Origin of the sequence: Methyloversatilis thermotolerans, from assembly GCF_000372885.1 — a bacterium.
In the GTDB taxonomy this organism is placed as follows: Bacteria; Pseudomonadota; Gammaproteobacteria; order Burkholderiales; family Rhodocyclaceae; genus Methyloversatilis; species Methyloversatilis thermotolerans.
This window is the reverse complement of the sequence record NZ_KB889967.1, coordinates 3908060-3965730: the sequence shown is the minus strand read 5'-3', so window position 1 is coordinate 3965730 and position 57671 is coordinate 3908060. Positions and strand designations below refer to the sequence as shown.

Annotated in this window: 50 protein-coding genes and 4 tRNA genes (1 of these 54 cut by a window edge); 18 read left to right on the top strand and 36 right to left on the bottom strand. The window is 66.0% G+C overall.

Features of this window, described 5'->3' with window-relative positions:
- From rpsG to A3Q7_RS0118025, 22 genes are all read right to left on the bottom strand, one after another.
- Nucleotides 1-235 carry the beginning of a 30S ribosomal protein S7 gene (gene rpsG, locus A3Q7_RS0118130; protein ID WP_018413331.1) on the bottom strand. The gene continues 236 nt to the left of window position 1, outside the view, so 235 of the gene's 471 nt are visible here — the first part of the coding sequence; its start codon is at nt 233-235; its stop codon lies off the left edge, out of view.
- A gap of 26 nt (nt 236-261) precedes the next feature.
- Nucleotides 262-639, bottom strand: a complete 378-nt coding sequence (gene rpsL, locus A3Q7_RS0118125; protein ID WP_018413330.1) for a 30S ribosomal protein S12 — start codon at nt 637-639, stop codon at nt 262-264.
- A gap of 261 nt (nt 640-900) precedes the next feature.
- Entirely contained in the window at nt 901-5061 is a 4161-nt protein-coding gene (gene rpoC, locus A3Q7_RS20130; RefSeq protein ID WP_456298999.1) for a DNA-directed RNA polymerase subunit beta', read from the bottom strand.
- A 57-nt stretch (nt 5062-5118) separates the two neighbouring features.
- The gene (rpoB, locus tag A3Q7_RS0118115; protein ID WP_018413329.1) at nt 5119-9195 is read right to left on the bottom strand and encodes a DNA-directed RNA polymerase subunit beta; all 4077 of its coding nucleotides are present in this window, start codon (nt 9193-9195) and stop codon (nt 5119-5121) included.
- Between the two features lie 329 nt (nt 9196-9524).
- Nucleotides 9525-9905 (bottom strand): 50S ribosomal protein L7/L12, encoded by a 381-nt coding sequence (gene rplL, locus A3Q7_RS0118110; protein WP_018228075.1) that lies wholly within the window; start codon nt 9903-9905, stop codon nt 9525-9527.
- A 76-nt stretch (nt 9906-9981) separates the two neighbouring features.
- The gene (gene rplJ, locus A3Q7_RS0118105; protein ID WP_018413328.1) at nt 9982-10512 is read right to left on the bottom strand and encodes a 50S ribosomal protein L10; all 531 of its coding nucleotides are present in this window, start codon (nt 10510-10512) and stop codon (nt 9982-9984) included.
- Nucleotides 10513-10781: 269 nt separating this feature from the next.
- Entirely contained in the window at nt 10782-11474 is a 693-nt protein-coding gene (gene rplA, locus A3Q7_RS0118100; RefSeq protein ID WP_018413327.1) for a 50S ribosomal protein L1, read from the bottom strand.
- A 2-nt stretch (nt 11475-11476) separates the two neighbouring features.
- Entirely contained in the window at nt 11477-11908 is a 432-nt protein-coding gene (gene rplK, locus A3Q7_RS0118095; RefSeq protein WP_018413326.1) for a 50S ribosomal protein L11, read from the bottom strand.
- A gap of 156 nt (nt 11909-12064) precedes the next feature.
- Nucleotides 12065-12598, bottom strand: coding sequence for a transcription termination/antitermination protein NusG (gene nusG / locus A3Q7_RS0118090; protein WP_018413325.1), 534 nt, complete (start codon nt 12596-12598; stop codon nt 12065-12067).
- Nucleotides 12595-12948 carry a preprotein translocase subunit SecE gene (secE, locus tag A3Q7_RS0118085; protein WP_018413324.1) on the bottom strand — a complete coding sequence of 118 codons (354 nt, stop codon included), beginning with the start codon at nt 12946-12948 and terminating at the stop codon, nt 12595-12597. Before secE ends, nusG begins: the two co-directional genes overlap by 4 nt.
- A 55-nt stretch (nt 12949-13003) precedes the next feature.
- Nucleotides 13004-13079: transfer RNA gene (locus A3Q7_RS0118080), tRNA-Trp, on the bottom strand.
- Nucleotides 13080-13124: 45 nt separating this feature from the next.
- A complete protein-coding gene (tuf, locus tag A3Q7_RS0118075; RefSeq protein ID WP_018413323.1) occupies nt 13125-14315 on the bottom strand; it encodes an elongation factor Tu in 1191 nt (396 codons plus the stop codon).
- Between the two features lie 91 nt (nt 14316-14406).
- Nucleotides 14407-14481 (bottom strand) — tRNA-Thr (locus A3Q7_RS0118070).
- A 35-nt stretch (nt 14482-14516) separates the two neighbouring features.
- A tRNA-Gly gene (locus tag A3Q7_RS0118065) sits at nt 14517-14590 on the bottom strand.
- A gap of 103 nt (nt 14591-14693) precedes the next feature.
- A tRNA-Tyr gene (locus tag A3Q7_RS0118060) sits at nt 14694-14778 on the bottom strand.
- A gap of 66 nt (nt 14779-14844) precedes the next feature.
- Nucleotides 14845-15564, bottom strand: a complete 720-nt coding sequence (bioD, locus tag A3Q7_RS0118055) for a dethiobiotin synthase (protein ID WP_018413322.1) — start codon at nt 15562-15564, stop codon at nt 14845-14847.
- Nucleotides 15554-16339, bottom strand: coding sequence for a methyltransferase domain-containing protein (locus tag A3Q7_RS0118050; protein ID WP_018413321.1), 786 nt, complete (start codon nt 16337-16339; stop codon nt 15554-15556). Before A3Q7_RS0118050 ends, bioD begins: the two co-directional genes overlap by 11 nt.
- Nucleotides 16336-17127, bottom strand: a complete 792-nt coding sequence (locus A3Q7_RS0118045) for an alpha/beta fold hydrolase (RefSeq protein ID WP_232418101.1) — start codon at nt 17125-17127, stop codon at nt 16336-16338. Before A3Q7_RS0118045 ends, A3Q7_RS0118050 begins: the two co-directional genes overlap by 4 nt.
- A gap of 1 nt (nt 17128) precedes the next feature.
- Entirely contained in the window at nt 17129-18283 is a 1155-nt protein-coding gene (gene bioF / locus A3Q7_RS0118040) for an 8-amino-7-oxononanoate synthase (RefSeq protein ID WP_018413319.1), read from the bottom strand.
- Nucleotides 18280-19590, bottom strand: a complete 1311-nt coding sequence (locus tag A3Q7_RS0118035; RefSeq protein ID WP_077231380.1) for an adenosylmethionine--8-amino-7-oxononanoate transaminase — start codon at nt 19588-19590, stop codon at nt 18280-18282. Before A3Q7_RS0118035 ends, bioF begins: the two co-directional genes overlap by 4 nt.
- A gap of 90 nt (nt 19591-19680) precedes the next feature.
- Nucleotides 19681-21075 carry a dihydrolipoyl dehydrogenase gene (locus A3Q7_RS0118030; protein ID WP_026224997.1) on the bottom strand — a complete coding sequence of 465 codons (1395 nt, stop codon included), beginning with the start codon at nt 21073-21075 and terminating at the stop codon, nt 19681-19683.
- Between the two features lie 94 nt (nt 21076-21169).
- Nucleotides 21170-21907: a glutathione peroxidase gene (locus tag A3Q7_RS0118025; protein WP_018413316.1), complete on the bottom strand. Its 738-nt coding sequence runs from the start codon at nt 21905-21907 to the stop codon at nt 21170-21172.
- 192 nt (nt 21908-22099) lie between these two features.
- On the opposite strand from A3Q7_RS0118025, the gene A3Q7_RS0118020 reads away from it, so the two are divergent.
- Complete coding sequence (locus A3Q7_RS0118020) at nt 22100-23008, top strand: hydrogen peroxide-inducible genes activator (protein ID WP_026224996.1); 909 nt, start codon at nt 22100-22102, stop codon at nt 23006-23008.
- Between the two features lie 52 nt (nt 23009-23060).
- Entirely contained in the window at nt 23061-23534 is a 474-nt protein-coding gene (locus A3Q7_RS0118015; protein WP_018413314.1) for a Dps family protein, read from the top strand.
- A gap of 39 nt (nt 23535-23573) precedes the next feature.
- Here the strand turns inward: A3Q7_RS0118015 and A3Q7_RS0118010 are convergent, their stop codons facing one another.
- Genes A3Q7_RS0118010 through A3Q7_RS0117990 form a run of 5 tightly spaced genes read right to left on the bottom strand, consistent with a single transcriptional unit; the run spans nt 23574 to nt 31539 of the window.
- Nucleotides 23574-24230, bottom strand: coding sequence for a phosphatase PAP2 family protein (locus tag A3Q7_RS0118010; RefSeq protein ID WP_040571045.1), 657 nt, complete (start codon nt 24228-24230; stop codon nt 23574-23576).
- 11 nt (nt 24231-24241) lie between these two features.
- On the bottom strand, nt 24242-26161 hold the full coding sequence (locus A3Q7_RS0118005) for an LTA synthase family protein (protein WP_018413312.1): 1920 nt from the start codon (nt 26159-26161) through the stop codon (nt 24242-24244).
- 7 nt (nt 26162-26168) lie between these two features.
- A complete protein-coding gene (locus A3Q7_RS0118000; protein WP_026224995.1) occupies nt 26169-29222 on the bottom strand; it encodes an efflux RND transporter permease subunit in 3054 nt (1017 codons plus the stop codon).
- Complete coding sequence (locus A3Q7_RS0117995) at nt 29222-30286, bottom strand: efflux RND transporter periplasmic adaptor subunit (RefSeq protein WP_026224994.1); 1065 nt, start codon at nt 30284-30286, stop codon at nt 29222-29224. Before A3Q7_RS0117995 ends, A3Q7_RS0118000 begins: the two co-directional genes overlap by 1 nt.
- Nucleotides 30283-31539: a TolC family protein gene (locus A3Q7_RS0117990; protein WP_018413309.1), complete on the bottom strand. Its 1257-nt coding sequence runs from the start codon at nt 31537-31539 to the stop codon at nt 30283-30285. The genes A3Q7_RS0117995 and A3Q7_RS0117990 overlap by 4 nt, the downstream gene beginning before the upstream one ends.
- A gap of 159 nt (nt 31540-31698) precedes the next feature.
- On the opposite strand from A3Q7_RS0117990, the gene A3Q7_RS0117985 reads away from it, so the two are divergent.
- The 5 genes from A3Q7_RS0117985 to A3Q7_RS0117965 all read left to right on the top strand — a co-directional run bounded on the left by A3Q7_RS0117985 (nt 31699) and on the right by A3Q7_RS0117965 (nt 36015).
- Nucleotides 31699-32262: a cytochrome b/b6 domain-containing protein gene (locus A3Q7_RS0117985; RefSeq protein ID WP_018413308.1), complete on the top strand. Its 564-nt coding sequence runs from the start codon at nt 31699-31701 to the stop codon at nt 32260-32262.
- Between the two features lie 17 nt (nt 32263-32279).
- The gene (locus A3Q7_RS0117980; RefSeq protein ID WP_018413307.1) at nt 32280-32957 is read left to right on the top strand and encodes a response regulator transcription factor; all 678 of its coding nucleotides are present in this window, start codon (nt 32280-32282) and stop codon (nt 32955-32957) included.
- Entirely contained in the window at nt 32954-33730 is a 777-nt protein-coding gene (locus A3Q7_RS0117975; RefSeq protein WP_018413306.1) for a fused MFS/spermidine synthase, read from the top strand. Before A3Q7_RS0117980 ends, A3Q7_RS0117975 begins: the two co-directional genes overlap by 4 nt.
- Entirely contained in the window at nt 33727-35109 is a 1383-nt protein-coding gene (locus tag A3Q7_RS0117970; RefSeq protein ID WP_018413305.1) for an ATP-binding protein, read from the top strand. The genes A3Q7_RS0117975 and A3Q7_RS0117970 overlap by 4 nt, the downstream gene beginning before the upstream one ends.
- Before the next feature lie 78 nt (nt 35110-35187).
- Nucleotides 35188-36015, top strand: coding sequence for an intradiol ring-cleavage dioxygenase (locus A3Q7_RS0117965; protein WP_018413304.1), 828 nt, complete (start codon nt 35188-35190; stop codon nt 36013-36015).
- Nucleotides 36016-36024: 9 nt separating this feature from the next.
- Here the strand turns inward: A3Q7_RS0117965 and A3Q7_RS0117960 are convergent, their stop codons facing one another.
- The 5 genes from A3Q7_RS0117960 to A3Q7_RS0117940 form a co-directional block, all read right to left on the bottom strand.
- Nucleotides 36025-37725, bottom strand: coding sequence for a tetratricopeptide repeat protein (locus A3Q7_RS0117960; protein WP_018413303.1), 1701 nt, complete (start codon nt 37723-37725; stop codon nt 36025-36027).
- Between the two features lie 91 nt (nt 37726-37816).
- Entirely contained in the window at nt 37817-38065 is a 249-nt protein-coding gene (locus tag A3Q7_RS0117955; RefSeq protein WP_018413302.1) for a S4 domain-containing protein, read from the bottom strand.
- On the bottom strand, nt 38062-38679 hold the full coding sequence (locus A3Q7_RS0117950) for a hypothetical protein (RefSeq protein WP_018413301.1): 618 nt from the start codon (nt 38677-38679) through the stop codon (nt 38062-38064). Before A3Q7_RS0117950 ends, A3Q7_RS0117955 begins: the two co-directional genes overlap by 4 nt.
- The gene (locus A3Q7_RS0117945) at nt 38676-39011 is read right to left on the bottom strand and encodes a hypothetical protein (RefSeq protein ID WP_232418026.1); all 336 of its coding nucleotides are present in this window, start codon (nt 39009-39011) and stop codon (nt 38676-38678) included. The genes A3Q7_RS0117950 and A3Q7_RS0117945 overlap by 4 nt, the downstream gene beginning before the upstream one ends.
- Before the next feature lie 23 nt (nt 39012-39034).
- On the bottom strand, nt 39035-39469 hold the full coding sequence (locus tag A3Q7_RS0117940) for a hypothetical protein (RefSeq protein WP_018413299.1): 435 nt from the start codon (nt 39467-39469) through the stop codon (nt 39035-39037).
- Between the two features lie 170 nt (nt 39470-39639).
- On the opposite strand from A3Q7_RS0117940, the gene A3Q7_RS0117930 reads away from it, so the two are divergent.
- The 4 genes from A3Q7_RS0117930 to alkB all read left to right on the top strand — a co-directional run bounded on the left by A3Q7_RS0117930 (nt 39640) and on the right by alkB (nt 43549).
- A complete protein-coding gene (locus A3Q7_RS0117930) occupies nt 39640-41094 on the top strand; it encodes a YdgA family protein (protein WP_018413297.1) in 1455 nt (484 codons plus the stop codon).
- Nucleotides 41095-41188: 94 nt separating this feature from the next.
- Entirely contained in the window at nt 41189-41962 is a 774-nt protein-coding gene (locus A3Q7_RS0117925) for a ferredoxin--NADP reductase (RefSeq protein WP_018413296.1), read from the top strand.
- 76 nt (nt 41963-42038) lie between these two features.
- Nucleotides 42039-42896 (top strand): methylated-DNA--[protein]-cysteine S-methyltransferase, encoded by an 858-nt coding sequence (locus tag A3Q7_RS20125; RefSeq protein ID WP_018413295.1) that lies wholly within the window; start codon nt 42039-42041, stop codon nt 42894-42896.
- A gap of 8 nt (nt 42897-42904) precedes the next feature.
- Nucleotides 42905-43549 carry a DNA oxidative demethylase AlkB gene (alkB, locus tag A3Q7_RS0117915; RefSeq protein ID WP_018413294.1) on the top strand — a complete coding sequence of 215 codons (645 nt, stop codon included), beginning with the start codon at nt 42905-42907 and terminating at the stop codon, nt 43547-43549.
- 8 nt (nt 43550-43557) lie between these two features.
- On the opposite strand, the gene A3Q7_RS0117910 is transcribed toward alkB, so the two are convergent.
- From A3Q7_RS0117910 to A3Q7_RS0117895, 4 genes are all read right to left on the bottom strand, one after another.
- Nucleotides 43558-44346: an SDR family NAD(P)-dependent oxidoreductase gene (locus tag A3Q7_RS0117910; protein ID WP_018413293.1), complete on the bottom strand. Its 789-nt coding sequence runs from the start codon at nt 44344-44346 to the stop codon at nt 43558-43560.
- Nucleotides 44343-47441 carry an efflux RND transporter permease subunit gene (locus A3Q7_RS0117905; protein WP_018413292.1) on the bottom strand — a complete coding sequence of 1033 codons (3099 nt, stop codon included), beginning with the start codon at nt 47439-47441 and terminating at the stop codon, nt 44343-44345. The genes A3Q7_RS0117910 and A3Q7_RS0117905 overlap by 4 nt, the downstream gene beginning before the upstream one ends.
- Nucleotides 47438-48547, bottom strand: coding sequence for an efflux RND transporter periplasmic adaptor subunit (locus A3Q7_RS0117900; RefSeq protein WP_026224992.1), 1110 nt, complete (start codon nt 48545-48547; stop codon nt 47438-47440). Before A3Q7_RS0117900 ends, A3Q7_RS0117905 begins: the two co-directional genes overlap by 4 nt.
- A gap of 91 nt (nt 48548-48638) precedes the next feature.
- A complete protein-coding gene (locus tag A3Q7_RS0117895) occupies nt 48639-49271 on the bottom strand; it encodes a TetR/AcrR family transcriptional regulator (protein ID WP_018413290.1) in 633 nt (210 codons plus the stop codon).
- An 86-nt stretch (nt 49272-49357) separates the two neighbouring features.
- On the opposite strand from A3Q7_RS0117895, the gene A3Q7_RS0117890 reads away from it, so the two are divergent.
- From A3Q7_RS0117890 to A3Q7_RS0117860, 7 genes are all read left to right on the top strand, one after another.
- A complete protein-coding gene (locus A3Q7_RS0117890) occupies nt 49358-50821 on the top strand; it encodes an efflux transporter outer membrane subunit (protein WP_018413289.1) in 1464 nt (487 codons plus the stop codon).
- 87 nt (nt 50822-50908) lie between these two features.
- Nucleotides 50909-52393: a MocR-like pyridoxine biosynthesis transcription factor PdxR gene (pdxR, locus tag A3Q7_RS0117885; RefSeq protein ID WP_040570712.1), complete on the top strand. Its 1485-nt coding sequence runs from the start codon at nt 50909-50911 to the stop codon at nt 52391-52393.
- Between the two features lie 123 nt (nt 52394-52516).
- Complete coding sequence (locus tag A3Q7_RS0117880; RefSeq protein ID WP_018413287.1) at nt 52517-52774, top strand: type II toxin-antitoxin system Phd/YefM family antitoxin; 258 nt, start codon at nt 52517-52519, stop codon at nt 52772-52774.
- Nucleotides 52775-52776: 2 nt separating this feature from the next.
- Nucleotides 52777-53199 carry a type II toxin-antitoxin system VapC family toxin gene (locus A3Q7_RS0117875; protein ID WP_018413286.1) on the top strand — a complete coding sequence of 141 codons (423 nt, stop codon included), beginning with the start codon at nt 52777-52779 and terminating at the stop codon, nt 53197-53199.
- A 160-nt stretch (nt 53200-53359) separates the two neighbouring features.
- Nucleotides 53360-55492, top strand: a complete 2133-nt coding sequence (locus tag A3Q7_RS0117870; RefSeq protein WP_018413285.1) for a molybdopterin-containing oxidoreductase family protein — start codon at nt 53360-53362, stop codon at nt 55490-55492.
- A 3-nt stretch (nt 55493-55495) separates the two neighbouring features.
- A complete protein-coding gene (locus tag A3Q7_RS0117865; RefSeq protein WP_018413284.1) occupies nt 55496-55801 on the top strand; it encodes an indolepyruvate ferredoxin oxidoreductase subunit alpha in 306 nt (101 codons plus the stop codon).
- A 1-nt stretch (nt 55802) separates the two neighbouring features.
- On the top strand, nt 55803-57203 hold the full coding sequence (locus A3Q7_RS0117860; RefSeq protein WP_018413283.1) for an FAD-dependent oxidoreductase: 1401 nt from the start codon (nt 55803-55805) through the stop codon (nt 57201-57203).
- Nucleotides 57204-57671: the final 468 nt, after the last annotated feature.

Below are 57671 nucleotides of genomic sequence, written 5' to 3'. Positions count from 1 at the left end.
GACGACTCTTCACCTCAACAACAGGCTTCACGTTGTTGATGGCCTGGGAGAAAACCTCGAGCGGATCCTTGCCGCTCTTGGTCTTGATCTGATCAAAGGCGCCATAGATGATGCGCTCGGCCACCGACTTCTTGCCGGCAGACATGAGCACATTGACGAACTTGGACAACTCGACACTTCCGAACTTCGGGTCCGGCAGGATGTCCCGTTTGGGAACTTCGCGACGACGCGGCATTTTCTACCCCTTCAATCTGTGGCTTGTTAGGCTTTCTTCGGACGCTTGGCGCCGTACTTCGAACGGGCCTGCTTGCGATCCTTGACGCCTTGCAGGTCAAGCGAACCACGCACAATGTGGTAACGGACACCCGGAAGATCCTTTACGCGACCACCCCGGATGAGCACAACAGAGTGCTCCTGCAGGTTGTGACCCTCCCCGCCGATATAGGAAATGACCTCAAAACCGTTGGTCAGACGCACCTTGGCGACTTTTCGCAGCGCCGAGTTCGGCTTCTTCGGGGTCGTGGTATAGACGCGGGTGCAGACACCACGCTTCTGGGGGCAGGCTTCCAGAGCCGGCACCTTGGATTTGCTTACCGGCGAAGTGCGCGGCTTGCGTACAAGCTGATTGATGGTTGGCATTTTTCGAGATTCCAAAAGTACCGGAGGCGTAGCCCATCCAGTGTGGCCCGCCTCCGTGACTCGTTCGCCTCGGGCCCGCTACGGTTGGCGGACCCACAAAGAGGCCGGATTATAGGCACATGAAAATAAGAGGGTCAACCCCATGCCATGGCATCATGTCAAGGGGCCTGACCCGACTGCAATCAATGCAAGGCAGCGGATGCCGCCCTGCTGACTTACTGCGCTTCTCCCGCACTCGCCTCGACGGTCGTGACAGGGTCATCACCAAACAGGAGACGATCGGCTGCTGCGGCATCGTCGCCCACCGACTGTGCGCGACGGGTACGGTGATAGGCCAGACCCGTGCCGGCCGGAATCAGACGACCCCACGATCACGTTTTCCTTCAGGCCCTCGAGCTCGTCGCGCTTGCCCATGATGGCTGCCTCGGTCAGCACGCGAGTGGTTTCCTGGAAGGACGCCGCCGAGATGAAGGAATCGGTCGACAACGACGCCTTGGTGATACCGAGCAGCATGTACTGGTAGTCCGCCGGGCGCTTGCCCTCCGCCACGAGACGATCGTTCTCGTCAAGCACCTCGGAACGTTCCACCTGTTCCTCGCGGATGAACTTCGAATCGCCCGCATCGGTGATGACCACGCGCCGCAGCATCTGGCGCACGATCACTTCGATGTGCTTGTCGTTGATCTTCACGCCCTGCAGACGATACACATCCTGCACTTCGTCGATGATGTAGCGCGCCAGTTCCTCGACGCCCTTGAGGCGCAGGATGTCGTGCGGCTCGACCGCACCGTCGACGATCACTTCGCCCTTGTTCACCACCTGGCCGTCGTGCACCGTGACGTGCTTGTCCTTCGGGATCAGGAACTCGTTCACCGTGCCATCCGGCTCGGTGATCACCAGGCGCTGCTTGCCCTTGGTGTCCTTGCCGAACGAAACCGTACCCGTGACCTCGGCCAGCAGGCCGGCGTCCTTCGGCGAACGGGCTTCGAACAACTCGGCAACGCGCGGCAGGCCCCCGGTGATGTCGCGGGTCTTCGCCGACTCTTGTGGAATGCGCGCCAGCACGTCACCCACAGAAACCGCTTGTCCGTCCTTCACGGTGATGATGCAACCCACCTGGAAGGTGATGGACACCGGCGTGTCGGTTCCGGCGATCTTCACTTCATCACCCGATTCGGTAAGCAGCTTCACCTGGGGGCGCAGGCCCTTGGTGCTGGAGCTGCGGCGCTTGGGGTCGATCACGACGAGGGTGGTCAGGCCGGTCACGTCATCGACCTGCTTGGCCACGGTCACACCTTCCTCGACGTGCTCGAACTTCACGATGCCCGAGTACTCGGTGATGATCGGACGGGTATGCGGATCCCAGGTCGCCAGACCTGTTCCGGCCTTGATCGTCTGCGCCTCGTCGACCTGCAGCGTCGCGCCGTAAGGCACCTTGTGACGCTCACGCTCGCGACCATGATCATCGGTAATGATCACTTCGGCGCTGCGCGCGATCACGATCTTCTCGTTCTTGGCGCTGGTGACGTAGCGCATGTTCTGCGTGAACCGCACCACGCCCGCACTCTTGGCCTCGACACCACTGGCGGCCGCGGCTCGCGACGCGGCACCCCCGACGTGGAAGGTACGCATGGTGAGCTGCGTGCCCGGCTCGCCGATCGATTGCGCGGCGATCACGCCAACCGCCTCGCCGGCGTTCACCAGCTGGCCTCGACCCAGGTCGCGGCCATAGCACTTTGCGCACAGACCGTAGCGGGTTTCGCAGGTCAGCGGGGTGCGTACCTTCACTTCGTCCACACCCAACTGATCGATCAGATCGCACTTGTCCTCGTCGATCAGTTCGCCCGCGTAGATGACAGTTTCCTGGGTTTCCGGATTCACCACGTCGGCAGCGGTCACGCGACCGAGCACGCGTTCACGCAATGGCTCGATCACCTCACCGCCCTCGACCAGCGCCTTCATGACAAAACCTTCAGAAGTGCCGCAGTCGTCCTCGGTCACCACCAGATCCTGCGTCACATCGACCAGACGACGGGTCAGATAACCCGAGTTTGCGGTCTTCAGCGCGGTATCGGCCAGACCCTTGCGGGCGCCGTGCGTCGAAATGAAGTACTGCAGAACGTTCAGGCCTTCCCGGAAGTTGGTCGTGATCGGCGTTTCGATGATGGAGCCATCGGGCTTGGCCATCAGACCGCGCATGCCAGCGAGCTGACGGATTTGCGCAGCAGAACCGCGCGCACCGGAATCCGCCATCATGTAGATCGAATTGAAAGACTCCTGCTTCACGACATTGCCGTCGCGATCCACGGTCTCTTCCTGCCCGAGCTGATCCATCATGGCCTTGGCGACCTGGTCACCGGCACGGCCCCAGATATCCACCACCTTGTTGTAGCGCTCGCCGTCGGTCACCAGACCCGAGGTGTACTGCTGGGCGATCTCCTTCACCTCGGCTTCGGCTGCGCCAATGATGGAGTGCTTGGCGTCCGGCACCAGCATGTCCTTGACCGCGATCGAAATGCCGGCACGCGTGGCCAGGCCGAAACCCGCCTGCATCAGCTTGTCGGCAAAAATGACCGTCTCACGCAGACCGCAGCGACGGAAGCTGTTGTTCACCAGCCGCGAAATTTCCTTTTTCTTCAACGGCTTGTCGAGCACAGAGAAAGGCAGACCCGGTGGCAGGATCTCGGACAGCATGGCACGACCGACGGTGGTGTTGTAGCGGCTGATCTTGTCGCGCTTCTCACCATCGATGACTTCGACCTCGCGAATGCGCACGGACACCTTCGTATGCAGTTCGACGACACCGTTGTCATAGGCACGCCGCATCTCGTTCACATCCGAGAAGATCATGCCTTCGCCCTTGCCATTCACCTTGGCCCGGGTTGCGTAGTACAGACCCAGCACGATGTCCTGTGACGGCACGATGATGGGCTCGCCGTTGGCGGGCGACAGCACGTTGTTCGACGCCAGCATCAGCGTGCGCGCTTCCATCTGCGCTTCCAGCGACAGCGGCACGTGCACGGCCATCTGGTCACCGTCGAAGTCGGCATTGAACGCCACGCAGACCAGCGGATGCAACTGGATGGCCTTGCCTTCGATCAGCGTCGGCTCGAATGCCTGGATGCCCAGGCGGTGAAGCGTCGGGGCGCGGTTGAGCATGACCGGATGTTCGCGGATCACCTCTTCCAGAATGTCCCAGACCTCGGGCACTTCCTGCTCGACCAGCTTCTTGGCGGCCTTGATCGTGGTCGCCATGCCATTCAGTTCAAGCTTGTTGAAGATGAAGGGCTTGAACAGCTCGAGCGCCATCTTCTTCGGCAGGCCACACTGATGCAGCTTGAGCTGCGGGCCGACCACGATGACCGAACGGCCGGAGTAGTCGACGCGCTTGCCGAGCAGGTTCTGACGGAAGCGGCCACCCTTGCCCTTGATCATGTCGGCCAGCGACTTCAGCGGACGCTTGTTGGCGCCGGTCATGACGCGGCCGCGACGGCCGTTGTCGAGCAGCGAATCCACGGCTTCCTGCAGCATGCGCTTCTCGTTGCGCACGATGATCTCCGGCGCCTTGAGTTCGAGCAGTCGTTTCAGACGGTTGTTACGGTTGATGACGCGGCGATACAGGTCGTTCAGATCGGACGTCGCAAAACGACCGCCATCGAGCGGTACCAGCGGACGCAGGTCCGGAGGCAGGACCGGCAGCACTTCCAGGATCATCCACTCCGGCTTGATGCCGGAATGCTGGAAGCCTTCCAGAATCTTCAGACGCTTGGATATCTTCTTCATCTTCGCTTCCGAGCTGGTGGCTTCCAGCTCGGCGCGCAGACGTTCGACCTCACGGTTCAGATCCAGCGAGCGCAGCATTCCACGCACGCCTTCGGCACCCATATGGGCGTCGAAGTCGTCACCGTATTCCTCGACCTTGGCGAGGTAATCATCTTCCGACAGCAGCTGCCCACGGTTCAGCGGCGTCATGCCCGGATCGACGACGACATAGGCTTCGAAGTAAAGCACGCGCTCGATGTCGCGCAGCGTCATGTCGAGCACCATGCCCAGACGCGACGGCAGCGACTTCAGGAACCAGATGTGCGCGGTCGGACTGGCCAGCTCGATATGACCCATGCGCTCGCGACGCACCTTGGACAGCGTGACTTCGACACCGCACTTCTCGCAGATGACGCCGCGGTGCTTCAGCCGCTTGTACTTGCCGCACAGGCACTCGTAATCCTTGACCGGACCGAATATCTTGGCGCAGAACAGACCGTCGCGCTCAGGCTTGAAGGTGCGGTAGTTGATCGTTTCCGGCTTCTTGACTTCACCGTAGGACCAGGAACGGATTTTCTCCGGCGACGCGAGACCGATGGTGATCGCGTCGAACTCTTCTTCCTGCGTGACCTGCTTGAAAAGATCCAGCAATGCTTTCATGGCAACTCCTTTGGGGCTAGTGGCTAGGGGCTAGGCGGGACGCGGTCGCGCCCAGTCCTAGAACCGCTCCAAATCAATGTCGATGGCCAGGGACCGGATTTCCTTCACCAGCACGTTGAACGACTCAGGCATGCCAGCGTCGATCTTGTGTTCGCCCTTGACGATGTTTTCATAGACCTTGGTACGACCGGTCACGTCATCGGACTTCACGGTGAGCATTTCCTGCAGCGTATAGGACGCACCGTAGGCCTCCAGTGCCCACACTTCCATTTCACCGAAGCGCTGACCACCGAACTGCGCCTTGCCCCCCAGCGGCTGCTGGGTCACCAGCGAGTACGGGCCGGTCGAACGCGCATGCATCTTGTCGTCGACCAGGTGATGCAGCTTCAGCACATGCATGTAGCCAACCGTGACCTGGCGTTCGAAGGCCTCGCCGGTGCGACCGTCATACAGCGTCATCTGTCCGCCTGAAGGCATGTCGGCCAGTTCAAGCATGCGACGGATTTCACCTTCGTGCGCACCGTCGAACACCGGCGTCGCGAACGGAACACCAAACTTCAGGTTGCTGGCCAGTTCCAGCACCTCGCCATCGTTCAGCGACGCAATGTCTTCGCTCGTGCCGCTGCGGTTGTAGATCTCGTCCATGAAGGCCCGCAGTTCGGCGATATTGGCCTGACGACGCAACATCGCGTCGATCTTCTTGCCCAGACCGCGCGCGGCCATGCCGAGATGGGTTTCAAGGATCTGACCGATGTTCATCCGCGAAGGCACGCCCAACGGATTCAGCACGATGTCGACCGAGGTGCCGTCCTCCATATAGGGCATATCCTCGATCGGGGTGATCTTGGACACAACACCCTTGTTGCCGTGACGGCCGGCCATCTTGTCGCCCGGCTGAAGGCGGCGCTTCACGGCCAGGTAGACCTTCACCATCTTCTGCACGCCCGGCGGCAGTTCATCGCCCTGGGTGAGCTTCTTCTTCTTGAGCTCGAAGGCGAGATCGAAATCGGTGCGTGTCTTCTCGAGCGATTCGCGCAGACTTTCGAGCTGGGCTGCGATGTCCTCATCGGCCATACGGATGTCGAACCAGCCATGCGGTTCGACGCCATCGAGGTACTCGCGCGTGATGGTGGCACCCTTGGCGAGACGTTTCGGACCGCCATTGGCGACACGACCGACCAGCAGCCGTTCGATACGGGCAAAGGTATCGCGCTCGACGATGCGCATCTGGTCGCCCAGATCCTGGCGATAACCGCGCAGCATGTCGTCGATGATGGACTGTGCGCGCTTGTCGCGCTCGATGCCCTCGCGGGTGAACACCTGCACGTCGATCACCGTGCCATTCATGCCCGAAGGTACGCGCAGCGAAGTGTCCTTCACATCGGAAGCCTTCTCGCCGAAGATCGCACGCAGCAGTTTTTCTTCCGGGGTGAGCTGGGTTTCGCCCTTCGGCGTCACCTTGCCTACCAGCACGTCGCCCGCCTCGACTTCGGCGCCGATGTAGACAATGCCCGACTCGTCAAGGCGACCGAGTTGGGCTTCGCCGAGCGAAGCGATGTCGCGCGTGATTTCCTCGGGACCCAGCTTGGTATCGCGGGCGACGACCGTCAGCTCCTCGATGTGGATGGACGTGAAGCGATCGTCCGCGACCACGCGCTCGGAGATCAGGATCGAATCTTCGAAGTTGTAGCCATTCCAGGGCATGAAGGCCACGAGCATGTTCTGACCCAGCGCCAGTTCGCCGAGGTCGGTCGAGGCGCCGTCTGCCACCACATCACCCTTGGCGATCACATCGCCGATCTTCACGACCGGTCGCTGATTGATGTTCGTGTTCTGATTGGATCGGGTGTACTTCACCAGGTTGTAGATATCGACACCGACTTCACCCGGTACGGTCTCATCATCATTGACACGAACCACCACCCGGTTGGCATCGACGTAATCGACCACGCCACCGCGCAGCGCCTGTACGGCGGTACCCGAGTCGACCGCCACTGTGCGTTCGATACCGGTGCCAACGAAGGCCTTCTCGGGGCGCAGGCAGGGCACGGCCTGACGCTGCATGTTGGCGCCCATCAGCGCACGGTTCGCATCGTCGTGCTCAAGGAAGGGAATCAGCGAGGCAGCAACCGACACGATCTGGCCCGGCGCAATGTCCATGTACTGGACCTGGTCCGGGGTAGACAGCATGAATTCGCCCTTGTGACGGCAGGACACCAGTTCGTCGCTCAGTCCACCCTTCTCATCCAGCGACGCGTTCGCCTGGGCAATCACATACTTGCCTTCCTCGATCGCGGACAGGTAGTCGATCTGATCCGTCACGCGACCGTCCTCCACACGGCGGTACGGCGTTTCCAGGAAGCCATACCTGTTGGTGCGGGCATAGAGCGCGAGCGAGTTGATCAGGCCGATGTTCGGGCCTTCCGGCGTTTCGATCGGGCACACGCGGCCATAGTGCGTCGGGTGCACATCGCGCACTTCGAAGCCGGCACGCTCACGAGTCAGACCGCCCGGGCCCAGGGCGGAAACGCGACGCTTGTGCGTGATCTCGGACAGCGGGTTGGTCTGGTCCATGAACTGCGACAGCTGGCTGGAACCGAAGAACTCCTTGATCGCGGCCGAGATCGGCTTGGCATTGATCAGGTCATGCGGCATCAGGTTATCGGATTCAGCCTGCGACAGACGTTCCTTGACCGCGCGCTCGACACGGACCAGACCGGCGCGGAACTGGTTTTCCGCAAGTTCGCCAACCGAACGCACACGGCGGTTGCCCAGGTGGTCGATATCGTCGATCTCACCCTTGCCGTTGCGCAGGTCGACCAGGATCTTGATCACATCGACGATGTCTTCGTTCGACAACGTAGCTGCGCCCTCGATCTCATCGCGACCGACACGGCGATTGAACTTCATGCGCCCTACGGCCGACAGGTCGTAGCGCTCTTCCGAGTAGAACAGTCCATGGAACAGGGTTTCCACCGCATCTTCCGTGGGCGGCTCGCCCGGCCGCATCATGCGATAGATCGCGACGCGCGCCGACCACTGGTCGGCCGTCTCATCGGTACGCAGCGTCTGCGAGATGTAGGGACCACGATCCAGATCGTTGGTGTAGAGCGTAGTGATCTCTCCGATCCCTGCCGCCTGCATCTTGGCCAGCAGTTCCTCGGTGATCTCATCGTTCGCGTTGGCCAGGATTTCGCCACTGTCTGCGTCGACAATCTGGCTCGCAACAACGCGACCGACCAGGAAATCTTCCGGAACCGTGATGGACTCGGTGTTCGATTCGGCAAGTTCGCGGATGTGCTTGGCGGTGATGCGCTTGTCCTTGGCGACCACTGTCTTGCCCGCCTTGTCGACGATGTCGAACTTGGCGATCTCGCCGCGCAGGCGTTCCGGCACCAGCTTCATCTCGATGCCGGCCTTGCCGGACAGGTTGAAGCCGTCGAAATCGAAGAAGGTGTCGAGGATCTGTTCCGGCGTCATGCCGATGGCCTTCAGCAGAATGGTCACCGGCATCTTGCGGCGACGGTCCACGCGGAAGTACAGGTAGTCCTTGGGATCGAATTCGAAATCCAGCCAGGAGCCACGATAGGGGATGATGCGGGCCGAGAACAGCAGCTTGCCGGAGCTGTGCGTCTTGCCGCGGTCGTGCTCGAAGAACACGCCGGGGGAGCGATGCAGCTGGCTGACGATGACACGTTCCGTACCGTTGATCACGAAGGAACCGGTGGTGGTCATGAGCGGGATCTCTCCCATGTAGACCTCCTGCTCCTTCACTTCCTTGATCGTTTCCTTCGGCGCCTCGCGGTCCATGATGACCAGGCGCACACGGGCGCGCAGCGGGCTGGCAAAGGTCAATCCGCGCTGATGGCATTCCTTCACGTCGAAGGCGGGCTCGCCGAGCATGTAGTGCACGAATTCGAGGCGCGCATTGCCGGAGTGCGAAACGATCGGGAAGATCGAGGTGAAGGCGGCCTGCAGACCCTGGTTGCGCCGGTGCTCGAGTGGCACGTCGGTCTGCAGGAACTGCGTGTACGACTCCAACTGCGTGGCCAGCAGGAAGGGCACGTCGAGCACCGCATCACGCTTGGCAAAGCTCTTGCGGATGCGCTTCTTCTCGGTGTAGGTATAGGCCATGAAATCTCCGGACTAAGAGTGCGATGGCCGGGGAAACGGATCCGCGCCACCCGGCGCGGACGGTGTTTCACCGCGGATGCGATCGAAACTGCGCGATCAGGACTTCGTGACCGGCGGTTGGCCCCTACCAACCCCTGGCAGACAGCGAAGGCGCGGGCGGAACACCCGAGGCGGGACCTTCGCTCGACCGGTGACGGTCTTCCGTGATCACTTCGGAAGACAAGGAAAAGGCGGATTGGTGCCGCATTTTCCTGGACGCCCGAATGACGCCAAAACGACAACGGGAGCGCGTGCCCGCAAGCACGCACTCCCGCAGCACCGGAGTCGAATTACTTCAGTTCGACCTTGGCGCCGGCTTCTTCCAGCTGCTTCTTCAGTGCTTCGGCGTCGGCCTTGGCAATGCCTTCCTTGACCGGCTTCGGAGCGCCGTCGACCAGGTCCTTGGCTTCCTTCAGACCCAGGCCGGTAGCCGCGCGCACGACCTTGATGACTTCAACCTTCTTCTCGCCGGCAGCAGCCAGAACGACGGTGAATTCGGTCTTCTCTTCGGCGGCCGGAGCGGCGGCGCCGGCAGCGGCAGGGGCAGCCACGGCAACAGCGGCAGCAGCCGACACGCCGAACTTCTCTTCCATGTCCTTGATCAGTTGCGACAGTTCGAGAACCGACATCGCCGAGATCGCGTCGAGGATTTCTTCCTTGCTAACAGCCATTTCTAAACTCCTGATTCAAGCGCGACACAGGGGTACGCGCGGATGGTTTGCTTGATCTGCAGGTGATGCAGAGAACTTAGGCGGACTGCTTTTCGCGTTCGTCGCGCAGCGCGGCAACGGTGCGGACGAACTTGCCCGGCACTTCGTTGAGCGTCTGCACGAACTTGGCGATCGGCGCCTGCATCGTGCCCAGAAGGGTGGCGAGCAGCTGTTCGCGGCTCGGCATGGAGGCCAGCGCCTTGACGCCTTCGGCGTCCATGACGTAGTTGGCCAGCGCGCCACCGCGAATCACCAGCTTGTCGTTACCCTTGGCGAAGTCATGAACGACCTTTGCGGCCGCCACCGGATCGGCAGACATGCCGTACATCAGCGGACCGGTCATTTCCTTCGCCAACCCCTCGAAAGGGGTACCCGACACAGCACGACGTGCCAGCGTGTTCTTCAGAACACGGAGGTACACGCCCTGTGCGCGGGCCTGGGCACGCAAGCGGGTTACATCGCCCACTTCCAGACCTTTGTTCTCGGCGATCACGATTACCTGGGCGCCCGCAACTTCGGCGGACACTTCGGCAACCACTTCCTTCTTCTGATCGAGATTGAGTGCCAAGGTCTACTCCCATGATTACAGTCGTCCATCCGGCACTGCTGCCTTCCGGATCAACCACTTGCGGCGACCGTATTCAGGAGAGAAAACGTCCTTGCGGACACCATCCGTCCTGTGTCGGGTAACGCCATCTGCGCAGGCGGTTGCGGCAACACTTCTTGCCAACCATTAGACCCTTGCGGGCACCTGCGGTCTTTGACAACCCGTCGCGCCATACTGGCCGCGACGGCCCAAAGTCCTGTTGCTACGCGTCCGGCATGCCGGACGCAGAATCACTGCACCGTTGCCTGATCGACCCGGATACCCACGCCCATCGTCGTGGTGACCGAAATCTTGCGCAGATACACACCCTTGGCGGCAGCCGGGCGCGCCTTGTTCAGCGCTTCGATCAAGGCCTTGATGTTGGTCTCGAGTTGCTCCGGCGAGAACGAGGCACGACCGATGGTGCATTGGACGATGCCGCCCTTGTCGGTACGGTACTGGACCTGACCGGCCTTGGCGTTCTTGACCGCGGTCGCCACGTCCATCGTCACCGTACCCACCTTGGGGTTGGGCATGAGGCCGCGCGGGCCCAGGATCTGACCCAGGGCACCGACCACACGCATGGCATCGGGCGTGGCGATCGCCACGTCGAAGTTCAGATTGCCTTCCTTCACCTGCGCGGCGAGATCGTCGAATCCGACGACGTCCGCTCCGGCCGCCTTGGCTTCTTCAGCCTTGGCACCCTGCGCGAAAACAGCAACCCGAACGGACTTGCCGGTACCTGCCGGCAGCACGACCGACCCACGAACGAGTTGATCCGACTTCTTGGCGTCGATGCCCAGATTCACGGCCACATCCACGGACTCGTCGAACTTGGCGCTGGCGGTTTCCTTGACCAGGGCAAGCGCCTCGTTCAGCGGATACGACTTGGTGCGATCGACCTTGGCGCGCAGCGCCTGGATACGCTTGGACAGCTTTGCCATGATCAGAGACCCTCCACCGTAATGCCCATGCTGCGCGCCGAACCCGCGATCGTGCGGACGGCCGCGTCAAGATCAGCCGCGGTCAGATCGGCATTCTTGGTCTTGACGATCTCTTCCAGCTGGGCGCGGGTCACCTTGCCGACCTTGTCGGTATGGGGCTTGGGCGAACCCTTGGTGATGCCTGCAGCCTTCTTCAGCAGAATGGTCGCCGGAGGCGACTTCATTTCGAAGGTGAAGGACTTGTCCGCGTAGGCGGTGATCACGACCGGAATCGGCAGACCGGGCTCCATGCCCTGAGTCTTGGCGTTGAACGCCTTGCAGAATTCCATGATGTTCAGGCCGCGCTGACCCAGCGCGGGACCGATCGGAGGCGACGGGTTCGCCTTGCCGGCCGGCACTTGCAGCTTGATGTAGCCGACGATTTTCTTCGCCATGATGACTCCAGTTGCGAGTGTTAGCGTGGAAGCTCAGGGCTTCCACTCCTCATCCGGCGCCACGGCGCCGGAAACGATCGCGCGACAACACCTGAACGATGTCGCCGCGCACCTTTGGCGATACCGTGAGGCATCGCCAGAAACTGCGTGATCAGGTCAAACCTTCTCGACCTGCGAGAACTCGAGTTCGACCGGCGTCGCGCGACCGAAGATGGTCACTGAAACATGCAGCCGGCTCTTCTCGTAATTGACGCTTTCGACGGTGCCATTGAAATCGGTGAACGGGCCGTCCTTGACACGCACCATTTCACCCACCTCGAACAGCACCTTGGGACGGGGCTTTTCAACCCCTTCCTGCATCTGCTGCATGATCTTGTCGACTTCCTTGTCGGAAATCGGCGTCGGCTTGTTGGCGGAACCGCCGACGAAACCGGTGACCTTGGGCGTGCTCTTGACGAGGTGCCAGACCTCGTCGGTCATGTCGCATTTCACCAGCACATAGCCGGGGAAGAACTTGCGCTCGGATACCGCCTTCTGGCCGCCGCGCATTTCGATCACTTCCTCGACCGGCACCAGGATCTGGCCGAACTTGTCCTGCATGCCCGAACGCGCAATACGCTCGGTCAACGCGCGCTGCACCGACTTCTCGAAGCCGGAATAGGCGTGCACGACGTACCAACGTTTGCTCATGATTTCTTCCAGCCCAGAATCCAGTCGTACAAAACCACTTCCAGACTTTTGTCCGTGACCCAGAGGAACACGGCCATGACCACAACGAAGCCAAACACGATGGCCGTCGTCTGTAGCGTTTCCTTGCGACTTGGCCAGGCCACCTTCTTCGCTTCGGCGACTGACTCGTTCGCAAATACGATGAAGCGGCGCCCCGGTTCGGTGAACCAGGCCACCGCACCACCTGCCGCCAGACCAGCGAGCACGGACAACACCCGCACCGCCATGATCTGGTCGGAAAGAACGTAAAAGCCGGCCACGCCCGCAACCAGGAGGGCGATGGCCAGCGCAAACTTCAGCTGGTCGGTCATGAATAACGGGAAGTGCGCACGCACTCCGGAAAGTTATCCGGCTTGGCGACCGGAGTGGCAGGGGCAGAGGGAATCGAACCCCCAACCTTCGGTTTTGGAGACCGACGCTCTGCCAATTGAGCTATGCCCCTGCAAAACGCCAACCGGGCCGCACACGCGACCCGGCTTGTTGCTGCTTACTCGACGATCTTTGCAACCACGCCGGCGCCGACGGTACGACCACCTTCGCGGATCGCAAAGCGCAGCCCTTCTTCCATCGCGATCGGCGCAATCAGCTTCACCGTGATCGACACGTTATCCCCCGGCATCACCATCTCGGTGCCCGCCGGCAGCTCGATCGAACCCGTCACGTCCGTCGTACGGAAGTAGAACTGCGGACGATAGCCGTTGAAGAACGGCGTATGACGACCACCTTCCTCCTTCGACAGCACGTAAATCTCCGCCGTGAAGTGCGTGTGCGGCTTGATCGAACCCGGCTTGGCCAGCACCTGCCCACGCTCGACTTCTTCACGCTTCGTGCCGCGCAGCAGCACGCCAACGTTATCTCCCGCCTGACCCTGATCCAGCAGCTTGCGGAACATTTCAACGCCCGTGCACGTCGTCTTCACCGTCGGCTTGATGCCCACGATTTCGATTTCCTCACCGACCTTCACAATCCCGCGCTCAACACGACCCGTCACCACCGTGCCGCGACCCGAAATCGAGAACACGTCTTCGATCGGCATCAGGAACGCACCATCCACCGCACGCTCCGGCGTCGGAATGTAGCTGTCCAGCGCTTCGGCCAGCTTCATGATCGCGCCTTCACCCAGATCGCTCTTGTCCCCTTCCAGCGCCTTCAGCGCCGAACCCTTCACGATCGGGATGTCATCACCCGGAAAGTCGTACTTCGACAGCAGCTCGCGCACTTCCATCTCAACCAGCTCGAGCAGCTCCGCGTCGTCGACCATGTCGCACTTGTTCAGGAACACAACAATGTACGGAACGCCCACCTGGCGCGCCAGCAGGATGTGCTCGCGCGTCTGCGGCATCGGACCGTCAGCCGCCGAACACACCAGAATCGCGCCATCCATCTGCGCCGCTCCCGTGATCATGTTCTTCACGTAGTCCGCGTGTCCCGGGCAATCAACGTGCGCGTAGTGACGCGTCGCCGTTTCGTACTCAACGTGCGCCGTATTGATCGTGATACCCCGCGCCTTCTCTTCCGGCGCCGCATCAATCTGGTCGTACGCCTTCGCCTCTCCGCCGAACTTCGACGACAGAATCGTCGTGATCGCCGCCGTCAGCGTCGTCTTGCCATGGTCAACGTGACCAATCGTGCCCACGTTCACGTGCGGCTTGGTGCGCTCAAACTTTCCCTTTGCCATCTTCGATCACCTTGGTTGCTTGATAGAGATCTGCGTCAAACATCGACTGACACCCTCAGTTGTCACCAGGATGCCGCACGCAAAAAAATCATGGTGCCCATGGGCAGGATTGAACTGCCGACCTCTCCCTTACCAAGGGAGTGCTCTGCCACTGAGCTACATGGGCACAGAAACTTCTCAACTCCGGCACACCACCGGATGTGGAGCGGGAGACGGGAATCGAACCCGCGTCATTAGCTTGGAAGGCTAAGGTTCTACCATTGAACTACTCCCGCCAAACCGCTCCCAACCACACCGCTGCTGCCAAGCTGCGACCATCCGCAAGCGGTGAAACTGCCGGGCACTTCTCTTTTCGCCGAACACCCACCATGAAAACAGTGGTGGAGGGGGAAGGATTCGAACCTTCGAAGGCAGAGCCGTCAGATTTACAGTCTGATCCCTTTGACCGCTCGGGAACCCCTCCGGCGACCAGCGAAACCCGCGATTATGGTGAGGGTTTGTCGTGCTGTCAAACACCGCAGCAAACCTTTCACGAAAGATTCACCGCGTTCGAAGCCAGCAACGGCCGGATGTCCAGCGCTTCGGACGCCGAAACGTAGTCGGCGCCGGACAGCCGCGGGATTATGCCAAGAATCGGCGCCATGAGGCGAACTTTCAGCGCATCGATGGTTGCATCCTGTTCCAGCATGCCCTCCGGCTGGCAGTTGGCCACCCATCCGGCAAGTTCAAGCCCGCGCGCCCGAATGGCTTCGGCGGAAAGCAGGGCGTGATTGATGCACCCCAGGCGCAGCCCGACGACGAGGATGACCGACGCCCCCATGTCGCGGGCGAGATCGGCGGTCGTCCAGTCGTCGCCGAGCGGAACGACAAAGCCACCGACCCCCTCGACGATCACGTGCCGTGCCGTGCGACGCAGGCCGGTGAGTGCGTCGACAATCACGCCGCGATCGATGGACCGCCCTTCGCGCGCCGCAGCGACGTGCGGCGCCAGGGGTGCCGCGAACAGATAGGGATTGGTCCGGCTTGTCGGTGCCGCAAGCCCGCTCGCTCGGGCCAGCGCCTCCGCATCCTCGTTGACCCATCGCCCATCAACCTGCTCCGCACCCGACGCCACCGGCTTCATGCCGACCGCGGCGACGCCGCGTGCGCGCAGCGCATGGACCAGCGCACATGACACCAAGGTCTTGCCTATGCCGGTATCGGTGCCGGTCACGAAGTGCACTCTGGCTTCACTCACATCACTCTCCATCAGCCACCCTCGCATGGACCCATGCCACGCGATAGGTCAGCGGCAATCCGCGGGCGGTACGCGTGCGTTCGAGGCGCGACAGCACTTCGGCCAGCGCGGAACGGCCAAGCAGACCGCGCCGGGCACCCTGGGGGACGCGCGACGCGCCGATGTCGCGGTTCGCCTGCAGCAGGCTGCGCGCATCGGCAAAGTACGCGACTTCATCGCCACACTCCATCGACACATCGACGAATCCGGCCCCCATGACCGCCGCGTGCAGTTCGTCCGCGCGCGGAAAGGACACCACATGCCGGTGACTGTCGATGCCGGCAAAGGCCGCACCGATCTCGGCCAGCGTACCGTCGAGCACGGTCGCGCAGGCGATGCGGCCGCCGGGCGCCAGCACGCGGCGACACTCCGCCAGCACCTGTGGCGGATCGCACCACTGCAGCATGAGGCTGGAAAACACCCGATCGATGCTGCCTGCCGCAAACGGCAAGGCGTGGGCATCGGCGCACACATGCACGGCATCCCGGCCGGCAGCGTGCGCCGCCAGCATGCCGATGGCGAAATCCGCAGCCAGCAGCCGGGCGGACGGAAACAGGCGTGTCAGCCCGCCGCTCGCGAATCCGGTTCCGCAGCCCAGATCGAGGACGCAGCGCGCATCGGCCGGGAACATGCCTGCCAGCAGGCGCTCGCACACCCGCTTCTGCAGCGCGGCAGCGCTGTCGTACCGGCCGGAGGCGCGGGAGAACGCCGATCGCACCTGCGCGCGCTGATGACTGCCGGCTTTCATAAAGCCCCTTCCTCGTCCGCGCCGGAACCTTCCTGTCCGTGCAGCGCGTGCAGCAGCGCGTCGAGCAGACGGACATCACCGCCTCCCAGCCAGGGCAGATGGGCCGCCCCCTCCACCTCCACGCACTGCCCGTCTCCCCAGCCCGCTGCCGCCTGCGCCGCTGCAATCGCGATCACCGCATCACGCTCGCCATGAAGCCACAACCGGGGCACCGGCAAGGTCTGCAGCACGCCGCGTTCATCCCCGTCGTGAAGCCATTGCAGGCCTTGCGCGAGCGCCGCCGGCGCAGGTGGCACATCGTCGATCAGGTCGGCCATCCGGCAGCGCACCGCTCTCGCATCCGCGTCGCCCAGCGCAGCGAGCGCAGCGAAGCGCGTGCGGGTGCGACGCGCATCTTCCGCCACGTCCGCCGCGAAAGCATCGAAGCGCTCCGGACGCATTCCGTGCGGCCAGTCCTCGGCGGCCATGAAGCGCGGCGAAGCGCCGATCAGGACCAGCATGCGCGGGCGACGGCGCGCCGCCCAGGCGATTGCCAGCAGGGCGCCCAGCGACCAGCCCGCAATGATCTCGACATCCGGAAGCGTGCGGTCAAGCAGTTCGACGCAATCCTCGAAACTGTCGCAAGGTCGATCGATGTTCAGCCCGTAGCCGGGCAGATCCGGCTGCACGACCCGGAAACGCTGCGCCAGACAGTCGGCAAGCGACGCCATCAGGCGGCTGTCCCAGCCCCAGCCGTGAAGCAACGCGAGCTCCGGCCCCGCTTCACCGTGCCTGCGTACCTTGAGCATCTCATCCACGCGGCATCTCCGACAATGCAGCGGCCAGAAGGTCGATGTGCTCGTCGCGATGGGCCGCGCTCAAGGAAATGCGCAAGCGGGCGGTACCGGCGGGCACGGTGGGCGGCCGTATCCCCGGCACCCAGAGTCCGCGCGCGCGGAGACGGTCGGCAAGTTCCACCACTTGCGCATTGCCACCGACCAGATACGGCTGGATTGCAGTCTCGGACGCCAGCAAGGCGCGGGCGTGAAGCCCCAGCGCTGCACGCAGGCGGGCACGATGTGCGGTCAGCGTGGCGCGCAGCGCATCGCCCTGCTCGATCAGCGCGAGGCTGGCCAGCAGTGCACAGGCGATGGCGGGGGGGGCGGCTGTCGTGTAGCGGTAGCTGCGTCCGGTCTGCATCAGCCACTCGATGGCGTCCGGCTGACCGGCAACGAATGCCCCCGCGACACCCGCCGCCTTGCCCAGGGTGCCGACATAGACCAGGTGGGGCGACGACAGCCCGAAGTGCGACAGTACGCCGCGCCCCTGACTGCCCAGAACGCCGAAGCCGTGCGCATCGTCGACCACGAGCAGCGCGTCGTGACGTTCGCACAGCCCCAGCAACTCGGGCAGCGGCGCGATATCGCCATCCATGCTGAACACACCGTCGCTCACCACCACCTTGCGGCCTTCGGCCGCTTCCAGCGCACGGGCGACCGCCGCCACATCCGCATGCGGATAGCGCCGGACGGTCGCCCGCGACAGCAGCGCCGCATCGACCAGCGAGGCATGATTCAGGCGGTCGGCGATCACCGTGTCGCCGCGTCCGGCCAGCGCCGGCAACACTGCCAGATTCGCCATGTAGCCGGTGGAAAAGAACAGCGCGCGCGGCAGGCCGGTGAAACGCGCGAGCGCCTCCTCGAGTTCCTCGTGCGGACGCTGATGGCCGCTTACCAGATGTGAAGCGCCCGCACCGCCCCCCCAGCGCGAGGCCCCTGCGCGCAGCGCTTCGATCACCATCGGATGATTGGCCAGCCCGAGGTAGTCATTGCCGGCAAAGGACAGCAGGGGCCGCCCGTCGACCTCGGCATCCGGCCCGCAGGGTGCGTCCAGCAGCGTGCGGCGGCGAAGAAGATCCTGCTCGGCGAGCGCGGCCAGTCGCGCACGGAAGTCGGTGGCACTCATGCCAGTGCGGCGTCCAGTGCATCAAGCGTACGAGCCGCCAGCAGCGCCGTCTGCTCGTCGTCGAGCACATAGGGCGGCATGAAGTAGAGCGTGCGGCCGATCGGTCGCAACAGCAGTTCGCGCGCGAGCGCCTCGCGGTAGAAGCGACGGCTGAATTCCGGCTGCGCGGTATCGACATCCATCGCCCAGATCATGCCTGCGTTGCGGAAACCGCCCACAGCCGGATGTGTGGCCAGAGGCGCCAGCGCCCGGGTGAAATGGTCGGCCCACGCGCGATTGCGCGCCAGGATGTCGAGTTCGGCGAACAGATCCAGCGTGGCCAGCGCCGCGCGACAGGCGAGCGGATTACCGGTATAGGAATGCGAGTGCAGGAAGCCGCGCGCCATCGTGTCATCGAGGAAGGCATCGAACACGAAGGGCTTGCTCAGCACCAGCGACAGCGGCAAGGTACCGCCGGTGATGCCCTTGGACAGACAGATGAAATCCGGCCAGCCTTCGCCGCGTTCGTCGAGCGATTGCTCGCACGCGAAGAAGGTCCCGGTGCGACCGCATCCCACCGCGATTTCGTCGGCCACGAGATGGACCTGGTAGCGGTCGCACAAGGCGCGCAGCTCGCGCAGCCATGATGCGTCATGCATTGCGAAGCCGCCCGCGCACTGGACACGCGGTTCGACGATGAGCGCGGCGATGCGCGACGCATGACGCGCGAGAAATTCCTCCAGTGCACGTCGCGCCGCATCGGCGTCGCCGGCAGCCGGACTGGGCAGGACATGGGCAGCGCGCACCATGGGCGCATAGGCATCGCGGAACAGCGGCACATCGGTCACCGCCAGCGCACCCACGGTTTCGCCGTGATAACTGCCGGCGAAGCAGATGAATTCGTTCTTGTCCGGCTGGCCAAGGTTGCGCCAGTAATGAAGCGACATCTTGAGCGCGATTTCGGTGGCCGATGCGCCGTCGGACGCATAGAAGGCGTGGCCGAGGTGACCGCCGGTCAACGCCGACAGCCGTTCCGACAGCGCCACCACCGGTTCGTGCGTGAAGCCGGCGAGCATGACATGGTCCAGCGTGTCGAGCTGTTCGCGCAGCGCCTGCACGATGTGAGGATGGCTGTGACCGAACAGATTGGTCCACCAGGAACTGATGCCATCCAGGTAGCGACGGCCGTCCGGCGCATACAGCCATGCGCCCTGCGCACGCGATATGGGCAGCAGCGGCAATGACCGGTCGGCATGCCACTGCATCTGTGTGCAGGGATGCCAGACCGAGGAGAGGCTGCGGGAAACGAGGGAATCTGGGGCGGACACTTGGCAACACCGGCGTTGCCCCCGCGCGGGGCGGGGGCTGGAGGCCGGTATTCTACCGCCCGCCCGGCCAGACGTCCGGGCGGGCGTCGCTTACGCTGCGCTCAGTTTCGCCGCGGCATCGCGCAGCGCGGTGCGCAGCCCCTCTTCCACCACCGGGTGGTAGAAGGGCATTTCCAGCGCGCGCTGCACCGTCATGCCGGACTGCATGGCCCAGGCCAGCAGATGGGCGAGGTGTTCGACGTCAGGCCCCATCATTTCGCAGCCGAGCAGGCGGCCGCTGCCCTTTTCCGCATACACGTGCAGCAGCCCCTTGTTGCGCAGCATGACGCGCGAACGGCCCTGATCCTCGAACGACACCTCGCCGGTGACGAAGCTGTCCGGCGCGAGGTCCGCGTGTCGCTTGCCGACCGTCGCCAGTTGCGGATCCGAGAACACCACCGCGATCGGCTCGCGCCGCAGGCCCGGCTGCACGTCCGGAAAACGCGCTGCATTGTCGCCCGCGATCCTGCCCTCGTCCGCCGCCTCGTGCAGCAGAGGCAGATCGTTGTTCGCATCACCGGCGATGAATACCGGCGTGCCGCCACATTGCATGGTCGTGCGGTCGAATATCGGCACGCCGTTATCGGCAAGCGCTAGCGACGTGTTTTCCAGACCGAGATTCCGGACATTCGGCGTGCGCCCGGTGGCGGCGATCACCCATTCAAAATCCTTGTTCATCAGGCGGCCGTCGCCCGGTTCCTGGACGATGCGCACACCTTCGGCCGTCTCCGCGATGCGCGCGATCTTCGCGTCCACATGCAGCGGAAACTCGTCAGCGAAAGCGTTCGTGGCATAGGCCTTGAGGGCGGGATCCGAGAACGGTCCGACGAATCCGCCGCGGCCGAACACTTCGACCCGCACACCGAGGCGATGCAGGGCCTGGCCCAGTTCCAGACCGATCACGCCCGGCCCGAACACGGCCACGGACTTCGGCAGCGTGGTCCATTCGAACACATCGTCGTTGACGATGAGACGGCGGCCGGCAGCCTTGAGCATGGGCGGAATGGCCGGCGAAGAGCCGGTCGCGATGACGGCGCGGCCGAAGGTGACCACAGTGTGGTCATCCACTGTAAGGCTGTGGTCATCGACGAACTTCGCGTAACCACGCAGCTTGTGTCCGGCAGGGATGCTGTCCACGCCGCGCACGACGAAGCCGACGAAGCGGTCGCGCTCGCGGCGCACACGCGCCATCACCGCCTCGCCGTCGATGCGCACCACACCGTCGAGACGGATGCCGAAAGCATCCCACTTGGCCGTCGCATGCGCCGCTTCCGCCGCGGCGATCAACAGCTTGCTGGGCATGCAGCCGACGCGTGCGCAAGTCGTGCCATACGGGCCGCCCTCGATGATGACCGCGCTGCGCCCGGCGGCGATCGCCGCACGATAGGCCGCCAGCCCGGCGGTGCCGGCACCGATCACCGCTACATCCACATTCATTTCATTCATGTCGCTCTCCTGTTCCGGACGATCAGGGCTGCGCACCCCACGGTGCGCAAGCCTGATCGCACGGCGGCAAACCGCCGTGCGCGGAGCGGCGCGCTCAGTTGCGCTGCGCCCACTGCTCCAGGTCTTCCCAGCCGCCGATGTGCTGGCCGTTGATGTACACCTGCGGCACGGTCTTCGCGCCGGCGATGGCACCCAGGGCACGCGAACGTTCGGTGTGCGGCAGATTGATTTCGGCATAGCGATAGCCACGCTCGGTCAGCAAGGCCTTGGCCTTGGCGCAGAACGCGCAGCCTTCGCGCGTCAGGATGGCGACCTGGTCGGGTTTGCGCGCTTCCGGATTGATGTGGTTCAGCATCGTGTCCGCGTCCGACACCTTGAACGGATCGCCCGGCTCCTGCGGCTCGATGAACATCTTGCTCACCACGCCGTCCTTCACCAGCATCGAGTAACGCCAGCTGCGCTTGCCGAAGCCGAGGTCGGCCTTGTCCACCATCATGCCCATGCCTTCCGTGAATTCTCCGTTCCCGTCGGGCACCAGGGTCACATTGTCGGATTCCTGATCCTTGGCCCATTCGTTCATGACGAAAGTGTCATTCACCGACACGCACAGGATGGCATCGACGCCATTGGCGAAGAAGGCCGGTGCCAGTTCGTTGTAGCGCGGCAGATGGGTCGACGAGCAGGTGGGCGTGAAGGCGCCGGGCAGCGAGAACACCACCACCGTCTTGCCACGGAACAGCTCATCGGTGGTCACGTTCTTCCATTCATTGTTTTCACGCACGCGGAAGGTGACATCCGGAACGCGCTTGCCTTCGTGATTCTGCAGACTCATGGTGTGTTCTCCTGGGTAATGGACACAAAAACGAAATCGGTGATGCGCCGGCTTGTTGCGCTGCACATCGACAGGACGCATTCTGGCCGCGCTCCAGAAACAGATCCAATTGGTAATTTTTCTATTATTGATCGTATAATTCGATCCTAGTCGGCGATGCAGAGTCGGCAAACCCACACTGCGGAGTACGTCATGGCTAACCTGCCTTCCCTGCGTCAGTTGCGATATCTGGTGGCGGTATCGGAAAGACTGAACTTCACCCAGGCGGCCGAGACCTGCTACGTCACGCAGTCGACGCTGTCGGCCGGCATAAAGGAACTGGAGGCCACGCTGGGTACGCTGCTGGTGGAGCGCGAGCGGCATTCGGTCATGATGACGCCGACCGGAATCGAGGTCGTCGCACGCGCGCGGAGACTGCTCGCCGAAGCCGAGGATCTGGCGGAATGGGCACGAAACGCGGACCGGCCGATGTGCGGCCTGCTCCGCCTGGGCGTCATCCCGACCATCGCGCCTTTCCTGCTGCCCGCGGTGCTGCCTGCGGTACGCGAGCACTACCCGGAACTTCGCATCGCGCTGCGCGAGGACCTCACCGCCCATCTGCTCGCCCGTCTCAATGCCGGCCAGCTCGATTTCGCGCTCATCGCACTGCCTTACGAAACCGGTAGTCTTCAGGTACAGCCGCTGTTCGACGAGGAACTGAAGCTGATCGCACCGCGCGGGCGCGAGGCGGACATGCCGCGCGACATCGGCAAGCTGGACCCGGATGCGCTGCTGCTGCTCGAAGAAGGCCACTGCCTGCGCGGACACACGCTGGGCGGCTGCCGGCTGGGCGAACCGCGCAGCAGCGGCATGGAAGCCACCAGCCTGTTCACGCTGGCGCAGATGGTGGAAGGCGGCCTGGGCATGGCGCTGCTGCCCGACATGACGCTGCGCTCGGGCCTGCTGTCGCACATGGACCTGGTGGCGCACCGCTTTGCCGAACCCCGACCGCGCCGTACCATCGCACTGGTGGCACGCAGCTCGAATGCGCGTGTCGAATGCTTTTCCCGGCTCGGCGAACTGATCGCCGCGCAGGCGCCTGGCACGCCGGACGGAACCTGACACCGGCGTCGTCACTCACATCATCAGGTCGTCATCAACGAGGGAGTACGTCATGAGCACCATCAATATCGGCATTTCGGAAGACAAGCGCCAGGCGATCGCGGAAGGGCTGTCCCGCCTGCTCGCCGACACCTACACGCTGTACCTGACCACGCACAACTTCCACTGGAACGTGACCGGTCCGATGTTCAACACGCTGCACCTCATGTTCGAGACGCAGTACACCGAGCTGGCGCTGGCCGTTGATTCCGTGGCCGAGCGGATACGCGCGCTGGGCTATCCGGCTCCGGGCACCTACAGCGCCTACGCGAAGCTCACTTCGATCAAGGAACCGGACGGCGTGCCGTCGGCGAACGACATGATCCGCCAGTTGGTCGCCGGCCAGGAAGCCGTCGTACGTACTGCGCGCAGCATCTTCCCGGTGGTGGACGAAGCGAACGACGAGCCGACCGCCGATCTGCTCACGCAGCGCATGCAGATTCACGAAAAGAACGCATGGATGTTGCGCAGCCTGCTTGAAGGCTGAGCGCTCCAGTCGCCCGCGACCGGCCTCCTGGCCGGTCCTTCATCTGCGCGCCACGCAGGCGCACAGCAGTGCGACTGCCGCGCACAGTGAGGCGGTGAGCAGCACATGCGATGGAAAGTGCGCGCCGCGCATCACCTGAACCGCGCCGGCCACCGCCCCGAGGCAGAGCACCGCAAGCATCCCCCGGCGTCGATGGCTTCCGTCCAGCACGGGCAGAGCCGCAAGCCACATGAATGCAGTGGCGGCATGACCGCTGGGCAGGCAATGGCCGGAACCGGATTGCGCCGGAGCGGCATCGAACAGCCGGAAGTAGCTTGCCTGGCCGCCGAACGCGGTGAGCGACCACGGACAACTGTGCGCCGAGCCCGCCCGAGCCACATTCACCGCAATCGCCGCCAACAGCGACGTCCACAACACGAAGGCAATGCGCGCGCGCAGATCGGGCGCACGCCGGCGCAACCGCAGGGCGCCCCAGATCAGCAGCAGACCCAGCCAGGCAAGCACAGAAAGCCATTTGACGCCTTCATGCAGCAGATCGGACATGACAGCATCCCGGCGCAGCGGAAAGGTCGCCGACGCCGCGTCATAGAACCACCCGGTGACCTGCAGGTCGGCATCGCTCCAGCGGTTGGCCCACAGCGCGAGCAGCACGCAGAGCACAGCCAGCACCAGCAGGTCGGTCTGTCGCCTGAACACCCGCAGCCTGCTCACTTTTCGGGCGGGAGTTGCAGACGCCCTTTCTTGAAGGCGTCGGCGGCTGTCTGGTAGTACGCGATGGCCTCCTTCACGCGCTGCGGATCGGGTTCGACCGGCGTCGACTCCAGCGTCTGCGGATCGATGCGATAAGCCTTCACGACCTGGCGGGGCGACAGCACGGTCAGCAGATCGCCCCGCAGGTAGCCCAAGTCCTGGTAATTCGAGATGAAGGCACGGTCCAGCGGCTCTTCGTCCTCGAAGAACGATCGCCCGAAGAAGTGATCGTCACCGTTCTTGCCCATCACTTCGATCAGTGTGGGCGCGAGATCGATCTGACTCACCCGGTCGGTATTCACGCCAGGCTCGAGCATGTCCGGCGCATAGAAGATGAGCGGGATGCGGTATTTCGCGACCGGCAGACGGGTCTTGCCTGCCACCGACGCACAGTGGTCGGCGACGAATACGAACAAGGTGTCGGCGAACCACGGCTGCTTCCTGGCCTCGCGCATGAACTGGCCGATCGCCCAGTCGGTGTACTTGACCGCGCCCCGCCGTCCGCCCGGTGACGGGATGTCGATCCGACCATCGGGATAGGTGTAAGGGCGGTGATTGGACGTGGTCATGATCTGTGCGAAGAAGGGCTTGCCCTCGGCCGCCTTCCGGTTCATCGCGATCAGTGCGTTGGCAAACAGCGATTCGTCCGCGACCCCCCACACATTCTCGAACACGATGCTGTCCTTCGGGAAATCGGTCCGGTCGACGATCACATAGTCGTTGCCGCGGAAATAGCTGTTCATATTGTCGAAATAGCCATAGCCGCCATAGATGAACATCGGCACCACGCCCTGCCTCTCCAGCAGTTCGCCTACTGTGGACAGGTTATCGTTGCCGTTGCGGCGGACGATGGCCTGGCCGGGTACCGGCGGGGTGCCCAGCGACAGCGCCTCCAGACCACGCACCGTACGCGTGCCGGTCGCGAACACATTGGCGAAGCGCAGTCCTTCGGCGGCGATGCGATCGAGCTCGGGCGTCAGTCCGGATGGCGCGCCATATGCGCCGACATATTCGGCCGACAGGCTTTCTATGGTCACCAGCACCACATTGCGCGGCCGCCGCGAAAACGGCACCTCGTCGTGCGGCGGGTCGTCCATGGCACTGGGCCTGTCCTCCGCCGACAGCGGCAGCCGTTCGACATGCAGCGATGCCAGTACCTCATCGGCCTCCTGCTGCGGAAGCGTGGCATACCAGCGCATGTAATCCAGTTCATTGCGATTCATCGCCGCCACCAGCGTGAACAGGCCATTGCCGGCAAGTTCGTCGGCGAAGGCGTCGCCGCTGCCTTCCATCTGTTCGATACGCGCGCCGGCAAGGGACAGAGCGGGCAAAACGATGGCCGCCAGCAAGAGCAGCAGGCGGCCGCGCGCGGTACGCGGTGCGCGGTCGAACGCGATGAAGCGGCGCAGCAGAACGGAGACAAGGATCGCGGTCAGCACGATGCCGGAGAGCAGCCAGCCGACCGGATAGGATTCGACGATATTGCCTATCACCTCTTGCGTGTACAGCAGGTAGTCGACCGCGATGAAATTGAAGCGTGTCGAAAACTCCTCCCAGAACACGATTTCCCCGACCGCGCCGAACAGCAGCAGCGCAAGCGCGCCGGCCAGCACACTCCACTTCAGCACTCCGAAGAAGCGGCTGTCGCGCAGCCGCTGCGGCAACAGAGCCGACAGCAGCATGAAGGGGGCGAGCAGCCACACCAATGTCGCGATATCGAACCACAGGCCTCGAATGAATACGTGCGACGCGTGACCGGGCCCGGCGTAGAGCCACAGTCCACCCCGCAACAAGGTCCAGACCGTGAGCGCGCACAGCGCGAAGACGACAAAGAAGGGCAGCGTGGGAACAGGCGGGCGGGTCGGGTTCTTGGTCATGAGGACATCAGCGGACTTTGGCGCGGGGATCGCCGAAGCGTTTGTACAGTATGGGCAGCAGTACAAGTGTTAACGAAGTACAAGAAACCAGCCCGCCGATCACGACAATGGCGAGCGGGCGCTGTATTTCCGATCCGGGCCCGGTCGCGAACAGCAGCGGCACCAGACCGAGCGCGGCCATCGACGCGGTCAGCAGCACTGGCCGCAGACGACGCTGCGCGCCCTGCACCACTGCATCGTGCAGCGAAAGACCGCTCACCCGGAGCTGGTTGAAATAGCTCACCAGCACCACGCCATTGAGCACGGCGATGCCGAGCAGCGCGATGAAGCCGACCGACGCCGGCACCGACAGGTATTCGCCGGACAGCGCCAGCCCGAACACGCCGCCGATCAGAGCGAACGGCACATTGGCCATGACCAGCGCGGCCTGGCGCAGCGAATCGAAGGTGCTGAAAAGGATGAGGAAAATAAGGACCAGCGCGACCGGCACGACGAGCGCCAGTCGCTGCGCGGCGCGCTGCTGGTTCTCGAATTCCCCTCCCCAGCTCAGTCGGTAGCCGGGCGGCAGTTCGACCTTCTGCATCACGCGCGCGCGGGCGTCCTCGACGAAACCCACGAGATCCCGTCCGCCAACGTTCGCGATCACCACCATGTTCCGGCTGCCCAACTGGCGGTTGATCTGAACCGGACCGTCAACCCGCTCGAAGCGCGCGAGCTGACCCAGCGTGACGCGCGCGCCATCCGGCAGCACCACCGGCATCTGCATCAGCGCGTCTGCGGCGGCGGTCCGGCCGTCCGCGCGGACGATGAGCGGAATGCGTCGTTCCTGCTGCTGGATCAGACCCACCGCATCGCCCTCGATCTGCGCACGCAGCACCGCCGCCAGCGCATCGACATCCAGCCCGGTCCTTGCCAGCGCATCGCTGTCGGGCAGCACCTGCAGATACTGTACGCCCTCGTTGCGCACGAAGAACACGTCCTGCGCGCCGGGCGTGCCGCGCAGCACTTCGGCAATCTCTCCGGCCTTGTGGTTGAGCACCTGCAGATCGGGGCCGAATATGCGCACCGCCAGATCGCCGCGCACACCGAGGATCATTTCCGACACCCTCATTTCGATCGGCTGAGTGAAGGCATAGGCCACGCCCGGAAAATCGCCCAGCAGCGCGCGGATGCGCTCGACCACCGCCGGTTTGTCCGTGCCGGGAGGCAGGGCGATGAAGGTGTCGGTCTGGTTCAACCCCATGGGATCCAGACCGATCTCGTCCGAGCCGGTGCGCGCGACGATGCGCTGCGCCTCGGGCACGGCCTCACGGAGCGCCTGCTGGAAACGCGTATCGATGTCCAGCGACGCATCCAGGCCGATGGACGGCAGCTTTTCGAGCTGCACGATGAGGCTGCCTTCGTCCATCGTGGGCATGAAGGTCTTGCCCAGACCGGCATAGAGCACCAGCGCGACCGCGCCCAGCGCCAGCGCAATGCCACCGACCACGCGCGGCGCGGCCAGCGCGCGCTGCAGCAGCGGCGCATACAGCCGCGCCAGGGTGCGCGGCAGCCACGGATCGGCATGGCTGTCGGCGCGCAGCAGCCCCAGAGCCAGCACCGGGATGACGGTGAGCGACAGCAACAGCGATCCAGCCAGCGCGAACACGATGGTGAGCGCGACCGGCCCGAACAGCTTGCCTTCCAGTCCCTGCAGGCTGAGCAATGGCAGGAACACCAGTGCGATGATGACGATGCCCGCGCCGGTGGGCAGTGCCACTTCGCGTACCGCCTCGAGCACGACGGCCTTGCGCGGCCGCTCGGCGGCGCCCGGTGCGTGCAGATGCGCCACCACGTTCTCGACCACCACCACCGCGGCATCCACCAGCAGGCCGATGGCAATGGACAGACCGCCCAGGCTCATCAGATTGGCCGACATGCCCATCTGCCGCATCAGCAGGAAGGTCCACAGCGCCGACAGGGGCAGCACCACCGCCACCGCCATCGCGGCACGCAGATTGCCGAGGAAGAGAACGAGCATCACAACCACCAGAACCACCGCTTCCAGCAGCGCGCTCGACACGGTGCCCACCGCGTGCGACACCAGTTCGCCTCGATCATAGAAGGGCTCGATGCGCACACCCGATGGAAGGCTGCTGCTCAATTCGTCCAGCCGTTCGCGTACGCCATCCACCACCTGCTGCGCGTCCGCACCACGCAAGCCGAGCACCAGTCCCTGCACCGTCTCGCCCTGCCCGTCCCGCGTCACGCCGCCCATGCGGGTGAGCGCACCCAGCTTCACGTCGGCGACGTCGGCCACACGCACCTGTGCCCGCGCCGTCGCGCGTACCACCAGGCGGCGGATATCCTCGACCGAAGCGAGTCGGCCCTGAACGCGCACCAGCAAGGTTTCCTCGCCTTCGTCGATGCGGCCGGCCCCTTCGTTACGGTTGAAGCGCTGCAGTGTCCCGCGCAGTTGATCCAGCGTCACGCCGTTGGCCGCCATGCGCGCCGCGTCAGGGACGACTTCATAGGCAGCCGCCTCTCCGCCGAGCACATTCACGTCGGCCACGCCGCGCACCGTACGCAGCGCGGGCCGGATCACCCAGTCGAGCAGCGCGCGCCGCTCGGCGAGCGGCAGATCGCCTTCGACCGTGAACATGAACATTTCGCCGAGTGGCGTGGTGATCGGCGCCAGACCTCCGGACAAGCCGGACGGCAGTTCGCCTGCAATACCGTTCAGCCGCTCGGCCACCTGGTTGCGCGCCCAGAAAATGTCGGTGCCATCCTCGAAATCGACCGTGATGTCGCTCAAGCCGTACTTGCTGGTCGAGCGCAGCATGGTCTGCTTCGGCAGCCCGAGCATTTCGATCTCTATCGGGCGCGTGACGCGGCTTTCCATTTCCTCCGGCGTCATGCCGGGCAGCTTCACGATGATCTTCACCTGTGGCGCCGACACGTCAGGAAAGGCATCGATCGGAAGATTCATCGCCGCGTGCAGACCTGCAGCCAGCAGCAGCAAAGCCGCCAGAACCATCAGCAGCGGCCGTGCGAGCGCACCACGGGTCAATACATCCAGCATCATTCGCCCCCGTGTCCCAGCCACACCGCCTTCAGCGCAGCCACGCCAGCGACCGCCACCGGCCGCATGCCGTCCAGCGCGCCGCTCACGGTTGCCCGTCCCGCATCCTGGGCCAGCACACTTACTTCGATGGCGCGATAACCACTGTCGACGCGCTGGAATATCCATATCCGGCCCGCGTGATGCACCAGCGCGGTCACTTCTGTCGACCATGCGGAAGTCGCATTCACGCTGCGCCGTGCGCTCACCCATTGACCCGGCCGCAGAGCGGTCTGCGTCGCCAACAGCCGGGCGAGTATGCGCACCGTCTGCGTCGTGTCCGCGGCACCCCAGCCGATCTGGCTCACACGCGCCCGGATGTCCGTCCCCTCCACCATCAGTTCGTCGTCCACGCGCACGCGTTGTGCCTGTGTCACCGGCAGATTGAGTTCCAGCATGAGCCGACGCGGATCGGCCAGCCGCAACAGCGGGTCGGCTTCGTTCACCCGCTGACCCGGCAACGCCATGCGCTCGAGCACGGTCGCTTCGGCGCCCGCTCGCACCACCAGCCGGCCGGCCGAGGCTTCGCCCGCCGATACGCCCATGATTCCCAGGCGCGACTGCGCGGCGGCGAGCGCTGCCTCGGCCTGGGCGGCGGCAGCTTCGGATTCGCGCAACCTGCGCTCGGCGATCAGCCCTTCCGCGTGCAAGGTGCGGTCGCGATCGCGATGGCCACGTGCCAGTTCGGCTGCCACGCGCGCCTGCGCAAGCGACGCGCCGGCCGCCGGCAGATCGGCGCTGCGCAATTCGACCAGGGCCGCGGCCGCCGCCACCTGCTGACCCTCGGCCACCGGCACGCGCACCACCACCCCTGCGGTCGGCGCGGTCACCACCCACTCCCCGTCCGGCGAAGCGACCACGCGCGCCGACCAGGGCGCGGTGTGCCCGGTATCGGCTTTCTCGAGCTGCGCATCGCGGATGCCGAGGCGCTGCGCCTGCGAGTTCGCGATGGCAATGTCGGCGGCGCGTACCGGGACAAGCGACGCAAGGAACAGCAGCATGGCAAGGAGGAAGCGCGGCTTCACGGCAGTATTCCCAGACTTTGGTTGTAGCGTGCGATGGCGCGCGCCCGGGCAAGATCGGCCAGTGCAGCGGCGCGGCGTGCGTAGGCTGCGCGCGCCTCGACCAGCAGGCGTTCGGCCAGCGAGGTTTCGCCGATGCGGTAGGCGCGGCGCGCCAGATCGACCTCACGCCCGGCGATCCCCTGCTGCGCGGCGGCCAGGGCGCGGGCCTGCTCGCGTGCATGCAGTTCATGCGCCGCCTCGTGCAGCGCGAGCTTCGCAGCGCGCTGCGCCTGCGCCAGCTCGTCCTCGGCGCGTGCCAGTTCGAGATGCAGCGGGGACTGCAGCGCCGCACGGTGCGCTTCGCCGCCGAACGGTATGGACAAGGTCGCGCCCACGCTGTCGGTGGTCGGCATGTCGGTGGCCGCTTCGGAGCGCACACCCACCAGCAGACGCGGTGTACCGCTGCCCTGGGCCTGCACGCTGCCCAGCGCCCGCCGGATGCGCTCGACCGCCGCCTGTGCAGTCACGACCGGCGGATAGCCTTGCGCGTCGGGCTGCGCCGCGACCGGTTCCGACACCGATGCGGGCAGCACCGCGAGCCCGGTCAGTTCCTGCCAGCCGAACAGGCTGTGCGCCAGTTCCACGCGCGCTTCGTACAGCACCACCTCGCGTTCGCGACGCGCCGTCTCGGCCGACAGCATGTCTACCGGCGCTGCGTCGCCGGCGCGCACGCGCCGGCTCACATCGTCCTCCAGCGCGCGGTACAGCGCGACATCGGCATCGGCCAGTCCGACCTCGATCTCCGCCAGCATCACGCGCCACAGCATTTCGCGCACTTCGCCGGCCACCCGCCAGCGAAGGCTGCGCGCCTCCTGCTCCGACAGCACTCTGCCGGCCTCGGCCTCACGGCCCAGCGCCTCACGCTGTCCGCCCCGCCACAGCGGCAATTCCAGACCCGCCTCCATCTCGCGCAAGCCCCCCCCGCGGCCGGGCAGACGATCGCTCTGATAGCGCAACTGGACCGCCGGAGGGGCGGACAGCAGGCTGCCCGCCCGTTCCGACAACACGCGCGACTCGACGGCCCGGGCCTGTGGCAGCAGCACACCCGGTGCCCGGGCGAGCGCCCGATCCAGCGCCTGCGACAGGCTCAGGCCCGTATCGCGCAGCACTGGCTGATCATGCTCGTCCGCGTGCCCGGGCAAGGTCTGGCCGGAAGCGGGCGATGCCAGCGCGAGCAGCGACAGCGACAGCGACAGGAGAAGCAAGCTGTTCATCGGATCATCGTCATGGAGGACGATCCAGTGTGGCGCGGCCTGCCTTTCCGGGGGGTGAACGGAACATGAACGAACATTCATGTCGCAGACAGCTTGCCGCAAGCCCCGCTGGCGCAGGCTGGCAGACCTGTCTCTCAGCCAATACGGGGGTACCGCACCATGAATGCCTGCGTCGAAAGCATGCGCGCGACTCCGCTCCGCCGACTGATCCACGGCGTGCTCGCGCTGGCGGTCGTGTTCCAGATATTCAGCCCGGAGTGGATGAACGAACCCTGGCGCACCGGCGACGCCGTCGGTCGCCTCATGTTCGCACTGCATGAATGGGGCGGTCTGATCGCCGGCCTGTCGGGACTGTGCGTAGCGGCAGGCATGGGGCGCAGGTATCTCCGCGGGGAAACACCACGAACGGATCGCGCCTCGCTACTGGCACAATTCCGGCTCCTGATGTCCGGTCTGCTGCGTCTGCGGGTGCCGCCCGCTCCGGCCACCCGGGCACTGGCGCATCTCGTCCAGTTGCTGGGTCTGCTGCTGATTGCCTGGTTCTGCCTGACCGGCGCGGCGATCTGGTGGGTCGGCGCTGCAAGCGCCACCGCCCGCGGCATCGGCGAACTGCACGAGATGGCGGCGCCGCTGCTCTACCTGTATCTGGGCGGACACGGTGGCATGGCGCTGCTGCATCGGCTGTCGGCGCGGCCCCTGCAGCAGTCGGGACCTGTACATTGATCGGTAGCGGAATATCCATGCGCATCCTGGTCGTCGAGGACGACAACGAAATTGCCGGTTTCATATGTCGCGGCCTGCGCGAGGCGGGTCACACGGTGGATCACGCACCAAATGGCCGCGAAGGGCTGTTCCTGGCCACCGGAGAACAGTACGACGCCATCGTGCTGGACCGTCTCATGCCGCAGATGGATGGGCTGTCCATGCTGGCGGCACTGCGCGCCACCGGCTCGCGCGTACCGGTGCTGATACTGAGCGCGCTGAGCCAGGTCGATGAGCGGATACGCGGCTTGCGCGCCGGCGGCGACGACTATCTGGTGAAACCGTTTGCGCTCACCGAACTGATGGCACGGCTGGAGGCGATCACGCGGCGCGGCCTGATGCCGGTGACCGAATCGGTGCTGCGCGTGTCCGACCTCGAACTGGACCGCATGACTCACCGGGTAAGACGTGCCGGCGAGGACATCGCGCTCAAGCCGCAGGAATACCGGGTGCTGGAGTTCCTGATGCGCCACGCCGATCAACTGGTCACCCGGACCATGTTGCTGGAGGGCGTATGGGACTACCAGTTCGACCCGCAGACCAATGTGATCGACGTCCATATTTCACGTCTGCGCGCCAAGATCGATCGTGCGCCCTGGCCACCGCTCATCCACACGCTGCGCGGCAGCGGCTACTGCCTGCGCGCACCGTCATGAGCGCCGCCGGACCGACGCGCGAGCAGGTCGAAGCCGGCCAGCCCTATCTGGTGGAACAGGACGGCCTCCTCACGCTGGCATTTTCCGAACTGGCGGTTCAGAGCACCATGGACATCGCCGATCCGGCACGCCTCGTACTCGAATATTCGCATCTCATGGTCGCTTCGCTGGCCTTCGTGCCGGCCGCGCGCCGCATCGCACTGATCGGTCTTGGCGGCGGCTCGCTGGTGAAGGCCTGCCATCGCCATCTGCCGCAGACGCGCCTGGAGGTCGCGGAACTGTCGCCCGAGGTGATCGCGCTGCGCGGGCGCTTCCACGTGCCGCCGGACGACGAGCGACTGAGCATCCACTGCATCGACGGAGCGGAGTGGATTGCCCGCCACGACCGCGCTTTCGACCTCGTGTGGGTGGACGGTTTCGATATCGGCGGCATGGCTCCGGCCCTCACCTCGCCGCGCTTCTTCGACGCCTGTCACGACGCGCTGGCCGACGGCGGCGTATTCGCCATGAACATGTATGCACGCGACGCGCTGGCCGATGCATGGACTGAGCGCATCGCGGCCGGCTTTGCGCGCTCGGTCGCTGCGGTGACGACGGCCGACGGCGACAACCGCGTGGTCTTTGCGGCGCGCGGCAGGGCCTTCCGCCTGTCCGAAGCGCGGCTCGCGCAGCAGACGCGCAGGCTGGAACGGATGTTCGGCATCGCGCTCCCCGGTTTCGCACGCGACTTCATCGCAAGCCGACGGCGGCTCGCCGAAGGGGTGCCGGCATGAAGCTGGGCACCACCGCCCGGCTCACGCTGGCCAACAGCGCGCTGCTGGCCGCCGGTTTCGGCCTCATGCTGGCGCTGGTGACCTGGCTGGCCGGGCGTTACATGCTGGGCCATGTCGAGGAAAGCGTGCAGTCGGAACTGGACATCCTGCGCGCCGAATACGCCGTCGATGGCACACGCGGCGTCAGCGGCCTGATCCGTCAGCGGCTGGCCATGCGTTCGCCGGATCACGACCGCATCTATCGCCTCGAGGACGGCGGCGGACACATGATGGCGGGCAATCTGGACGATTGGCCGCCACAGGCAGCCCTGCCGGATCGCATGTTGCGCCTGCCCAGCCTGCGCCACCCGCTCGATACCGACATCGTCGCCCGATGGACGGCGCTGCCCGACGGCAGCCGGTTGCTCGTGGGCTTCGACGAGTACGAAGTGGAGAAGGTGCGTGCCGACATCCGCCACGCCGCCTTCGCGAGCTTCGGTCTCATGCTGCTCGTATCCCTGGTCGGTGGCTGGTTGCTGACGCGCGCGGTATTGCGCCCGGTCGACACCATACGGCGCGTGGCGCAGCAGATCATGACCGGCGACCTGAAGCATCGCATTCCGCTCGATGCTGCGGACCGCCACCCGGACGAGTTCGACCGTCTGGCGCTGACCCTGAATGCCATGCTGGATCGCATCGAAGCACTGATTGCCGGGGTGCGCGGAGCGACCGACAACATCGCGCATGATCTGCGCTCGCCCTTGACGCGCCACCGCTCGCGCATTGAGGCAGCGCTGCGTCACCCGCCGCCGCCGGAGGAACTGCCGGACTGGCTGGAGCGCAATCTGGCCGACATCGACCAGGTGCTGTCCACCTTCCAGTCCTTGCTGCGCATCGCACGCGTCGATTCCGGCCTGCTGCGGGGCGAATTCCGGGAACTGGACCTGTGCCTGCTGGCCCGCGACGCGCTGGAACTGATGGAACCCCTGGCCGAATCGAACGGCCTCGCGCTGCACGGCCACCTGACACGCGAGGCGCACTGCAGCGGGCATCGCGATCTGCTGTTCCAGACCTTGCTCAATCTGCTCGACAATGCGATCAAGTACAGCCCGGTCGGTGGTGAGGTCACGCTGGCCCTGCACGAGGACGGCGATGCGCTGAAGCTCGTCGTGCGCGACCAGGGGCCGGGCATTCCGGAAGCGGAGCGTCAGCGCGTGTTCGAGCGCCTGTACCGGGTCGAGGCCGCACGCCACACGCCGGGCCTGGGCCTGGGCCTGAGTCTGGTGCACTCGGTCGTCATGCTGCACGGCGGCCGCATCGAACTTGCCGACGCGGCACCGGGCCTCGAGGTCAGGGTATGGCTGCCTCGGCGACCGCAACATCTGCTGACATCCGGCTGACGATTTCCGGTGCCGCATCGCATAAGCGGTACACATGGCCGACCTAGGCTGCAGGCATCACCCCTCAGCCATTCGACCATGAGCACATCCGCATCCCTTCCGCGCCGCCGCATGCTGACCGCCGCCCTGCTCTCGGTCGGCAATGTCGCGTCGATACGGCCTGCCAGCGGCGCGACGCCCGCCTCGCGGCCGACACTCACGGCGCAGACCACGGAAGGTCCGTACTACTTCGATCCCGGCCTGGTGCGGGCGGACATCACGGAAGGACTGCCCGGCATCCCGCTCGATCTGGCGCTCGCGGTGCGCGACGAACAGGGCCAGCCACTCGCCGGTGCGCGCGTCGATGTCTGGCACTGCGATGCGTCCGGCCTCTATTCCGGCTACGACGGGCAGGGCGAGGACGGCCGGGTGTCGACGCGCGGCCGCACCTTCCTGCGGGGCAGCCAGTTCAGCGACGGCGACGGCCGGGTGAACTTCCGCAGTGTGTACCCGGGCTGGTATGAAGGGCGCACCACGCACATCCACTTCAAGGTGCTGTACCGCGGCGCGGCGGTGCTCACCTCGCAGTTCTTCCTGCCGGATGCGCTGAGCGAGTACATCTACACCCATCTGCCTGCCTATCGCCGCGCGCATCTGCGCGCCGTTCTGAACAGCAACGACGGCATCGCGCTGCAGGCGGGCGGCAGCGTGCTCGGCGCAGTGCGCGAGGCGGATGGGCGCTATGTCGCCAGCCTCGATGTCGCGGTCGACCGCCTGGCGCGACCGCAGGTCGACCGGCCGCCGCAGCCCGGAGCAGGCATGCCCCCCGACCGTCCGCCTCCCGACGGCGTCCCGCCACGGCGCGAAGCCAGCGACGGTGCCGCACGCGTCGCGGCGCTGGTACCCGGCGCCCGGCAAGCGCGCTGAACGCCGGGATCAGGCAGCAGCCGGCTTCACGTCGAACGCGATGCAGATGCGTTCCTCGTTCGATTCGAATGGAATCGTGCGGTGGAACAGCGAGGACGGGAAGAACACGATGTCGCCCACCACCGGCTGCAGCGTCAGGCGCGGGAAATCGTCGCGCTCGCGCGGATAGTCGTCGCCATCGGTGCTGAACTCGATGCCACCCGCCGTGCTGCCCGGCGGGCGGTCGGACGGCATCGCCAGATAGAGCACGCCGGACAGCCAGCCCTCCTCGTGGATGTGCGAGGTCAGATGTCCGCCGCGACTCATCTTCACGAACCACGAGCTGGCGAATTCGGTACGCGCCGGAAAGTCCTGCGCATAGACGCAGTCCTCGCCCGCCAGATGCGCGCGGTAACGATCGAGCTCGGCGCGTATCAGGCCGACCAGCCGCGCGATCGAGGCCTCGGGCCGGCGGAACAGATGGCCGGAGGATTGCACGCCGTAATACAGCCGTCCCTGCTTGCGCGCCTGGATGTCGGCATTCGTGATGTCGCGCAACAGGTCCGCGCGCAGGCTGTCGCCGGCATCGGTCAGCGCATCCAGATGAGCGTGATGCACGAAGGCGACGGGATCAGGACAGAAGCGGTAAGGGTCGGGCCGGCCACGGTTGTGCGCATGGTGGGCAGACAGCGTGGCCACCATGGGCGAGCGGTGACGCGTCTGCATCATCGCATCCAGCCGCGCTTCGAATTCGTCGCTGCGGCGCAGCTTGTACAGGCAGTACAGCACCCGGTCCTGCCAGTCGAGCACGCGGGCGCGCTCGAAATACGGCAGCGCCTTGTCGTAGTCGCGCAGGTCGTGGTGCAGCAGGCCGATGTTGTAGTTGGCCATGCCATGGTCGGCATCGATCGCCAGCGCGGCACGGAATGCCGCCAGCGTGCCGTCGCCATCGCCCTGGTCGCGCAGGATTTCACCCAGATTGCTGTGCGCGTCGGCATAGGCGGGCGCCAGCGCGATGGCGCGCCGATAGCTCTCCGCGGCATCGGCCATCAGGCCGTAGGCACGCTGCGCGGTGCCGAGATTGAACCAGGCGGTAGCGGTGGGCTGGATGTCCAGCGCCTTCTGATAGCAGGCGACTGCCTGTTCGGCATCGCCCGCCTTCTGCAGCGCCGCGCCCAGGTTGGACCATGCCTCGACGAAACCGGGCTCGCAGCCGACCGCCCGGCGATAGGCATCGATCGCCGCATCGGGCTCGCCCCGGCGGTCCAGCACCGTGCCCAGATTGAACAGCGCGACCGCGAAACGCGGCTGCAGCGCGAGCGCGCGCCGGTAGCTTTCGGCCGCCTCGTCCAGCCGGCCGAGCGCGTCCTGCACCACGCCGAGGTTGTACAGCAGCTCAGGGAAATCACGCCGTATCGCCAGCGCCCGGGTGTAGGTCGCGAGCGCCTCATCGAGCCGGCCGCGCTGCTGCTGCACCAGGCCGAGATTGCTGAGCAGTTCGGCTGACCCGGGGTTCGCCTTGACTGCCGCCGCGAAGGCCTGCTCCGCCTCATCGAGCCGGCCGAGGCCGGCCAGCGCGGAGCCGAGCACGCTGTGCAGTACCACGGCCCCGGGATAGCGCGACAACAGCGGTCGCGCGGCGGCCACCGCGTCGGCCAGCCGCCCGGCGTTGTACAGATTGAATAGCGGCTGCAGTTCGGCGGTCGTGGGCTGGCGGGCAGGGGCTTGCATGATGTGGGCGGCGCGATGAGCTCTTACGGTGAGGCGCATATATATATTGCGCCGGGACAGGACGCCAGTTGACCGTGCTCAGCTCGCGGGATCAGTCGTGCGCGCGCAGCGTGACGCAGCAGTCCGGGGCGACCATCAGAGAGGCGCGAGCTGCCGCGCGTCCGTCGGCCAGAACGACGCCGCTGTCGACCAGCCTCTGCGCCGCCGCGCGCGACACCGCCAGCCCGCGCTCGACCAGCAGCGTGTCGATGCGCACCCGACCGCGACGATCCGGCACCGCGGGTGGAGCCGCGGAGGACGATGGCGCCGGCCGCGCGGCGCGTCGATGGAAGGACTTCATGGCCCGGGCATCCGCACGACTGACGGATAGGGCGCGCCCGGCAGCACGGCCTCCGGACGACCCCAGGGCGTCATGTCCGGCGGCGCGTCACCGCGCTCCAGCTTCACGATGCGCCGCTGGGTCGCTTCGTCCGGGGCGTCCTCGACATAGGTGACGCGCAGCCACAGGCCGTCGCGGATATCCAGCGGCGGCGACGGCGCATGGGTGAATCCCGCCTGGTCGGCGCCCGGCGTCCAGATGAAATCCACCCCGCCCACCGATATGCGTTCCCAGTTGCGGTAATGCCGCGTCGCGCCCGGGCCGCTGCCGGCCGGCGTCACGTCTTCGCGCCACACCGCATGATGCCGGATCGCGCCCGCCACCTGCTGCACGGCTCCGGTCTCCAGCGCTGCCGTCAGCCGGTTCTGGTCCCAGCTATTCACGCCATAACCCAGACCGGCGATTACGAGCGCGAACAGCGCGAGCACGCGTGCCGTGCCGGACCGCTCGCCGCGTCGCCGCGCGCGCAGCGCGAAGACGGCGGCGAGCGCCAGCACCCCCGCACCGGCGATCAGGTAGCCGCTGAAATCGCGCGCGCCGTCGCCGGATATGTCGTAGACGGTCTGCCAGTTCATGGCAGGTCCTCACCATCGGCCGAGAATTCCTCCAGCCGCCACTGTCCGTCCGCGCCGGCACGCAGATGGAAGGTGTACGGCGCGCGATACAACAGCCGGTCCGCGCCTTCGCGCAGAGGCGGGGCAGAGGCAAGACAGCGCGCAACGCGCTCGTCCATCAGTCCCGGCAGCGCGCGGATCAAGGCATTGCGGTCCAGCAGACGCTCCTCGTAAAGGAAGGGCAGGCGCGAGAGACCGGCCACGGCCACCACATCACGTGCTGCAGCCGCGGCGCGCAGGCGCGCAAGGAAATCATCGAAGGGCGCGGCCTGGGCCGCCAAGGCGCTCGGCATGCCCACCCGCATCACCCCGCGCTTCATTGCGGTGCGGCGCGACAGGCCGGCAACTCGGGCCGGTCCACGCAGACGCGCGGCCAGGTGGGCAGATCGGGCGCCAGCAGAGGATGATCATCGAGACCGGCGCACGCAGGCTGCGACGACGGAAGGTCGCAGCGGCGCACCGTCTGACCACCGCGCCCGTCGTAGCCATCGACCGCCACCGGCCGGCCGGCACGGAAATGCACGCGCATGAGCAGCGGCATGTCGTCGTCCGACTGCACCACCCAGATCGTGCGACAACCGGTGTATCCGCGTCCCATCGCCGCACTGCGCGGATGCACCAGCAGGAAGCCGCCGGGGGTGACGTATGCGCCCGCATCCGCGGGCGGGACCTGCAGCGCGCAGCCGGCTCCGGATGCCGCGGCGGTGGCACTCAGGCACAGCAGGCAGCAGCACAGGGCAAAGCGATTCACGATGCGGAAATCATGGCGATGTGACGAAAGCGGAAGTATAGGCGGTGTCGGCAAGGCGGCCGTCGTGCAACGCACAGCGCGGCGTTTTCCATGCATTTTTCACGACCGCCCGCGCAGGCCGGTGTGCGATGATGCCGGCCGCATCCTCTGTGAAACACCCCGGACCCTTCATGAAAAAGAAACTCCTGTTCGCGCTCGTCGTCGCGCTGCCGCTCGCCTACGCCGGAGCCTCCTGGCATCTTGGTCAGCGCATCGAAGCCTCGCACGACAAGCAGGCCGCCCAGTACGCGTCCGGCCTGCCCAATGTGAAACTGATCAAGCGCGAATATCAGCGTGGCGTGTTCAGCTCGACCGAAACCGTCACCATGGAACTGATGGGCGACGTCGCGCGTGCCATGGCCGATGCCGGCCAGGCCGGCATGAAGCCGCTGCTGCTGACCGTACGCACCGACATCCGGCACGGGCCCTGGCTGGGTGGCGGCCTGTTCGATGCCGGTCTGGCCAGGTCCGAACTGGTACTCGAGGGCGAAGCAGCGCAAGCGGTGCGCAAGGTGTTCGGCGACAACAAGCCGCTGTCGGTGCGTACGGTCTATCACTTCGCGGGCGGCGGCCACAGCGATGTCGACAGCCCGGCCTTCAAATGGGACATCGCAAGCGAAGATCCGGCGGATGCGCTGCAGATTGCCTGGGATGGCCTGCACCTCGAAGTGGACTTCGAGGAAGGCATGACGCGCTACACGATGAAGGGGCAGGCACCAAGGCTGGAACTGAGTGACGCCGCCGGCGGACGCGCGGTGATCGCCGGCATGGCCCTGAGCGGCGAACAGGCGCGTCTTTTCGACGACGAGCCGCTGCTGTACAGCGGCAGCCAGCGGTTCACGATAGACAGCATCAGCGTGAGCGATCCGGATGGCCGCCTGCCCAGAATGGATGCGGCGAAGCTGGTCTATGGCGTGGACATCACCCGCGACGGCGACTTCATCGATGGCGTGGCACGCATCGCCAGCGAAAGGATGAAGGTGCAGGATCACGACTACGGACCGGCCCATTACGACTTCTCCATGCGCCACCTGCACGCGCGGACTGCGGCTCGGCTCTATCGCGGCTTCCTGGAAGCCACATCGGACCCGGCGACCATGAACGATCCGGCGGCGCTGCAGGCGCGCATGGGCACGCTCATGGGGCCGGCCATCGAACTGCTGGGTCACGCACCCGTACTGTCCATAGACCGCCTGTCCTTCAGCACGCCCGAGGGCCCGGCCAGCCTGAATGCCAGGGTATCGCTGTCCGGCGTCACGCCCGACGATTTCGCGAATCCGCTGGGTCTGCTTGCCAGACTCGACGCGTCGGGCGCGCTGTCGCTGCCGGAGAATCTGGTACGCGGTCTGCTGGTCGAGCGCTCGCGCGCGCAGGTCCTGCAGATTGTGGGCGAGGATGCCGACCCGGACGAAGTGAATGCCTATGCGCAGTCGCAGTACGAACAGCAGATCGCACCGCTGCTCGAGCGCGGCTATGTGACGCGTGATCAGGGGCAGCTCGCGCTCCGTCTGGCGTTCGCCAAGGGTCAGCTCACGGTCAACGACAAACCCTTCGATCCGGCCGCACTGCAAGCACCCGAGCAGTGATCGCATCGCGGGCGTGGATGGTGCCGCCATCCATGCCCCCAGTCCAGGAACCCTCATACGGCTGGCGCGGTCCCTTCCCGGAAGGGAGATCATCATGGACAGCAAGGCCGCCGGCGCGGCGGATCGCGCCACGCACGAATCGTTGCTCATGCGCACGAACTGGACCGACACACTGTGGTCGCTGCGCATCAGCCGCCCTGCCGACTTCCGCTTCGAGCCGGGTCACTACGCGCGGCTGGGCCTTGAACAGCCCGACGGCAGCGTGCTGTGGCGGCCGTATTCCATCGTGTCGGCGCCTGACGATGCGGCGCTGGAATTCCTCGTGGTAAGGGTGGCGGGCGGCCCGTTCACGCAACAGCTCGACCAGCTCGCAATCGGTCAGCCCGTGCTGCTCGACCCGGCCGCCTACGGCTTCTTCATCGCCCGCCAGTTGCTGCCCGGCGGCACGCTGTGGATGCTGGCCACCGGCACCGGCCTGGGTCCCTATGTTTCGCTGCTGCGCACGCCGGGCGCACTCCACGCTTTCGCGCGCGTCATCCTCGTGCACAGCGTGCGCCACCGCGATGACCTGGCCTATCGCACGGAAATCGAACAGGCGGTGGCCAGCGCGCCGCAAGGTCTGACCTACATTCCGGTGGTGACCCGCGACACGGTGCCCGGCCTGCCATCGGCGCGCATTCCCGCGCTGATCGCGGACGGGTCACTGCAAGACATGGCCGGTGTCGCCTTGACCCCCGACAGCAGCCGGGTCATGGTGTGCGGCCATCCCGATTTCACCGCGGACATGCGTCGCCTGCTCGGCGAACGCGGCTTCACGCCGTGCCGGCGCGCCAGTCCCGGCAGCATGCTGTTCGAGAAGTACTGGTAGCCAGCGCAACAATCGGAGTGCGCATCGCAGCCGGATGCGGCAGCATTCCGGTCATCGTCTTCCCGCCCACGCACTCATGCCCCCGCACCCTCCCGCTGCCCGTGCTGCCGCGCTGGTGGCCCGGCTGTGCCGGCTCATCGACGCCGCCGAGTCGCCGCCCTCGCTCGCGGCGCTGGCGGCCCACGCCGGCATGAGCCGCTTCCATCTGCACCGTCTGTTCGTCGCCCAGACCGGACTGACGCCACACGCCTGGGCGCGCGCCCGGCGCGCGGAAAAGCTGCGCAGCGCGCTGGCCGCGGGCGCAAGCGTGACCGACGCGATGCACGACGCCGGCTATGGCTCAAGCAGCCGTCTGTACGAAGGCAACGATCTGGGCATGACGCCGTCGCGCTACCGGGCCGGCGGAGAGGGCAGCGACGTCCGCTTCGCGATTGCCGGCACTTCGCTGGGTGCCCTGCTGGTGGCGGCAGGTGAACGCGGCATCTGCGCGATCGCGCTCGGCGACGATCCCGATGCGCTGGCCTCCGCTCTCCAGCAACGTTTCGCGCGGGCGCGCCTGATCGCCGGCGACTCCGGCTTCGATCACCTGGTGGCACGCGTCATTGCACTGGTGGAAGCACCGGGCATGGGCCACGACCTGCCGCTGGACCTGCGTGGCACCGCCTTCCAGCGCCGCGTATGGATCGCGCTGCAGGCCATCCCGCCCGGATGCACACTCAGCTACCGCGAACTGGCCGAACGCATCGGCGCCCCGCGCGCCGTACGCGCGGTCGCGGCCGCCTGCGCAGCCAACGAACTGGCGGTCGCGGTGCCCTGCCACCGCGTCGTACGCAGCGATGGCGGACTGGCCGGCTATCGCTGGGGCGTGGCGCGCAAGCAGGCGCTGATCGAGCGCGAGGCGCCCGCCGGGGACGCCGGGACCGGACAGGACTGAGGCGGGGCGTGGATCTGTTCGACGCGCAGGAACGCGAAGCGGGCGCGCAGCCGCTGGCGCCGGGCGCGGTGCTGCTGCGCGGACATGCCCGTACCTGCGCCGCAGATGTGCTGCGTGGCGTGGCGGCGGTGTCAGCCCTGAGTCCGTTCCGCCACCTGGTGACGCCCGGCGGACATGCGATGTCGGTGGCGACGACCAGTTGTGGCAGCCTGGGCTGGCATTCCGACGACAACGGCTATCGCTACACAGCGCTGGATCCCCTGAACAGCCGCCCATGGCCCGACATGCCGACAGCACTGCGATCGCTCGCCGCGGCAGCGGCCGAGGCCGCCGGCTATCCTCGTTTCGAGCCCGATACCTGCCTGATCAACCGCTATGCGCCGGGCGCACGGCTCACGCTGCACCAGGACCGGCACGAACGCAGCCATGCCTGGCCCATCGTGTCGGTGTCGCTCGGCATCCCGGCCGTGTTCGTGTTCGGCGGCGCCCGCCGCAGCGACCGCATCGCGCGACTGCGGCTCACGCATGGCGATGTGGTGGTCTGGGGCGGTCCGTCGCGGCTCAACTTCCACGGTGTACTGCCGCTGCTCGCCGCCACGCATCCGCTCACCGGCGACTGCCGCATCAACCTCACCTTCCGCCGGGCAGGCTAGCGGCGCCTTCAGGCGAGCAAGGCCTCCATGATGCGACGCTGCATGGCGCGCGGGGTGAGCCGGGCCGCAAACACCGACAGCTTGTTGAACAGGCCCGGCACGACCAGCGCGCGATTGGCATCCAGTCCATTCAGTCCTGCTTCGGCCACCGGCCGCGGCTTCATCAGCGTAAGCCTGAGCGTGGCCGACACCCGGTGCCCGGCGGCGGAGGTGAAGCCGGTATCCGTCAGTCCCGGCGCCAGCACGGTGACATGTACGCCACTGGCTGCCAGTTCGTCGTGCAGCGCTTCGCCGAACTGCAGCACGAATGCCTTGCTGGCTGCATACGCCGCGTATTCGGGCGCCGCCATGAAGCCGAGCAGGCTGGCCACGAGAAGGATGCGCCCGCCGCCGGATCCCGCCATATCCTCGGCATACAACCGGGTCAGTTCGGACAGACTGGCCACATTGAGCTGCAGCATGCGCGACAGGCGCTGCGGTTCGGCAGTCACGAAACGCCCGTGCACACCGGATCCCGCATTGTTGATGAGCGTATGCACGCGCACGCCCAGCGCGTCTGCCTGCTGTTTCAAGGCCTGTGCCGCCCCCTGTTCCGACAGGTCCATCACGACCACATGCACCTTCACCCCGTGACGTGCGGACAGCTCGTCGGCCAGCGCCTGCATCGGCTCGCGCTGCCGCGCGACCAGCACCAGATTCATGCCGGCCGGCGCAAGCAGGCGTGCAAATTCGACACCCAGTCCGCCGGAGGCGCCGGTGATCAGGGCCCAGCGGCCCGCGTTGTGCACAGTAGTCATATCGTTGTGGAGGGTGCTGCGGAAGAAACTGGCGCATCGCCGGCCATCGGCGGACGTATGCGGAAGCAAAGCGCGTACAGCGCTGGCAGGAACAGCAGGGTGAGCACGGTACCCACCGCGGTACCGCCGATCAGCGTATAGGCCAGTGCGCCCCAGAAGGAGGAGAAGGTGAGCGGGATGAAGGCGAGCACCGCCGCGATCGAGGTGAGCAGCACCGGACGGGCACGCTGCACCGTGGCTTCGATCACCGCGTGATGGCGATCCATGCCGGCGGCGAGATTGGCTTCGATCTGGCCGACCAGGATCAGCGTGTTGCGCATCAGGATGCCGGCCAGACCGATCAGCCCCAGTATCGCGTTGAAGCCGAAGGGCTGGTCGGCCAGCAGCAGGATGGGCACCGCGCCGACCAGGCCCAGCGGCGCGGTCATGAATACCATGCCCATCATTGCGAACGAGCGCACCTGCAGCATGATCACCGTCAGCATGAGCAGCAGCATGAGTGGAAACACCGCCGCCAGCGCCTGGTTCGCGTGCGTGCTCTCCTCGATCGCACCGGCGGTGTCGATGCGGTAGCCCGGCGGCAGGCCGGCACGCAGATCGGCCAGCGCATGGTCGATCTCGACCGACACATCGTTGGGCTGGCGGTGGTCGGCGATGTCCGCCCGCACCTGCAGCGTAGGGTGCCGGTTGCGACGATGCAGTATCGGCTCTTCCGCCTCGCTCACCACTTCGCCGAGCTGTTCCAGCGGAATGCGCCGTCCGTCCGACGTCACCAGCGACAGCGCGGCGATCGCCGACGGATCGTGACGGTCCCAGCCGGTACTGCGCGCAGTCACCGTCACCGCACGCAGATCCTCGCGCATTTCGGTCAATGGCACGCCTTCGAGCAGGAACTGCAGTTGCTGCGCCGCCTCCGCGGGGGTGAGACCGATCTGCCGCAGGCGACCCTGGTCGAGCCGCACGCGCAGAACCTCGCTGCGTCCGCCCCAGTCGTGATTCACATCGCGCACATCCGGATGCGCTCGCAGCACGTCCTCCACGCGGTGTCCGATGTCGCGCAGCACGAGCGGATCCGGGCCGCTGATGCGCCAGTTGATCGGAAACAGCACCGGCGGACCGAACAGAAGCTGCGTCACCCGGACGTGCGCCTGCGGCGCCAGTCCGTCGGCGATGCGCTCGCGCAGACGCCGCTTGAGCGCCTCGCGCTGCTGCGGTCCGGGGGTGAGCACGATGATTTTCGCGAACGCCGGATTGGGCAATTCCTGCGACAGCGAGAAGAAGAAGCGCGGCGCACCCTGACCGATGTAGGCAGTGACCTCGCGCGCCTCGGGCTGCTGCTTCAGCCAGTCTTCGACCAGCGCCACCGCGCGGTCGGTCACCGCGATATCGGAACCGGGCGGCATGCGCAGCTCGACGATGAGTTCCGGCCGCTCCGACACCGGGAAGAACTGCTTCTTCACGACCGACATGCCCAGAACGGAAGCAATGAAGGCGAGCAGCACAAGAAGCGCCACCACACCGCGATGACGGACACAGCGGGTGATCAGCGCCCGCAACCTGCGGTAGCGGGGCGTGTCGTACAAGGCCGCTGCGCCGCCGCTCACCGGCGGTATGGCCGGCAGCAGATGCACGCCCAGCCAGGGCGTGAACACCACCGCCACGAACCAGGACGCGATCAGCGAAAAGGCGACAATCCAGAAAATGTTGCCGGCGTACTCGCCTGCGCTCGATGCGGCAAAACCCACCGGCATCAGTCCGATCACGGTCACCAACGTACCGGACAGCATGGGCGCCGCGGTCACGGTCCACGCCCAGGCCGCCGCCTTCACGCGATCGAAACCCTCTTCCATCTTCACCACCATCATTTCGATGGCGATGATGGCGTCGTCCACCAGCAGCCCGAGTGACAGGATGAGCGCACCCAGCGATATGCGGTCGAATTCGCGATGGGTGGCCAGCATGATGATGAACACCGCCGACAGCGTGAGCGGCACCGCCAGCGCCACCACGATGCCCTCGCGCCAGCCCAGCGCGACGAAGCTCACCCCCATCACCACCGCCAGCGCAACCACGAACTTGAGCATGAATTCGTCGATCGCCTGCGAAATGTTGACCGATTGGTCGGTCACCTGCTCGAGCGACAGCCCGAGCGGCAATTCGTCGCGCAAGGTATCGAACTCGCGTGCCAGCGCGCGTCCGAGTTCCAGACCGTTCCAGCCCTGTTTCATCACCACGCCGATCAGCAGGGCCGGTTCGCCGTTATGGCGGATCAGGAAGCTGGCGGGATCTTCGTAGCTGCGCTTCACCTCTGCGATATCGCCCAGGCGCAGCAGGCGCCCGCCAGCGCGCACCGGCGTGTCGGCCAGCGCATCGACGTCTCGATAAGCCCCCTCGAGCCGCAGGTGGACACGCGGACCGTCGGCACCCACCGAGCCGGCCGGCGTCAGCGCGTTCTGCCGGACCAGCGATTCGAAGATGTCGCGCACGTCCACGCCCAGCGTCGCCAGCCTGGCCTGGTCGAAATCGACGAACACCCGCTGCGGCCGCTCGCCGATGATGTTCACCTTGTTCACACCGGGCACCGCCAGCAGGCGCTCGCGCAACTGCTCGGCCTCGCGCACCAGCAGACGCTGCGGCACATCCTTGGCCTTCAGCGCGTACAGCATGAAATTGACGTCGGAGTATTCGTCATTCATGTACGGGCCGAGCACACCGGCCGGCAGCTTGCGCAGCTCGTCACCCATTTTCTTGCGCGCCTGGTAGAACTGCTCCGGCACCTCGGCAGGCGGCGTGGAATCCTTCAGCGTGAGCGTCGAGAACATGAGGCCGGGTCGCGTAAAGGTTTCCACGCGGTCGAACCACTTCAGCTCCTGCAGGCGCTTCTCCAGCGGCTCGGCCACCAGATCCTGCATTTCCTTCGCGGTGGCGCCTGGCCAGGCGGCGGCCAGCGTCATCACCTTGATCGCGAACGCCGGGTCTTCGGCGCGACCGAGACGGAAAAAGGCATACAAGCCCGACACCGCGACCGCGATGATGAGGAACAGCGTGAGTGCGCGCTCGCGCACCGCCAGCGCCGACAGATTGAAGCCGCTCACCGCGCCGCTCCGGTCATGGCGGGCGCGGCATCGACGCGCACCGTCATGCCTTCGTGCAGCCGGTGCGCACCCATGGCGACGATGCGCTCGCCCGGCTGCAGGCCGGCGCCGAGCGTGGCCAGCTCCGCGCCCAGCGCAAGCACGGTGACCGGACGGAAATGTACCGCGCCTTGCGCATCCGGCAGCCAGACGCCGGGGCCCTGTCCCGCGTCATGCAATGCGGACAGCGGCACCCGCACCTGTGGTGTGCCGTCCACCGGCAGAGTGAGGGTGACCGTGCTGCCGAGCGGAATGCGCGCGGCGGCCTCGCCGTCGAGCACGAAGCGCGCCTCGAAGGTGCGGCTGCGCGCATCGGCCGCATCGGACAGCAGGCGCAGCGTCGCCACGCGCCGCGCCGGTTCACGTCCCGGCAGTTCCACCTCGGCCTTCGTGCCCACCGGCGGCCGGACGTTTTCCGGCAGATGTACCAGTACTTCGCGGCGACCGGCATGGGCGAGCCTCAGAACCGGTTCGCCTGCGCGCACCACCTGTCCCGGTTCAGCCAGCGTATCGACCACCACGCCATCCGCATCGGCCACCAGCACCGCATAGTCGGCGGCATTCCGGCTCACCTGCCACTGCGCTTCGGCCGCTTCCAGCGTGGCCTGTGCACTGTCCGCTGCGGCCACCGCCAGATCGCGCGCCTGCGCCGAAATCGCGCCCTGCTCGACCAGTCCGTCGAGACGCGCCAGATCGGCGCGCGCCTGGACCGCGCGGGCACGCGCCGCAGCCACCGCCGCGGCCTGAGCCTGGCGGGCGAGCGAGAGGTCGGCCGCATCCAGCTTCATCAGCGCCTGGCCGCGCCGCACCGCCTGACCGGTATCGACCAGCCGTTCGATCACCTTGCCGGTGACACGGAAGGACAGATCGCCCTGTACACGCGCTGCGATGACGCCGCTGTAGCGATGCGGTCCGTCGGCGGCGGCCTGCGCGGTGATGACCGCCACTCGCGGCGGGCGGATGCGCGGATCATCCTCCTTAGGCGCCGAGCAGGCCGTGCTCAACAATGCCACGCAACTGGACAGAAACAGCATGCAGACAGGCGATGCGGAACGGTGGGGTGACATCGGACACTCCAATGAAGTCACCGCAGTTTGGTTACGAGTTACGAATAAGTCAATAAGTAACCTGAAAACATCGCACGGAAAATACCCGGTGTCAGGGCGCGAGGCTGCGCAGCACCAGATTGCATACCGCGGTGGCGTTGTCAGCCACCTGCTCGCGCGGATTCTGCTCCAGCAGAACCGGGTGCGAGAACGGCGCCAGCGTGACGAAGATGGCGCGGCACACCTCGTCCAGCGGCGTCTTGCGTTCGAACTCGCCGCGCTCGCGGCCCTCGGTCACGATGATCTGCAGCGCCTCGGCGATCGCCGCCTTGTGACGCACGACCGAGGACCACCGTTCGCCCACTGCCGCCACCACGATGTCGTGCAGGCGCCGCTCGTTGAAGAACAGCTCGAAACCCTGTTCGTACAGCACCTTGTAGAAGCGGCGCAGACGGTCGGACGCCGTGGTCTCCTCGCGGGCGACCGCCATCAGCCGCTCGCGCAGCCCCTGCAGCGTAAGCGAACAGACCGCCTCGCCGATCGCCTGCTTGGATTCGAAGAAGCGGTAGACATAGGCGCTGGATACGCCGATGGCGCGCGCCAGATCGGCCACCGTGGTCTTCTGGTAGCCGTAGTGGCGGAAATGCTGGTCGGCCGCGGCAATGATCTGTTCGCGGCGCTCATGTTCGGCCGGACCGCGCTGACCGCTGGGCAGCAGGTCCGGCGTCGAGGTGGATGCGCTCATGGTTCGAGGTTACAAGTTCAGGCGACCGTTGACAACGAGTAACGCATGCCTAGAATCGTAACTTCTTTCATCCACCCGGCAATGCCATGGCATCCCGTCCCAGCCTGATCGGCATCCTGCTGGCGGTGCCATTGACCGCATGCACGGTCGGCCCCGACTTCGTGCAGCCCGATGCGCCGCTCGGCGGCGAACGCTTTGTCGGCGACGCGGCACTGGCCTCGCGCCTGGCAGACAGCCGCCGTGGCGACGACGACGACCGCTGGTGGGCCGCGTTCGGCGATCCCGTGCTGGACCACCTGATTGCCGAAGCGCAGCGACAGAACCTCGACCTCGCCGCAGCCGCTGCGCGGCTGGACCAGGCCCGCGCGGCCGCGGCCTATGCGACCGCGAAACGGCTGCCCGCCAGCCAGATCAGTGGCGAGGCCAACATCGGCAAACAGTCGCTGCAGGCACCCTTCGGCCGCCTGGCTTCGAACTTTCCGGGTTATGACCGCACGACGGACTCGTACGCACTGAATGCCGGCGCAAGCTGGGAACTGGACCTGTTCGGCGGATTGCGCCGCGGCGCCGAAGCATCCGCGGCGGAACTGCAGGCCGCCGCCGCCGCCACCGACGCCGTGCGTATCGCGATTTCGGCGCACGTCGCTGACAGCTACATCGCCATCCGCACCCTGCAGGCGCAGCGCAGCGTGCTCGACCGGCAGATCGAGACGCAGCGGCGACTGCTCGAGCTGGTAACCCTGCTGAACGCGCGCGGTCTGGTGGCCGACCTGCAGAAGGATCAGTCGGAAGCCGCGCTGGCCTCCGTCGAAGCCGAGCGCCCGGCCCTCGACGCAGCGCTCGATGCAGCCCTGAACGGACTGGACATCCTGCTCGGCGCGCAGCCCGGCACCTGGCGCGACAGCCTGTCCGCGCCGGCGGACATTCCCGCAGCGCCGGCCGTCGATACGGCGGGCGGACCGGCCAGCCTGCTGCGGCGACGGCCCGACCTGTTCGCAGCGGAACGCCGGGTCGCCGCCGCCAATGCGCGCATCGGTGTAGCCACCGCCGACTACTATCCGCAGCTTTCGCTGTCCGCGCTGTTCGGATTTGCAACCGCAGGAGGCGGCGGCCTCATCAGTTCGGGCGCGCAGCAGTACCAGCTCGGCACCGGCCTGCGCTGGCGGCTGTTCGATTTCGGGCGGGTGGATGCCGCGGTGGCGCAGGCGCAAGGCCAGCGGGCGGAAGCGCTGGCCGCCTATCGCCTGGCCGCGCTGCGCGCGACCGAGGAAGTGGAGAACGCGCTGAGTGCGCTGCTCAACCGCGAGCAACAGGCGCAGCGGCTGGAGGATGCGGAATCCGCCCAGGCACGCGCCCGTGCGGCGGCGGAGGCGGCCTGGCGCAGTGGCACGGTCAGCCTGATCGAGGTGCTGGATGCCGACAGCCGGCTGCTGCGCGCCCGCCAGGCGAGGCTGGATGCACAATCCGGCGCGGCGCGCGCGGCAGTGGCCTGTTTCCGTGCCCTGGGCGGCGGCTGGAACGCGCCCGCGGCCACCGACGGACCAGGCTGAACAGCGCTCGTCGCTGCGTGCGCATTTGTCGCGCATCCGCGATGGCGTTAACTTATCGCCCATCCTGCCCCTTCCGGTGATGCCACCGTGCCGTTGCCGATTTGCCTTGACGCCTCGTGCGGAACCACGCTGCAGGCCCAGATCGTCGCTGCCATACGCACGCTGATAGAACAGCATCGGCTGGCGCCCGGCGCGCCGGTACCTGCCAGCCGCGATCTGGGCCGGCAGCTTGGCGTATCGCGCAACACGGTCACCGCCGCCTATGACGAACTGATCGCGCAGGGCTATCTCTACACCGAGCGCGCAGTCGGCACCTTCGTCGCGCGGACCTTGCCGGACACGCTGATCCGCTCACCCGAAGGCAGCGACGACATGCGCAGCGGATCTGCGCACCGCGCGCTCAACCTGCCGCTGCCCTATGGCGGACGCGGCCTGACCGGCCTGCACCGGCCGGTGCGGCAGGAACTGGAGGTCGACTTCGTGTTCGGCCGCACCGATCCGCACAGCTTTCCCGAGCGCCTCTGGCGCAAGCGCATCGTCGAATGCCTCGGCGGCGCCGCCAAGCGCATGAGCGAGTACGGCCACCCGGCGGGTCTGCCCGAACTGCGCCAGCTCATCGTGAACCAGCTCGCGACCTCGCGCGGCATGGTGGCGTCCGCGGAACAGATCCTCATGGTGGCCGGCTTCCAGCAGGGTATAGACCTGGTCGCCCATCTGTTCGTCGGCACCCGCACGCCGGTGGTGATCGAGGCGCCGACCTACCGGGGTGCCGCCTTCCTGTTCGAAAGCTACGGCGCGCAGGTGATTCCGGTGGCCGTCGACGCGCATGGCGTGGACGTGCGCCAGTTGCCGCAACGGCGCGTGAAGCTGGTGTATGTCACGCCGTCGCACCAGTTTCCGACCGGCGTCACGATGCCGCTGCACCGGCGGCTTGCGCTGCTCGAGTGGGCGGCGCGCAACGGTGCCTACATCCTGGAAGTCGATTACGACGCCGACTACCGTTACGATGGCGCGCCGCTGCCCACGCTGCAGTCGCTGGACCGCAACGGCTGCGTCATCTACATCAATTCATTCACGCGCACGCTCGGCCCCGGCCTGCGCATCGGCTACATGCTGCTGCCGCGCGACCTGGTGCGCACCGCGGTGACCATCAAGTCGCTGATGGACAACGGCCTGCCCTGGCTGGAACAGGCCACGCTGGCGCAGTTCATCCGCGATGGCAGCTACGACACCCACCTGCGCCGCCTGCGCACCGCCCACGAAGCGCGTCGCGATGCACTGGTCGGCGCGCTGCGCACGCGTCTGCCGGAAGTGCGCGTCCAGGGCGCGGACGCCGGCCAGCATGTCCTGCTGCGCCTGCCCGAATCCTGTCCGCCGGCGGTCGAGGTACAGGCCGCCGCACGCAGCTTCGGCACCGGCGTCTATCCGCTGTCCGACAGCCCGGTGTGGTTCCACGAAGGGCTGCCGGGGCACGAACGCTGCCTGATGCTGGGCTACGGGCACCTGGCGGAGGAAAAGATCGAGCGCGGGATCGAGGGGCTGGCGCAGGCGCTCTCCCTGTCCTCGCACTGAGCACATGTTTCGGTTTCGAACCTGTCAGTTCGTCCGCACCGGAAGCCGGATGCTGAAGAACGGTTTGACAGCGCGCTCACACGCTGAAAAACTAGTCAGGAATCCAGTCTGTCCGAGGTGACTATGGATGCATGGCCTGTTCAGGATGCAAAAGCCCGCTTCAGCGAATTTCTCGATGCCTGCCTGTCCGAGGGGCCGCAGATGGTGACCCGCCGCGGCATCGAAGCAGCCGTGCTGGTGCCGATACAGGAATGGCGCAGGCTGCAGTCGGCAGCACGCCCGTCGCTGAAGGCACTGCTGCTGTCCGACGATGCCCGCGCCGATTCGCTGGCGCCGCCGCGCGGGCGTGCCCGGCGGCGGCCGGTGGACGTGCTCAAGTAACGATGTACTTGCTTGATACCAACGTCGTTTCCGAACTGCGCCGGCCACGACCGCACGGTGGCGTCGTAGCCTGGCTGCAGTCCATCGACGACGCCCGCCTCTTCCTGTCGGCCGTCACGGTCGGAGAAATCCAGGCTGGAATCGAATTGACGCGTGAGCAGGACGCGATCAAGGCGGCCGAGATCGAAGCCTGGCTGGATCAGGTCGCCAGCGCCTACAACGTGTTGCCGATGGATGCCGCCGCGTTCAGGCGCTGGGCTGTGCTGATGCACCGCAAGTCCGAAACACTTTACGAGGACGCAATGATCGCAGCCACTGCACTGGCCAACGGACTGACCGTCGCGTCGCGCAATGTGGCCGACTTCAAGGCGCTGGGCGTCGAGGTCTTCGATCCGTTCTCGCGATCGACGGCATCCGCCGACTGAAGGCAGGGGATGCCCGCCGCTGGCACCATCCTTTTTTCTCCGACTGGCCCTGTCTCCCCTCACCGCCACTGACTAACTTTCATCCGGCAGACATCGGGACCGGGCTCCGCAGAGGGCCCGCCCACGCACCTCTTGTCACCTCTTCTACCGGGAGAAAGCCATGTCCACCCATTCGAGCGAAACCCTCGTCGTGCGCGGCGCCTGCCCGCAGGATTGCCCCGATACCTGTGCCTTCCTGTACCACGTGGAGGATGGCAAGCTGGTCGAGGTGACCGGCGACCCGGACCACCCGATGACGCGCGGCGGGCTGTGCGTGAAGCTGAAGAACTTCGCCGAGCACCACTACAACCCGGACCGTCTGCTGTACCCGATGAAGCGGGTCGGCCCCAAGGGTTCGGGCATGTTCGAGCGCATCACGTGGGACGAGGCGCTGGCGACCATCAAGTCGAAGTGGACCGACATCATCGCGCAGTACGGCACGCAGGCCATCATGCCGCACGCCTACCTGGGCCATCAGGGCACTCTGAACGGGCTGACCGCCGGCGACGCCTTCTTCAACCGCCTCGGTTCGACCGTGGCCGAGAAAACCTACTGCGAATCCGGTTCATCGACCGCCTGGATCATGACCGTGGGGCCGACCGGCGGCATGGACGTCGAAAGTCTGGCGGTGTCGAAGTACATCATCGTGTGGGGCATGAACATGCTCAACACCAATCTGCACGGCTGGCCCTTCGTGCTGAAGGCGAAGGCGGCGGGCGCCAAGGTGGTGGTGATCGATCCGGTGCGCACCCGCACCGCGAAGCAGGCCGACTGGCACATCCGCATCAAGCCAGGCACCGATGCCGCGCTGGCGCTGGGCATGATGAACGTGATCATCAGCGAGAACCTGTACGACCACGACTATGTCGAGAAGTACACGCTGGGATTCGACCAGCTCAAGGCACGCGCCGCGGAATTTCCGCCCGAGCGCGTATCGGACATCACCGGCATTCCGGTGGTGGACATCCTGACGCTGGCGCGCGAATACGCCGGCACCCAGCGCTCGGCGATCCGCCAGGGCGTGGCGGTCGAGCGCTGTCCGGGCGGCGGCGACGCGGTGCGCGCCATCACCTGTCTGCCGGCGCTCACCGGCGCCTGGCGCTACCCCGGCGGCGGCACCATAGAAATGCCGATCTGGGAATTCCCGTTCAAGTTCGACTTCATGTGCCGGCCGGACTGGATTCCGCCGGGCACCCGCGTGATCAACGAACTTGATCTGGGCGCCGCGCTCACCGGCGCAATGCCGCTCGACCCGCCGATCAAGTCACTGTTCGTCTACAACTCCAACCCGGTGTCGCAGGCGCCGGGCGCCAGCACGATCGTCGAAGGCCTGCTGCGCGAGGACCTGTTCATGGTGTGCAGCGAACTGTTCATCACCGATACCGCGAAATACGCCGACATCCTGCTGCCGGCGACCATGCAGGCGGAACAGCTCGACATCATGGTGACCTGGGGCCATCTCTACATGCACCTGAACCAGCCGGCCATCGCGCCGCCCGGAGAATGCGTGCCCAATGTCGAACTGTTCCGCCGGCTGGCGAAAACCATGGGCTTCAGCGACGAGCACTGGGATCTCGACGACTGGGAAATGCTGCGCCGGAGCTATGACTGGGATGCGCCGCAGATGAAAGGCATCACGCTGGAGGCGCTGAAGGACAAGGGGTGGATGCGGCTCGACGTCGGCCTGCCGGGCGAACGCGCGCCGCATGCGACCGGCGACTTCAAGACCCCGTCCGGCAAGTGCGAGTTCGCATCCAGCCTGGCCGGGGGCGGCAATTTCGTGGTGCCGGTATGGCGTTCCGGTTACGAGGCCATGCAGCCCGGTACGCCGGTCGACCCGGTGCCGAACTACATTCCGCCAGCGGAAACCACAGTGCCGGAAGGCGCCAGCGCCTTCCCGATCAGCCTGGTATCACCCAAGCCGCACGCTTTCCTGAACACGCAGTATGCGAACGAGCCGACGCAGCAGCGCCGCCAGGGCGAACAGATCATCGTCATCCATCCGGTCGACGCCGGTCCGCGCAGCATCGAGCACGGCAGCTATGTGCGCGTGTTCAACGAACGCGGCGCCTTCGAAGCGCGCGCGGAGGTGAGCGAGGACGTGGCACCGGGGCTCATGATGACCAATGTCGGCCACTGGCCGGGGCTGAACCGCAGCGGTACCGCGGTGAACTCGACCACCTCGACCCGGCATTGCAATCTGGGGCAGGCCGGCACCTATTCCGACAACCGCGTCGACGTGCAGAGGGTGTGATCCATGACCCATGTCGTCACCGGCAACTGCCGCGGCTGCCGCTACACCGACTGTGTGGCGAGCTGCCCGGTGTCCTGCTTCCACGCCAACGAGGTGCGGGTCTATATCAACCCGGCGGTGTGCATCGATTGCAGCGCCTGCATACCGGCCTGTCCGGTCGGCGCCATTGTCGAGGAATTCGATCTGCCCGAAGCCGAGCGGCACTGGCTGGACATCAATGCGCGCGAGGTCGAGCGCAATCCGGTACTCAGCTCGCGTATGGCCCCGCTGCCGGGTGCCGACGCCCGGCGACGGGAACTGGGCTTCTGACATGAGCGTTGCCGGACAGCCGGGCCATCCGCTGAAGGTGGCCATCGTCGGTGCCGGGCCAGCGGGCTTCTACGCCGCCGAAGCCCTGCTCGCCTGCGGACTGGAGGTGGAGATCGACCTGCTGGAAAGGCTGCCGGTACCTTACGGTCTGGTGCGCTTCGGCGTGGCGCCGGACCACTTCAAGCTCAAGTCGGTGTCTGCGGTGTTCGCGCGCATCGCGCAGGATGCGCGGCTGCGCTGCTTCGGCAATGTCGCACTCGGCCGCGACGTGTCGGTACCCGAGCTCGGAGCGCTGTACCACGCCGTCGTCGTGGCGACCGGCACCGACAGCGACCGCCGGCTCGACATTCCGGGCGAATCGCTGCCCGGCGTGCACGCGGCACGCGATTTCGTGGGCTGGTACAACGGCCTGCCCGACTGCGCCGATCTCGATTTCGATCTGGATTGCGAAAGCGCGGTGGTGATCGGCCAGGGCAATGTGGCAATCGACGTGTGCCGCATCCTGGCCTCGCCAATCGAACGACTGCGCCGCACCGACATCGCCGGCCACGCACTGGACGCGCTTGCACGCTCGCGGCTGCGCCACATCCACCTGATCGGCCGACGCGGTCCGGCACAGGCGAAATGCACGCCGAAGGAATTGCGCGAACTGGGCACACTGCCGGACTGGCAGGTTGCGGTGCAAGCGACCGACCTGCAACTGAACCCGGCCAGCGAACAGGAACTGGCGCAACCCGCGAATGCCCAGGTGGCACGCAATCTGGATATCCTGCGCGACTTTGCCGCGCGTCCGGTACAGGACGGACGCCGCATCCACCTGCACTTCCTGCGCGCCCCGGTCGCGCTGTACGGAAACGAACGCGTGCGCTCGGTGGAACTGGCGGTTCAGACATTGACAGGAACGCCAGGGGCTCAGCAGGCACGGCCCACCGGCGAGCGCACGACGCTGGATGCCGGTCTGGTATTGCGCGCAGTCGGTTACCGCGGCACCACCCTTCCGGGTCTGCCCTTCGACCATGCACGCGGTACGCTGCCGCATCGCGACGGCCGCATCATTGGCGACGACGGGCAGTGGCTGTCCGGCTGGTACGCGAGCGGCTGGATCAAGCGCGGCCCCAGTGGCGTCATCGGCAGCAACCGCGCCGACAGTGCCGACACCGTGGCCGCACTGCTCGCCGACCGGCCTTGCCTGCAAGGGGCACGCTCCGGGCGCGACGGCCTGCATGCCCTGCTCGCCCGGCGACAGTGCAAGGTGGTTTCCGCCGACGGCTGGCAGGCCATCGAACAGGCCGAGTCCGAGCGCGGGCGCCAGCGCGACAAGCCCGCCGAGAAGTTCGTGCGCATCCCCGACATGCTCGCCACCGCAGACTCCGCATCGCGGCCGGAAACCGCTCGCACATGAACGGACCCGAACCGCGAGCGGGGCCGAAGTTGCCCATGAGCACGCCCTGACCGCGAGCGGAGCCGGGGTGTCGTGGGAGCGGGCTTGCCCGCGATTCAGCCTGGAACGAAGCCCGCGGCCCGCACACGCCCCATCGCGGCCAGAGGCCGCTCCCACAAAAGCTCGCCCAAGCCGCCATCGGAGCCGGGGTTGCACATGAGCACGCCCTGACCGCGAGCGGGGCCGAAGTTGCCCATGAGCACATCCTGACCGCGAGCGGAGCCGGGGTGTCGTGGGAGCGGGCTTGCCCGCGATGCGGCTTCAAACAAAGCCTGCGGTCCGCATCCGCCGCATCGCGGCCAGAGGCCGCTCCCACAAAAGCTCGCCCAAGCCGCCATCGGAGCCGGGGTTGCACATGAGCACGCCCTGACCGCGAGCGGAGCCGAAGTTGCCCATGAGCACACCCTGACCGCGAGCGGGGCCGGGGTG

What these genes read in the sequence shown, in the direction of transcription:
- rpsL (WP_018413330.1), bottom strand. Translation starts at nt 639, where the DNA reads ATGCCAACCATCAATCAGCTTGTACGCAAGCCGCGCACTTCGCCGGTA.
- rpoC (WP_456298999.1), bottom strand. Translation starts at nt 5,061, where the DNA reads ATGAAAGCATTGCTGGATCTTTTCAAGCAGGTCACGCAGGAAGAAGAG.
- rpoB (WP_018413329.1), bottom strand. Translation starts at nt 9,195, where the DNA reads ATGGCCTATACCTACACCGAGAAGAAGCGCATCCGCAAGAGCTTTGCC.
- rplL (WP_018228075.1), bottom strand. Translation starts at nt 9,905, where the DNA reads ATGGCTGTTAGCAAGGAAGAAATCCTCGACGCGATCTCGGCGATGTCG.
- rplA (WP_018413327.1), bottom strand. Translation starts at nt 11,474, where the DNA reads ATGGCAAAGCTGTCCAAGCGTATCCAGGCGCTGCGCGCCAAGGTCGAT.
- rplK (WP_018413326.1), bottom strand. Translation starts at nt 11,908, where the DNA reads ATGGCGAAGAAAATCGTCGGCTACATCAAGCTGCAAGTGCCGGCCGGC.
- nusG (WP_018413325.1), bottom strand. Translation starts at nt 12,598, where the DNA reads ATGAGCAAACGTTGGTACGTCGTGCACGCCTATTCCGGCTTCGAGAAG.
- secE (WP_018413324.1), bottom strand. Translation starts at nt 12,948, where the DNA reads ATGACCGACCAGCTGAAGTTTGCGCTGGCCATCGCCCTCCTGGTTGCG.
- tuf (WP_018413323.1), bottom strand. Translation starts at nt 14,315, where the DNA reads ATGGCAAAGGGAAAGTTTGAGCGCACCAAGCCGCACGTGAACGTGGGC.
- bioD (WP_018413322.1), bottom strand. Translation starts at nt 15,564, where the DNA reads ATGGAGAGTGATGTGAGTGAAGCCAGAGTGCACTTCGTGACCGGCACC.
- A3Q7_RS0118050 (WP_018413321.1), bottom strand. Translation starts at nt 16,339, where the DNA reads ATGAAAGCCGGCAGTCATCAGCGCGCGCAGGTGCGATCGGCGTTCTCC.
- A3Q7_RS0118045 (WP_232418101.1), bottom strand. Translation starts at nt 17,127, where the DNA reads ATGCTCAAGGTACGCAGGCACGGTGAAGCGGGGCCGGAGCTCGCGTTG.
- bioF (WP_018413319.1), bottom strand. Translation starts at nt 18,283, where the DNA reads ATGAGTGCCACCGACTTCCGTGCGCGACTGGCCGCGCTCGCCGAGCAG.
- A3Q7_RS0118030 (WP_026224997.1), bottom strand. Translation starts at nt 21,075, where the DNA reads ATGAATGAAATGAATGTGGATGTAGCGGTGATCGGTGCCGGCACCGCC.
- A3Q7_RS0118025 (WP_018413316.1), bottom strand. Translation starts at nt 21,907, where the DNA reads ATGAGTCTGCAGAATCACGAAGGCAAGCGCGTTCCGGATGTCACCTTC.
- A3Q7_RS0118020 (WP_026224996.1), top strand. Translation starts at nt 22,100, where the DNA reads ATGGCTAACCTGCCTTCCCTGCGTCAGTTGCGATATCTGGTGGCGGTA.
- A3Q7_RS0118015 (WP_018413314.1), top strand. Translation starts at nt 23,061, where the DNA reads ATGAGCACCATCAATATCGGCATTTCGGAAGACAAGCGCCAGGCGATC.
- A3Q7_RS0118005 (WP_018413312.1), bottom strand. Translation starts at nt 26,161, where the DNA reads ATGACCAAGAACCCGACCCGCCCGCCTGTTCCCACGCTGCCCTTCTTT.
- A3Q7_RS0118000 (WP_026224995.1), bottom strand. Translation starts at nt 29,222, where the DNA reads ATGCTGGATGTATTGACCCGTGGTGCGCTCGCACGGCCGCTGCTGATG.
- A3Q7_RS0117990 (WP_018413309.1), bottom strand. Translation starts at nt 31,539, where the DNA reads ATGAACAGCTTGCTTCTCCTGTCGCTGTCGCTGTCGCTGCTCGCGCTG.
- A3Q7_RS0117985 (WP_018413308.1), top strand. Translation starts at nt 31,699, where the DNA reads ATGAATGCCTGCGTCGAAAGCATGCGCGCGACTCCGCTCCGCCGACTG.
- A3Q7_RS0117980 (WP_018413307.1), top strand. Translation starts at nt 32,280, where the DNA reads ATGCGCATCCTGGTCGTCGAGGACGACAACGAAATTGCCGGTTTCATA.
- A3Q7_RS0117975 (WP_018413306.1), top strand. Translation starts at nt 32,954, where the DNA reads ATGAGCGCCGCCGGACCGACGCGCGAGCAGGTCGAAGCCGGCCAGCCC.
- A3Q7_RS0117970 (WP_018413305.1), top strand. Translation starts at nt 33,727, where the DNA reads ATGAAGCTGGGCACCACCGCCCGGCTCACGCTGGCCAACAGCGCGCTG.
- A3Q7_RS0117965 (WP_018413304.1), top strand. Translation starts at nt 35,188, where the DNA reads ATGAGCACATCCGCATCCCTTCCGCGCCGCCGCATGCTGACCGCCGCC.
- A3Q7_RS0117960 (WP_018413303.1), bottom strand. Translation starts at nt 37,725, where the DNA reads ATGCAAGCCCCTGCCCGCCAGCCCACGACCGCCGAACTGCAGCCGCTA.
- A3Q7_RS0117955 (WP_018413302.1), bottom strand. Translation starts at nt 38,065, where the DNA reads ATGAAGTCCTTCCATCGACGCGCCGCGCGGCCGGCGCCATCGTCCTCC.
- A3Q7_RS0117950 (WP_018413301.1), bottom strand. Translation starts at nt 38,679, where the DNA reads ATGAACTGGCAGACCGTCTACGACATATCCGGCGACGGCGCGCGCGAT.
- A3Q7_RS0117945 (WP_232418026.1), bottom strand. Translation starts at nt 39,011, where the DNA reads ATGCCGAGCGCCTTGGCGGCCCAGGCCGCGCCCTTCGATGATTTCCTT.
- A3Q7_RS0117930 (WP_018413297.1), top strand. Translation starts at nt 39,640, where the DNA reads ATGAAAAAGAAACTCCTGTTCGCGCTCGTCGTCGCGCTGCCGCTCGCC.
- A3Q7_RS0117925 (WP_018413296.1), top strand. Translation starts at nt 41,189, where the DNA reads ATGGACAGCAAGGCCGCCGGCGCGGCGGATCGCGCCACGCACGAATCG.
- A3Q7_RS20125 (WP_018413295.1), top strand. Translation starts at nt 42,039, where the DNA reads ATGCCCCCGCACCCTCCCGCTGCCCGTGCTGCCGCGCTGGTGGCCCGG.
- A3Q7_RS0117910 (WP_018413293.1), bottom strand. Translation starts at nt 44,346, where the DNA reads ATGACTACTGTGCACAACGCGGGCCGCTGGGCCCTGATCACCGGCGCC.
- A3Q7_RS0117900 (WP_026224992.1), bottom strand. Translation starts at nt 48,547, where the DNA reads ATGTCACCCCACCGTTCCGCATCGCCTGTCTGCATGCTGTTTCTGTCC.
- A3Q7_RS0117895 (WP_018413290.1), bottom strand. Translation starts at nt 49,271, where the DNA reads ATGAGCGCATCCACCTCGACGCCGGACCTGCTGCCCAGCGGTCAGCGC.
- A3Q7_RS0117890 (WP_018413289.1), top strand. Translation starts at nt 49,358, where the DNA reads ATGGCATCCCGTCCCAGCCTGATCGGCATCCTGCTGGCGGTGCCATTG.
- A3Q7_RS0117880 (WP_018413287.1), top strand. Translation starts at nt 52,517, where the DNA reads ATGGATGCATGGCCTGTTCAGGATGCAAAAGCCCGCTTCAGCGAATTT.
- A3Q7_RS0117875 (WP_018413286.1), top strand. Translation starts at nt 52,777, where the DNA reads ATGTACTTGCTTGATACCAACGTCGTTTCCGAACTGCGCCGGCCACGA.
- A3Q7_RS0117870 (WP_018413285.1), top strand. Translation starts at nt 53,360, where the DNA reads ATGTCCACCCATTCGAGCGAAACCCTCGTCGTGCGCGGCGCCTGCCCG.
- A3Q7_RS0117865 (WP_018413284.1), top strand. Translation starts at nt 55,496, where the DNA reads ATGACCCATGTCGTCACCGGCAACTGCCGCGGCTGCCGCTACACCGAC.
- A3Q7_RS0117860 (WP_018413283.1), top strand. Translation starts at nt 55,803, where the DNA reads ATGAGCGTTGCCGGACAGCCGGGCCATCCGCTGAAGGTGGCCATCGTC.